Source organism: Blautia luti, from assembly GCF_013304735.1.
Lineage (GTDB): Bacteria > Bacillota > Clostridia > Lachnospirales > Lachnospiraceae > Blautia_A.
The window spans coordinates 1-57,671 of sequence record NZ_JAAITI010000016.1 but is presented as its reverse complement, the minus strand read 5'-3'; the positions used below and the strand labels follow the sequence as shown (position 1 = coordinate 57,671).

The following is a 57,671-nucleotide window of genomic DNA, read 5'->3' as shown; positions in this document are numbered from 1 at the left end:
CCGTATGGCGGTAACTGCAGGCAAGAAGATCAAAACGGAAGTGCCGTTTTCCCATGGAAATCCCTCTGTGATCCATCAGGCTATCCGTTTTCTGGAAGAAGGCGGTTATCATGTTCGCAATAAAGTCTGTATGGTGATCGGAAACGGTGAGATGGGGAAGATGGCTGCCCAGACACTGCGTGAAGCAGGAGCGGATGTGACGGTTACGATCCGTCAGTACAGAAGCGGTGTTGTGAGCATTCCGGTTGGATGCAGCAGGATCAATTATGGTGAGAGAATGGATTATCTGCCGGAGTGTGATCTGGTGGTCAGCGCAACGGCAAGCCCCAATTATACACTGACAGAAGAATTGTTTGAGGATGTACGTGTGGAACGACCTATGATCCTTATTGATCTGGCAGTTCCGAGAGATATCGATCCGGAGATCCGAAAAAAAGAAAACATCACACTTTATGATATGGACAGCTTCCGAACTGGCGAGACACCGAAGGAACTTGCAGATAACCTGGAAGCAGCAGGCTCCATTGTGAAGGACCAGATGAACGAATTTTTCCAGTGGCTGGAAGGTCGTGATATCATCCCTCGTATCCAGGAGATCAAAGCGGATGCTGTGGAAGATCTGAACTTAAGGATCGAAAAAATATTTCGGAAAACCCCTATGGAAGATTCAGACAGAGAAAACCTGAAAAAAGCAGTGGATACTGCAGCCGGAAAGGTTGTGAACAAGCTGATCTTCGGGCTTCGGGACAGTCTGAACCAGGATGCTTTTCTGGAATGTGTGGAAGGACTGGAGAAACTTTATGAAGAATAAACCTTATTTCCCCATGTTTATAGACCTGTCCGATAAAAATATCGTTGTGGCAGGAGGCGGCAATATTGCCACCAGAAGGATAAAGACTCTTCTGAAATTTACAAGAAATATCACGGTAGTGGCTACGAAAGTGACCCAGGAACTTATGGATCTCGGAAAAGCAGGAACTGTAACTTTATGTATCCGTCCCGTGAAACGTTCAGACTTTGCCAACGCATATATGGTGATCGCTGCTACCAATGACTGGAAGCTGAATGATGAGATCCATCGTGTCTGTAAGGAGGAGGGCATTTATGTCAATGTAGCCTCCGACCGTGAAGCATGTGATTTTTATTTTCCGGGCGTATATATGCGGGATGAAATGGTGGTTGGAGTTACAGCCAGCGGACTGGATCATAAAAAGGCAAAGCGCGTAAGGGAAGAGATCCAGAAAGCGCTGGAAAAAGTACTGGGAGAGCAGGATGAAGATGAAGAGAGATAAGATCGTGATCGGCAGCAGAGAGAGTAAGCTTGCAGTGCTGCAGAGCGAAATGGTCCGTGACTACATAAAAGAAAAAAATCCGGATCTGGAAGTGGAAATCCTCACTATGAAAACTACCGGGGATATCATTCTGGATCGTACACTGGATAAGGTTGGCGGAAAAGGGCTTTTTGTAAAGGAACTGGATAAAGCACTGATAGATGGAAGGAGTATTCTTTCTGTACACAGCCTGAAAGATATGCCTATGGAGGTTCCGGAGGAGCTGCCGCTGCTGGCTTTTTCCAAAAGAGAAGATCCGAGAGACGTGCTGGTTCTTCCGGATGGAGTTTCTGAACTTGATAAAAGCAAGCCCCTTGGATGCTCCAGCTTAAGGAGAACCTTACAGCTTAAAAAACTGTATCCGGATATGGAGGTCAGAAGTATCCGCGGAAATTTGCAGACTAGACTCCGGAAGCTGGATGAAGGGCAGTACAGCGCATTGATCCTGGCTGCTGCCGGTCTTAAGAGACTTGGACTGGAATCCAGGATCAACCGGTATTTTACAGCAGATGAGATCATTCCGGCTGCTGGTCAGGGAATCCTTGCTGTACAGGGAAGAAAAGGGGAAGCTTATGATTTCCTGGAGGGCTACTGTGATAAGGATGCCTGGGCTGCGGGAAGTGCGGAGCGTGCTTTTGTAAAGCTCCTGGATGGAGGATGCTCTTCTCCGGTGGCTGCCCATGCGGAAATTTTCGGGAATGAGATATACCTCAGAGGACTTTATTATAATGAAAAAGACGGTTCCTATGTAACCGGAACACTGCGTGGTAACAAGGCAGATGCGGAAAGCTTAGGCAGGGAACTGGCAGAAACTCTTCGAAAAAAAGGAGAAAACAGATGAAAACAGGAAAAGTATGGCTGGTAGGAGCGGGTCCTGGCGATATCGGTCTTTTTACATTAAAAGGTCTCAAAGTGCTGGAACAGGCAGATGTGGTTGTCTATGACAGCTTGGTAGGCCAGGGAGTTCTGTCACGGATTCCGGAAGGCGTGAAACTGATCAATGTGGGAAAACGTGCCAGCCACCACATCATGCGTCAGGAAAATATCAATCAGGTACTTCTGGAAGAGGCGCAAAAAGGCCTTCGTGTGGTACGTCTGAAAGGCGGAGATCCGTTCCTTTTCGGAAGAGGCGGAGAGGAGCTGGAACTTCTTCGGGAAAATGGAATCCCTTATGAAGTTGTTCCGGGAGTTACTTCTTCCATTGCAGTACCGGCATATAACGGGGTTCCGGTAACACACAGGGATTTCTGTTCCTCAGTCCACATCATCACAGGACATAAGAGAGCCGGAGAAGAATATGACATTGATTTCCGTGCACTTGTTGATACAAAGGGAACGCTGGTATTTCTGATGGGCGTTTCCGCACTTCCGGATATCTGTGCCGGTCTTATAAATGCAGGTATGGAAAAAGATATGCCTGCGGCAATCCTGCAGAAAGGAACGACAGCTGGCCAGAAGCGGATCGTGGCTACAGTTTCCACCCTGGAAGAAGAGGTAAAGCGCCAGGGAATTGAGACACCGGCGATCATAGTAGTAGGTAAGGTATGTACACTGGCAGAAAAATTTGGCTGGTATGAAGAACTGCCTCTTGCAGGCTGGAAAGTTCTTGTCACGAGGCCAAAAGAACTGGTTTCCAGAACTGCGGACAAGCTTCGTGAAAAAGGAGCGGAGGTTCTGGAACTTCCAGCGATCCGTACGGTTCCTATGGAAGACCAGAGCCGCCTTTATCAGGCAATGGATCAGCTTGAAACCTATCAGTGGCTTGTATTTACCAGCCCTACAGGAGTAAGAGTATTCTTTGAGGAACTTGTCCGTCATGGAAAAGATATCCGTGCTATGGGAAGCATCCGTCTGGCAGTGATCGGTGAGGGAACAAAAAAGGCTCTGAAAGAAAGAGGCCTTCTGGCAGATTTTGTGCCGTCTGTATATGACGGGGATACCCTTGGAAAGGAACTTTCAGAGATCCTTTCCGGCGGAGAAAAAATTCTCATCCCGCGGGCGGAAAAAGGTAACGAAAAGCTTACGGAATTTCTTGCACAGGCAGGGGCTGAGGTTGAGGATATTCCAACTTATCAGACTCTTTACGAAAAGAGCCAGCTCATTGATGAGAAAAAGGAATTTGAGACAGGACAGATCAGCTGTGCAGTATTTACAAGTGCCTCCACTGTGAAAGGTTTTGTGGAGGGAACAAAAGGACTGGATTATTCAAAGGTTAAGGCGGCCTGCATCGGCAGACAGACGAAGGCGGCAGCTGAGAGCTTTGGAATGAAAGCATATATGTCAGAAAAAGCCACCATTGACAGTCTTGTCAAGCTGGTGGAGGATATGAAAAGGAGCGAATGATCATGGAACTGACAAAAAGACCAAGAAGATTAAGAGGCAGCGAAAACCTTCGTAAGATGGTACGTGAGACAAGAATGGATAAATCTTCTCTTATGTATCCCATGTTTGTGATGGAAGGAGAAAACAAGGAAGAAGAAATTCCGTCCATGACCGGGCAGTACCGTTACAGCCTGGACCGCCTTCCCTATAAACTGGAACAGCTTTCCAAAGCTGGTGTTGGCAGTGTAATGTTTTTTGGTATTCCTGACCATAAGGATGAGGTGGGCAGCGGTGCCTATGATCCGGAGGGAATCGTTCAGAGAGCTCTTCGCATTGCAAAAGAGAAATTTCCGGAACTGTATTATGTAACAGATGTATGCATGTGTGAGTACACTTCCCATGGTCACTGTGGCGTTCTCTGCGGTCATGATGTGGACAATGACAAAACACTGGATCTTCTTGCAAAAACAGCACTTTCCCACGTAGAGGCAGGAGCGGATATGGTAGCACCTTCCGATATGATGGACGGCCGTGTTGCAGCAATCAGAGAGTGCCTGGATAAAGCCGGACATTATACAACTCCGATTATGTCCTATGCAGTAAAATATGCTTCCGCATTTTATGGTCCGTTCCGTGAGGCAGCAGATTCTGCTCCGTCTTTTGGTGACAGAAAGAGTTACCAGATGGACCCACACAACAGCAGAGAAGGCCTGAAAGAAGCCCTTACAGATGTTGAGGAAGGTGCGGACATCATCATGGTAAAACCGGCTCTTGCATATCAGGATATGATCTGGCAGGTAAAGGAAGCTACCAATGTACCAGTTGCGGCATATAGTGTCAGCGGTGAATATGCAATGGTAAAAGCAGCAGCTGCAAACGGCTGGATCGATGAGGAAAGAATCGTAGGTGAGATGGCTACCGGAGCATTCCGTTCCGGCGCACAGATCTATCTTACCTACTATGCAGAACTTCTGGCAAGACTTATGGATGAAGGGAGAATCGGCTGATGACAAAATCAGAACAGTTATTTGAGCGTGCGGTAAAAAGAATACCGGGAGGCGTAAACAGCCCGGTAAGATCTTATGGAGCTATCGGTGAGGCACCTCGTTTTATTGAAAAAGCAGATAAATGTTACATCTATGATGTGGATGGAAACCGCTATGTGGATTATATTGATTCCTGGGGCCCGATGATCCTGGGACATAATTTCCCGGAGATCCGTGAAAGCGTGATCAAAGCCTGTGAAAATGGCCTGAGCTTTGGATGCGCTACGGAAATTGAAGTGGAGATTGCAGAATTTATCTGTGAGCATATTCCGCATGTAGATATGATTCGTATGGTAAACTCCGGAACAGAGGCTGTTATGAGTGCCATCCGTGCGGCAAGAGGTTTCACCGGAAAAGACAAGATCATCAAATTTGCAGGCTGCTACCACGGACACAGTGACTGCCTTCTAGTAAGTGCCGGTTCCGGTGTGATGGCAAGCGGTATTCCGGACAGCGCCGGTGTTCCCAAAGGCTGCACACAGGATACCATGACTGCAACCTACAATGATGCGGCCAGCGTGGAAGCGCTTCTCAAACAGGAAGAGGGAAATGTGGCGGCAGTGATCGTGGAGGCAATAGGAGCAAACATGGGCGTAGTTCCTCCGAAACCAGGTTTCTTAAAGAGACTTCGCCAGCTTTGTGATGAGCATAACTGTTTGCTGATCTTTGATGAGGTAATCACAGGATTCCGTCTTGCCTTTGGCGGAGCCGCAGAGTATTTTGGCATTCGCCCGGATCTTGTCACCTATGGAAAAATTATCGGTGCGGGAATGCCGGTAGGTGCATATGGCGGACGCAAAGAGATCATGGAGCTGATCTCACCGTGTGGCCCTGTATACCAGGCAGGTACTTTAAGTGGAAATCCGGTTGCCATGGCAGCAGGATTCACACAGCTGAAATATCTCTATGAGCATCAGGAGATCTACAAAGATCTGGCAGTAAAAGGCGAGAAACTTTACGGCGGACTGAAGACAATCGTGGAGGAAAAAGGTCTTCCATATCAGGTAAATTATGATTCTTCCCTGGCAAGTATCTTCTTCACAGATCAGGAAGTAAAAGATTATGTTTCCGCAAAAACCTCCAACCTGGATCTTTTTGCAAAATATTTCAAGGGAATGCTGAAACGTGGCATCCATCTTGCTCCGTCCCAGTTTGAGGCAATGTTCCTTTCCACAGCACACACAGATGAAGTGATTGATGAAACTCTGGAAGCAATGAGAGGCGCCCTGGGAGATCTGTAATTTCCGCAAAAAAAATGATTTTGCACAGGAATTTACACAAAGATAGTAGGATGGTAACTTGTTCTTCAAAAAACTTTGTGATAAAATAAACACAAAAATACGTAATGAATGTGAAAGCAGGAGGCCAGAGCTTATGGGAAAAAAGAAGTACGTGGCTTACGTGGGAACATATACCCATGGAACCAGTAAGGGAATTCAGGTATACGATGTAGATGTAGAGAACGGAACACTGACAGAGCGCAGCGAGGTAGAGGTCAGCAATGCATCTCATCTGGCAGTTTCCAAAAACGGTAAATATCTGTACTCCATCGAGGATGAAGGTGTGGCTGTATTCGAGAGAGATGAAAATGGAGATCTTTCCCGTATTAACAGCGTAGATATTAACGGAATGCGAGGCTGTTATCTTGCAACAGATGTAGACGGAAGATATCTTTATGTAGCAGGTTATCATGATGGTAAGGTAACGGTTGTACATACACATAAAGACGGACGTCTGGGAAGTGTTATGGACGGTGTTTTCCATAAAGGACTTGGAAGTGTGGCAGAACGTAACTTCCGTCCACATGTAAATTGTGTCCGCCCCACACCGGATAACAAATATCTCTGTGCGGTAGATAATGGCATTGATCAGGTTAAGATCTACAGGATCAACAAGAAGAAAGATAAACTGGAGCTTGTTGACATCCTCCGCTGCCCGAGAGAGAGTGGCCCTCGTATTATCCGTTTCAGTGATGATGGAAGATTTGCATATCTTCTTTTTGAGCTCAGCAATGAGGTTAAGGTATACAGCTATGACGGAAGCGGCAAGAACCCGGAGTTCCAGCTGCTCCAGAGTATTACCACTCTTGGAAAAGAAGACGCCAATGATGCGATTCACAACGCAGCATCAGGTATGTCTCTTTCTGCAGATGGCAAATATCTTTTCTGCACAACTGCAGGTGAGAACACAGTAACCATGTATGCGGTAGACCAGGAAACCGGCCTTCTGACCAAGAAATTTACCCTTCCGATCAGCGGTGATTATCCGAAAGATCTTATGATCTTCCCGGATAACAAACACATTGCCATTGCAAATCATGGAAGTAACAGTATTACTGTTTTTACAGTAGATTACGAAAAAAATATTATTATGATGAATGAGAAGCCAAGAAAGATCGAAACACCGAACAGCATCCATATCTGGCCGGTGCCGGGAGATGTGGATGGCATCTGCAAATGATTCTTTTCGGTAAATGACTGCAACGGCCAGATATCCGGATACAAAAACAGACTCAGGGATAAGCAATAAGATTCCCTGAGTCTGTTTTTTGTTGGAAAAGCATTTGGCATTACGGATGAATCCACGGATCTTTCAGGAATAAGGGCGGTTTTATCTGCGATAGAATTCGTGGATGCGGTCCATGCGTGCGCTCATATTGGCAAAAAGTGCATCGGTGATTGTGAGAGCTGCCATGGCTTCCACAACAACTACGGCACGTGGAACAATAACAGGATCATGGCGTCCTTTGATCTCAAGCTCCAGATTTTCGCCGGAGCTGGTTACGGTGGACTGGGGCTGGCTGATCGATGGTGTTGGTTTGATATGGGCACGGAGGATAATGTCACTGCCGTCACTCATACCGCCCATGATACCGCCTGCATGGTTGGAGGTTTTGGAAATGATGCCGTCTTTCTGGACAAAACCGTCGTTGTCTTCGGAACCGGTAAGACGTGTCACATTAATACCGTCACCGATCTCAACAGCTTTTACAGCACCGATGGACATGATCGCATGAGCAAGAGTGGCATCCAGCTTGTCAAAAACCGTATCACCAAGACCAGCAGGAACATTTTTGATCCGGCATTCGATCACACCGCCTGCACTGTCCTGGCTGTTGAGACACTGCTCGAGATAGGCGGATGCCTTTTTTGCTGCGTCGGCGTCTGGCATACAGAGGGAATTGTTCCGGATCTCTTCTTCTGAGAAAGACTGGATTTCCACAGGACCGATGGATTTCGCATAGGTGGTAAACGTAATACCAAGTTCATTTAACAGCTTGATGGCAATAGCACCGGCTGCCACACGTCCGGCGGTTTCCCTTCCGGAAGAACGTCCGCCTCCACGGTAATCACGGAATCCGTATTTCTGGTCAAAGGTAAAGTCTGCATGACCGGGACGGTAGGAGTATGCGATATTTCCGTAATCTCTGGAACGCTGATCGGTATTGCGGATCAGAAGAGAGATTGGTGTGCCGGTAGTTTTTCCCTCAAAAACTCCGGAAAGGATCTCAACCAGATCTCCTTCCTTACGGGCAGTTGTGTAGCGGCTCTGGCCGGGTTTCCTCCGGTCAAGAAAAACCTGGATATCTTCCTTGCAGAGAGAGAGGCCCGCCGGGCAGCCGTCGAGAACCGCACCGATGGCCTTGCCATGAGATTCACCCCAGGTGGTAACTACGAATTTTTTTCCGAATGATGACTGGCTCATTTGTATAACTTCCTTTCGTTGGAATTCTGGAATCATTATATAGGAAGCCGGAAAAAATGTAAAGAACGTGGAAAGCAGAATGAATTTTTATGTAAAGATCCTGTGAAATTATTTAAAAGCTTTTTTAAAAAGAAAATGTATGAATTGACAAAGCTATTTTGACTATTTATAATAAAAATGAATTTTGCCCTGGCAAAAGAAAAGCAAAAGAAGGGAAGTGGGAATCGTGGTAAGGATTTACAAGACAATAGACGGAGCCATCCACCAGATACAGGAACCGGAGGAAGGCTGCTGGATTGCGCTGACGAATCCGACGGCAACAGAGATTTTTGAATTTTCCGAGAAGTTTGATATAGAGGTTGACGATTTACGATCCCCTTTGGATGAGGAAGAACGGTCACGTATCGAAGTTGAGGATAATTATACACTGATCCTGGTTGACGTTCCTATGATCGAGGAGCGTAATGACAAGGACTGGTATGGAACCATACCGCTTGGTATCATTGTGACAGGGTCTATGATCTTTACCATCTGTCTGGAGGACACACCGGTTCTGACCAGATTTATGGAAGGAAGAGTCCGGAGCTTTTTTACCTATATGAAGACCCGTTTTATTTTCCAGATCCTTTACAGAAATGCAAGTATGTACCTGCGTTATCTGCGTATCATTGACAAGAAAAGTGAGCAGGTGGAAGAAAAACTGCATCTTTCCACAAGAAACGAGGAGCTGATCGAGCTTCTGGAGCTGCAGAAATCCCTGACTTACTTTATCACATCCCTCCGGTCCAACGAGGTTGTGCTGGAGAAGCTTCTGAAGATAGACAGTATCAAGAAATATCCGGAGGATACGGATCTTCTGGAAGATGTCATCACTGAGAACAAACAGGCTATCGAAATGGCCAATGTGTACAGCGGAATCCTGAACGGAACCATGGATGCCTTTGCATCTATTATTTCCAATAATATGAATATCGTTATGAAGGTACTGGCGATCATTACCATTGTCATGAGCATTCCGACCATTGTGTTCAGTGCTTATGGAATGAATGTGGCTGGTTCCGGTATGCCCTTATCAAGGAGTCCGTTGGGATTTCTGATCATTATCCTGATTTCTGTGGCGATCAGTGTTGTGGCAGCGATCATTCTTTCCAAGAAGCGGTTTTTCTGATTTTCAAAAGTTTTCTGAAAGGAGATTTTAATGAAATTTATTGATAAGCTGGAACGTAAATTCGGAAGATTCGGGGTTCCGAATCTGACTGTTTACATCATCGGATGCTATGTGCTGGGATATTTTCTGGCCATGTTTGCTCCGGGAGTTTTGGATATGCTGAGTCTTGATATGTCCATGGTCATGAAGGGACAGGTCTGGAGACTGGTGACATGGGTGATCTATCCGCCGTCCAGTGTGGGAGGAACCGGCAATCTTGTGATGTTCCTTCTCGCAATCTTTTTCTTCTATTATCCGATTGGTACTTCTCTGGAACGTACCTGGGGGACTTTCCGGTATACATTGTATATTTTTTCAGGACTTTTATTCACTGTGATCGCGGCAGTGCTTCTGTATGTATTTACAGGTGGCTATGTGATGATGAATGGGATTACCTATTCTCTTGGCGGTGGCATTTTTACCACATATTATATCAGTCTTTCCATTTTCCTTGCCTATGCAGTCACATATCCGGATCTTCAGCTGCTGCTTATGTTTGTGATCCCCATCAAGATGAAATGGATGGCATTTGTATATGGACTGTTTATTGCGTGGGATATCGTATCATATCTTAGAGTTGGACTTTGGGTAGGCGTTGTGCCGATTGTAGCATCACTTTTGAATTTTGTGATCTTTTATTTCAGTACGCGGGATATGAACCGTTACAATCCGAAGGAGATTCACAGGAGACAGCAGTTTAAGAAGGCCATGGCTCCGACCAGAACGGGCTATGGACCAGATGGAATTGCCAAGCATAAATGCGCGATCTGCGGACGTACCGAAAAGGATGATCCAAATCTGGAGTTCCGTTTCTGCTCAAAGTGCAAGGGAAATTATGAATATTGTCAGGACCATTTATTTACACATAAACACGTACAGTAAAACGTACGAACGAAGGAGAATATCATTATGAAAAAAACAAAGATTATCTGTACACTTGGACCTGCCAGCAACAACAGGGAAACTCTGAAAGCTCTTATGGAGAATGGAATGGATATTGCCAGATTTAACTTTTCTCATGGAGACCACGAGGAGCAGAAGGGCCGTGTGGATATGATCAAAGAGCTTCGTGAGGAGCTGGATATGCCGATCGCGATGCTTCTTGATACAAAGGGACCGGAGATCCGTACCAGACTTTTGAAGGACGGACAGAAGGTTAAGCTGGAAGCAGGAAAACAGTTTGTACTTGGAATTGGCGATTTTGAAGGCGATAGTACAAAGGTTGCTATCACATATGAGACACTTTACAAGGATGTAAAACCGGGAAACAAGATCCTCATTGATGATGGTCTGATCGAGCTTGAGGTTAAGGCAATCAAGGGGACCGATATTGTCTGTGATATCTTAAACGGCGGTGAGCTGGGTGAGAAGAAGGGCGTAAATGTTCCTTATGTAAAAGTAAATCTTCCGGGAATCACAGAGCAGGATAAAAAGGATATCATCTTTGGTATCGAGCAGAAATTTGATTTCATCGCGGCATCCTTTGTCCGTTCCGCAGAGGTGATCCGTGAGATCCGTAAGCTTCTGAATGATAATGGCGGAAAGGACATCGGTATTATTGCGAAGATTGAGAATGCAGAAGGTGTTGAGAACATTGATTCCATCATTGAAGCATCGGATGGTATCATGGTTGCCAGAGGAGATCTTGGCGTGGAGATTCCTGCAAGCCAGGTGCCGCACATCCAGAAAGAGATCATCCGTAAATGCAATGAACATTATACACCGGTTATCACAGCAACACAGATGCTGGATTCCATGATCCGTAATCCGCGTCCGACACGTGCGGAGGTAGCGGACGTTGCCAATGCGATCTACGACGGAACCGATGCGATCATGCTTTCCGGAGAGACAGCAGCCGGTAAATATCCGGTTGATGCCCTTAAGATGATGGCAGAGATCGCAGAGATGACAGAGCCGCATCTGGATTATAAAGTGTTTATCGAACATCGTTCCATGGATGGAAGAGAGAAGATCTCCAGTGCAGTGGCACTTGCAACGGTGCGTACTGCAAAGAACCTGAAAGCGAACGCTATCGTAACACCGACAATGAGTGGAAATACAGCCAGACTGATCTCCAATTTCCGCCCGAAGGTTCCGATCTATGCGATCACACCAAACTCAACCATCCAGCATAAGCTTCAGCTGATCTGGGGTGTAACACCTCTGAAAGGATATCAGAGAGATACCACGGACCATATCATGTCTCAGGCTATGAATGTTGTCCGCAGCCGTCATCTGATCCATAAAGGAGACCTTGTTGTATTTACAGCAGGAGACCCTGCGACTAACATGACAAACGGTCGTGGTGCAGTGACCAATATGATGCACGTGATCGAGGCAGAATAAGACTGAGGTTTCTTCGGGAACAGCAGTCGGAAAAACAGGAGATGCAGTTATTATGAAAAAAGAACCATTTGTGACACTTGAGAAACTCAACGAAATTACTGAAAAATTTCCGACACCCTTTCATCTCTATGATGAGAAGGGAATCCGTGAGAATGCAAAAGCGCTGAAAGAGGCTTTTGCATGGAACAAAGGATTCAAGGAGTTTTTTGCGGTAAAGGCAACACCGAATCCATATCTGATCAACATTCTGCAGGAGTATGGCTGTGGCTGCGACTGCTCCTCAGAAACAGAGCTTATGATGGCCAAGGCAGTAGGCTGCAAAAAGGGTGACATCATGTTTTCCTCCAACGATACACCGGAGAAAGAGTTCAGATATGCAGATGAGATCGGTGGGATCATCAATCTTGATGATATCACACATATTGAGAGCGTAGAGAAAGCTCTCGGAAAAATCCCGGAAGTGATCAGCTGCCGTTACAATCCAGGCGGAGTATTTAAGATCAGCAACGGTATCATGGATAATCCTGGAGATGCAAAATATGGAATGACTACCGAGCAGATCTTTGATGCATTCCGTATCCTGAAATCCAAAGGTGCCAAAGAATTCGGAATCCATGCATTCCTTGCCAGCAACACCGTAACCAACGACTACTATCCGATGCTTGCAAAAGTTATGTTTGAGCTTGCCGTGAAGCTTCAGAAAGAAACAGGTGCACACATTAAATTTATCAACCTTTCCGGTGGTATCGGAATTCCTTATAAACCGGATCAGGAGCCAAACGATATCCGTGTGATCGGTGAGGGTGTCCGCAAGGTTTATGAAGAAGTCCTTGTTCCGGAGGGAATGGGTGATGTTGCGATCTATACAGAGCTTGGCCGTTTCATGATGGGACCGTATGGCTGCCTTGTCACAAAAGCGATCCATGAGAAACATACACACAAGGAGTATATCGGTGTAGATGCCTGCGCAGTAAACCTGATGCGTCCGGCTATGTATGGTGCTTATCATCACATTACCGTTATGGGGAAAGAGAATGAGCCGTGCGACCATAAATATGATGTGACAGGTTCCCTCTGTGAGAACAATGATAAATTTGCCATTGACCGTATGCTTCCGAAGATCGATATGGGAGATCTTCTTGTGATCCACGATGCAGGCGCTCATGGTTTTGCAATGGGCTATAACTACAATGGCAAACTGAAATCTGCAGAGATCCTTCTTCATGAAGATGGCAGCTTTGAGATGATCCGCCGTGCCGAGACACCGAGAGATTATTTTGCAACATTTGACTGCTTCCCTGTTTTTGAAAAACTTCTTCAGGATGAAGACGAACTGAAATAAGAGATAGATTAAAGCTATGAAAAGAGGCCTTCCATGCATGTGGATAATCATGTATGGAAGGCCTTTTCTGTGAACTGGATTTTGTTATTTCAGGTTGTCGGAAATTTCTGCCAGAGCTTTTTTAAACTCAAAGGAAAACAGAATAGCCGTAAATGTAACAGCCAGGATATCTGCAACTGGTTCTGCCATATAAACCGCATTTGTCTGGTTAGTACGGAAAATACAGGGTAGAATATAGATCAGCGGAATAACCAGTACAAATTTCCGGACGATGGCCACAATGATGGAATCTTTGGCTCTGCCAAGGGAGATAAACGTCATCTGGCAGGCAATCTGGACTCCAAACATAAATACGACAGCCATATAGATCCGGAGAGCTGTTTTTGTAAAGGCAAGCAGTGTGCTGTCAGAAGTAAACATTCCGGCAAAGATCTGCGGGAAGAACATAATGATCAGCCACAGGATCACAGAATACAAAACGCTTGTTTTTACAAGAAGCTTAAATGTGGAACGGACCCGTTTTTCATTGCGCGCGCCGTAGTTGTAACTGATAATAGGCTGTGCACCCTGGCCAAGTCCCTGTAGTGGAAGCATGGCAAACTGCATAACGCTGGTGAGGATGGTCATGGCTCCTACTGCAATGTCTCCGCCGTATTTTAAAAGAGAAGAGTTGTAGCAGACGGAGATAATACTTTCACTGAGCTGCATGACAAAGAGAGAAGAGCCAAGGGCCATACAGGGCAGAAGAATTTCGGCTTTCAGTTTCATGGTGCTTTTTCGAAGCCGCAGGAAGGTTTTTTTTCCAAAGAGGAAAGCGAGCACCCAGATACAGGAAAATGCCTGGGAGATTACTGTTGCCAGAGCAGCGCCCCGGACACCCATGTGGAACCCAAAAATAAAAACCGGATCCAGGATAATATTGGAAACTGCACCGATCAGTACGGAGAGCATTCCTGTTTTTGCGAAGCCCTGAGCTGTGATGAAATTATTCATTCCAAGGGTCAGCTGTACAAAGATGGTTCCTACTGCATAGATATTCATGTAGCCTACCGCATAGTCGATGGTGTTTGCGCTGGCGCCGAAGGCAAGAAGAAAACTGCGGTTTCCGAGAAGCAGGATAGTAGTCAGGATCAGGGAGATGATGATCTGCATGGAAAAACAGTTTCCAAGGGTCTGTTCGGCTTTTTCTGTTTCATTTTTTCCCATAAAGATGCTGGCTCTGGGAGCGCCGCCATTTCCAACAAGGGCGGCAAACGCGGATACTACCATAATAAGTGGCATACAGACGCCTACACCGGTAAGAGCAAGAGCACCATTTCCGGGAATGTGGCCAATGTAGATACGGTCTACAATGTTGTAGAGCATGTTAATGAGCTGTGCGGCTACTGTGGGAAGTGCGAGACGCAGAAGCAGCTTTCCCACAGGTTCTGTACCTAAAAAGCTTTTGTCTTTTTCCATTGTTTTTGTTCCTTTCGTGATTTTTTGTATTATATGACAAAGACCTGACAGATCTCTCCGTCAGGTCTTATACGATAGTGCCGCTGGCCGGACTCGAACCGGCACGGATTGCTCCGCTTGATTTTGAGTCAAGTGCGTCTGCCAATTCCGCCACAGCGGCATAACCGTTTATTATAATAGCACAGCACTAGTTGGTTTGCAAGGATTTTTTCAGAATAAAGGGATTATTTGGAAATATTTTCAATTCTAAAAAGTTTATGAAATCGGAGGCTGGCTCCTTGAAATTGACTGAAAAAAGTGGTAGAGTGTGCTACAAGGCTGTACCACCTGATATAGCACTGTGGATATAGCAATATACTATAAGATAACGGAGGAGACTGCATGAATCTGAATTCCAAGAAACCAGAGAAGCGGCCGTTGTATGTATATTACATCATCGCGGTCGTAATTATTATTCTGCTGAATGTTTTTGCTCTTCCTGCCCTTTCTGAGAGAAGTGTAAAGGAAACCGATTACACCACCTTCCTGAAAGCCGTAGACAGAGGAAAAGTATATGAGGCAACCATTGATTCTGATTACATTTATTACACAATGAAAGTAGACGGGAATGATGTCTACTGTAAGACCGTATCGGTAGATGATCAGGATCTTGTATCCCATCTTTATGATGCAGGTGTAAGCATTGAGGGTACTGCACCTCAGAGACAGTCCCTGCTTTTGTCCCTGATCCTGGGATATGTATTTCCGATTGCCATTTTTGTTCTGCTGGGACGCTGGCTCAGCAAGAAGATGATGAGTTCCATGGGCAATGGTGGCCCTGGAGGCATGATGTCCTTTGGTAAAAGTAATGCCAAGGTTTATGTAAAGTCCTCCACAGGAATTAAATTTACAGACGTGGCAGGCGAGGATGAAGCCAAGGAGCTTCTGACGGAGATTGTGGATTTCCTCCATAACCCGGCGAAATACAAAGAGATCGGTGCTTCCATGCCAAAAGGTGCCCTGCTTGTGGGCCCTCCTGGAACCGGTAAAACTCTTCTTGCCAAGGCTGTTGCCGGCGAGGCAGAGGTTCCGTTTTTCTCCATTTCCGGTTCGGAATTTGTGGAGATGTTTGTTGGTATGGGTGCTGCCAAGGTTCGAGATCTTTTTAAACAGGCCAATGAGAAAGCACCATGTATTGTGTTTATTGATGAGATTGATACCATCGGTAAGAAACGTGACGGATCTGGAATGGGCGGTGGAAACGATGAGCGTGAACAGACACTGAACCAGCTTTTGACGGAGATGGACGGTTTTGACGGCTCCAAGGGTGTTGTGATCCTGGCGGCTACCAACAGACCGGATTCCCTTGATCCGGCACTTCTTCGTCCGGGACGTTTTGACAGAAGGATCCCGGTTGAGCTTCCGGATCTGCAGGGACGTGAGGAGATCCTGAAAGTCCATGCCAAGAAGATCAAGATCGCAGACAGTGTCCGTTTTGACGAGATCGCCAAGGCTGCAGTTGGGGCTTCCGGTGCAGAACTTGCCAACATTGTCAATGAGGCGGCTCTCCGTGCAGTCCGTGACGGACGGAAATTTGCCACACAGGCGGATTTTGAAGAAAGTATTGAAGTTGTTATTGCCGGATATCAGAAGAAGAACCGTGTGCTTTCCAACAAGGAGAAACTGATCGTTTCCTATCATGAGGTTGGACATGCACTGGTTGCTGCCAAGCAGACAGATTCTGCACCGGTCCATAAGATTACGATCATTCCGCGTACTTCCGGTGCGCTGGGTTATACCATGCAGGTAGATGAGCAGGAACATTTCCTGATGTCCAAGGAAGAACTTGAGAATAAGATCGCTACTTTTACAGGTGGCCGTGCAGCAGAGGAGTTGATTTTCCATTCCATTACCACTGGTGCATCCAATGATATTGAGCAGGCGACCAAGATTGCCAGGGCGATGATCAGTCGGTATGGTATGAGTGATGATTTTGATATGGTTGCCATGGAAAATGTAAGCAACCAGTATCTTGGAGGAGATGCCAGCCTGACCTGTTCTTTTGAGACGCAGACGCTTCTGGATAAGAAGGTTGTGGAGCTTGTGAGACGGGAGCATGAGAAGGCTACGAAGATCCTGACGGATAATATCGGAAAGCTTCATGAGATTGCCAAGTATCTGTATGAGCATGAAACAATTACTGGTGAGGAGTTTATGAAGATTCTGAATGAAAAACCGGATGAGATTGAAGAAATTCAGGAAAATGAAACAAGGCAGTAGGAAGAAAGCGGGGCCCTGGGGCTCCGCTTTTGTTGTAAAAATATAAATTGTTCAGATTGTTTACCAGATTTCCGGATGTACCTTAGAACAGGTGAGAGCCAGGCTTCCCGGGCCGATGTGGCAGGAGACGCTTAATGACAGTGGAAAGATATTGACTTCACCGATGCCCGGGAAGCTGGTGAGGACTTCTTTTCGGAATTTCTCAGCTGCTTCCAGATTGTGGGAGTGGATGACATCCAGGTTGATCTTTTCTCCGAAGCGGTTTGCAATATCATCTTTGATGGCTTTGGTCATGGTGTTTTTGGCCTGGGTCATGGTGCGGGCTTTGGAGAAGGCGTCCAGTTTTTCGCCCTGAATCTGCAGAACCGGTTTCAGGCGAAGCATGGTTCCGATGGCTGCAGCTGCAGGGGTGATGCGTCCACCCTGTTTCAGGTATTTCAGGGTTGCCACGGTGATGTAGATGCTGGAGTCGAAACGGGTTTCTTCCAGCCAGGTTCCGATCTCATCGGCGGAGAGGCCGTTTTTGGCCTGCTGGATGGCTTCGATGGCAGAGTAGCGTAAAGTTCCGGAGATTCTCTGGTTGTTTACCACACGTACATGGCCGTCGTAATCTTCTGCAAGCATGTGGGCAGTCTGCATGGAACTGGAAAGGCCGCTGGACATGGGAATATGTACGATCTCGTCATAGTCTTTGAGAAGTTTGTCCCAGAGGGTAGTGACCGATTCCGGTGTGGGCTGTGAGGTGGAAACCCTGCAACTGGGATTCTGTTCGAGGTGCTGGAAGAACTGTGCCTGGTTCATGTCAATGTCTTCCAGATATTCTTTATCATCTATAAAAAATGGCATTGGGAGCATGTAGATGCCAAGTTCGTTTGCCTGGGCAGGTGACATGCCGCAGTTACTGTCTGTAACAATTGCGATAGATTTCATAATATGGATCCTCCCTGTTCGGATTTTTGACCGGGGCAGATGCTTTGTAAGGGAACTGCCCGGGATACTTCAAGTATACCACAGGAAACCGCCCTTGTCATTCACCGTTTAATTCGCTATAATGATAGCATTAACGTTACGAAGCAGCAAAGAGAGGGAAAAATATGAATTGTCGTATTGCAGAGGGAATGGTTAACAAGTATATCAATCATACGCTGCCGTTAAATGATCTGGAGGATTTTCTGGAACATATAGAGAACTGTTCCTCCTGCTACGATGAGCTTGCCACATATTTCATTGTGCATAAAGCCATGCAGCAGCTGGATGAGAAACAGGAGGATTCCGTTCTGGACTTTAAGGAACTTCTGGAGGAGGATATCCGGAAATCCAGGAGATATATCCGCAGAAGAAAAATCCGCAGAGCAATTGCGGCAGCAGCTTTCTGCGTTCTGATCGCAGCACTGGTGATCTTTCTCATTTTCGTGATTCTGGAACTGAAGGAGGGAATTTGATTTTGAGTGAAAAAATATTACTGATTGACGGACACAGCATTCTGAACCGGGCGTTTTATGGACTTCCGGATCTTACCAATGCAGAAGGACGCCATACAGGAGCGGTATATGGATTTCTGAACATTATGTTCAGGATCATGGAGGAAGAGAAACCGGAGTACCTTACCGTTGCTTTTGACCTGAGTGCACCGACATTCCGACATAAGCGCTATGAAGCTTATAAAGGCACCCGGAAACCTATGCCGGAGGAGCTTCGGGAACAGGTTCCTCTGATCAAGGAGATGCTTTCCGCCATGGGAATCAATATGATGTTTATGGAAGGCTATGAAGCAGATGATCTTCTTGGAACGGTTGCCAGAAGAAGTGAAGCGAAAGGCATGGATGTCACCATTCTTTCCGGAGACCGGGACCTCCTTCAGCTTGCCACAGATAAGGTACTGATCCGGCTTCCGAAGACGGTTCGGGGGAAGACCACCATTGAGAATTACCATACCGCGGAAGTGATTGAGAAATATCAGGTAACGCCGCCACAGATCATAGAACTGAAAGCTCTGATGGGGGACAGTTCCGATAATATCCCGGGAATTCCGGGCGTTGGAGAAAAAACCGCAACCAAGATGATCGTGCAGTTCGGTTCCATTGAGAATGCCCATGAACATCTGGAAGAAGTAAAGCCCAATAAGGCAAAAGAATCTCTCCGTGAACATTATGATATGGCACAGCTTTCCAAAGAACTCGCAACTATCAACACAGACAGTCCCCTGGAATTCTCCTACGAAAAAGCGAAAGTGGAGAATCCCTATACTCCGGAAGCTTATGAACTGTGCAAACGACTGGAATTTAAGAATATGTTGAACCGTTTTGACCCGGTTACTGCAGCGGATTCCTCCATGGAACTGGAATTTTTTACCTGCAATGATCTTTCCGGCGTGGAGGCCCTGTTTGAGAAAGCAGCCAGGAAGGAGCAGGTGGGTATTTCTGTTCTTGCAGACCCGGATCAGGTGTATACCGTGGGACTGGTCCTGGATGAAAAAGAAATCTATCAGATTCCGGTGGGAGGACTTCTTACCGGAGACTACCTTTGCGGAAAGCTGAAAACCCTGGCGGACAGAACGCTGCTCTGTGCCATGGATATCAAAGCAGTACTTAAACATGTTCCTCTGGAAAATCCGGAGAAAGTTTTTGACGCAGGGGTTGCGGCGTATCTTCTGAATCCTCTGAAGTCTGCCTATACCCATGACGATATCGCCAGAGAATATCTGGACGGCATGATGCTCCCGGCAAAAGAAGACCTTCTTGGGAAAACTTCCCTGAAAAAAGCCTGGGAAGAAGAGATGGAGGGTCTTGGAAACTATGCCTGCTATCAGGCGTTTGTGCCATGCATGGCCCGGGGTGTTCTCCTTGAAAAACTGGACGAAACAGGCATGCGTAAGGTTTATGATGAGATCGAACTTCCTCTTGTCTTTACTCTGGATTCCATGGAAAAATGGGGAATTTCCGTTAAAGGGGAAGAACTTAAAAGTTACGGCGAAAAACTCAAAGTCCGTATCCAGGAGCTGGAAAAAACCATCTGGCAGGAAGCAGGGGAGGAATTTAATATCAATTCCCCGAAACAGCTGGGCGTGATTCTTTTTGAAAAAATGGGACTTCCCGGCGGAAAGAAGACCAAGACCGGTTACTCCACAGCAGCGGATATCCTGGATAAACTGGCGCCGGATCATGCCATTGTAAAAGATATTCTGGAGTATCGTCAGTTGACCAAACTGAAATCCACTTATGCAGACGGACTTGGAAATGTGATCGGAGAAGATGGACGAATTCACTCCACTTTCAACCAGACTATCACGGCGACCGGACGTATCAGCAGCACAGATCCGAATCTTCAGAATATTCCGGTACGTATGGAACTGGGAAGACTGATCCGTAAGGTTTTTGTGCCGGAGGAAGGATTTGTATTTCTGGATGCAGATTATTCCCAGATCGAGCTTCGTGTGCTGGCCCATATGTCCGGAGATGAAAAACTGATCCAGGCTTACCGGGAGGCAGAGGATATTCACCGCCTTACCGCATCCCAGGTATTCCATGTGCCCCTTGATGAGGTGACACCGCTTCAGAGACGAAATGCCAAGGCTGTAAACTTCGGAATCGTGTATGGAATCAGTTCTTTCGGACTGAGCCAGGATTTAAGTATTACCAGAAAAGAGGCAGCAGCCTACATCGAAAAATATTTCGAAACTTACCCGAAGATCAAGGGATTTCTGGATGGTCTGGTAAAAGACGGAAAAGAACACGGTTACGTAACGACTATGTTTGGCAGAAGAAGACCGGTGCCGGAACTGAAATCCAGCAATTTCATGCAGCGTTCTTTCGGCGAGCGTGTGGCTATGAATTCCCCGATCCAGGGAACAGCGGCGGACATCATCAAGATCGCCATGAACCATGTTTATGAACGAATGAAAAAAGAAGGCCTGTGCTCAAGACTGGTGCTTCAGGTACACGATGAGCTTCTGATCGAGACAAAGAAGGAAGAAATCGAGATCGTTTCCCGCATTCTGGAAGAAGAGATGAAGGGAGCCGCAGATCTTGCAGTGGAACTTGACGTGGATATGCATCAGGGCGACAGCTGGTATGAGGCGAAATAAATGAGAGTGATCGGAGTAACCGGCGGAGTAGGCGCCGGAAAAAGTACAGTACTTGGAATCCTGGAAGAAGAGTTTCAGGCATATGTGATTCAGGCAGACCAGCTTGGCCATATTTTGATGGAACCGGGAGAAGAATGTTACGATGCGGTGATCGCATTGTTTGGAAAAGAAATCATAAAAAAAGATAAAACTATTGACCGGAGAAGGATTTCTGATGTAGTATTCACAGATAAGGATATGCTTTTGAAATTAAACGGGATCATTCATCCGGCCGTAAAACAGAGAATCCTCCGTCTTCTTGGAGAACAGAAGGAAGCGGGAAGAGGAATCTGCGTTGTGGAGGCTGCCCTTTTTCTGGAAGAAAATTATCAGGAATTCTGTGATGAAGTCTGGTATGTGTATACAGAAGAAGAGATCCGGATCCAGCGCCTGATGGAAAGCCGCGGCTATTCCAGGGAGAAATCTCTTGGCATTATCCGAAACCAGGTATCCGACCAGGTTTTCAGAGAACATACGGATTATGTAATCGAAAACAATGGAGATCTTTCGGATACCCGGAGACAGATCAGAGAAGGGATAGAGAGAAATGAGACTTTGTAGTATTGCCAGCGGAAGCAGTGGCAACTGTATCTATGTGGGCTCTGAGGAGGCACATGTCCTGGTAGATGTGGGGATCAGCGGGAAGAGCATCGAAAAAGGCCTGAATTCCCTGGATCTTACCGGGAAAGACGTGGACGGAATCCTGATCACCCATGAACATTCCGACCATATCAAGGGCCTGGGAGTGATTTCCAGAAAATACGGAATTCCCATCTACACCACAGGCGGGACTGCAGACGCCATGCTTCGGATGAAATCCCTTGGAAAAATGCCGGAGGGGCTGATCCACGAGATCCGGGAAGATGAGCCGTTTGAGATTAAAGATCTGACAGTAAATCCTTTTACCATTCCTCACGATGCGGCACAGCCGGTAGGTTACCGCCTGGAATGCGGAGAACATTCTGTGGGTATTGCCACAGACCTTGGAAAATATAACGATTACATTGTAAAAAATCTGGAGAATCTGGATGCGGTGCTTCTGGAAGCCAACCACGACATCCGCATGCTCCAGGTTGGAAAATACCCTTATTATCTGAAACAGAGAATCTTAGGAGACAGAGGCCATCTCTCCAATGAGAATGCAGGCCGCCTGCTTTGTAGGATCCTTCATGATAATTTGAAGGCGGTTTTTCTCGGCCATTTAAGCAGAGAAAACAACTATGAAGAACTTGCCTACGAGACTGTGTGCTCGGAGGTGACACTTGGTGACAACCCGTACCGTTCCAGGGATTTTAAGATCCAGGTAGCGAAGAGGGATCACATATCAGAAATAATCACAGTGTAGAAAGGAAAAAACGATGAAGAAGACAATTATCACAGTAGTAGGAAATGACACAGTAGGAATTATCGCAAAGGTTTGTACATACCTTGCAGAGAATCAGGTTAACATTCTGGATATTTCTCAGACCATCGTTCAGGGGTACTTCAACATGATGATGATCGCAGACACAGCAAAATGTGAAAAAGACGGCGGCACACTTGCAAAAGAGCTTGAGAATCTTGGCAAAGAGATCGGCGTAGTGATCCACTGCCAGCATGAAGATATTTTTAACATGATGCATCGAGTATAATTAAATAACGGATATACTGTTGTTTGATTATGAGCAAGTAGCGAAGCGGATGCTTTTATCCGCATTATACCAATCATCAGGGAGAAAATAAAATGATCAATATTTTTGAAGTAAACGAGACAAATAAAATGATCGAGCAGGAGAATCTGGATGTGCGTACCATCACCATGGGAATCAGCCTTCTGGACTGTATCGATCCTGACCTGGATGCACTGAATCAGAAAATATACGAAAAGATCACCACAAAAGCCAGAAACCTGGTAGCTACCGGTGATGAGATTGCAACCGAGTACGGAATCCCGGTTGTAAATAAACGAATTTCCGTAACACCGATCGCTCTGGTTGGTGGAGCCGCATGTAAGAAACCGGAAGATTTTGTGACCATCGCAAGAACACTGGATAAATGTGCCAAGGAAGTTGGAGTGAACTTTATCGGCGGATATTCCGCACTGGTAAGCAAGGGAATGACTCCGGCAGAGGAACTTCTCATCCGCTCCATCCCGCAGGCAATGGCAGAGACAGAGCGTGTCTGCAGTTCTGTAAACGTTGGTTCCACCAAGACCGGTATTAACATGGATGCCGTAAAACTGATGGGCGAGATCGTCCTTGCAACCGCAGAGGCAACCAAAGAGCAGGATTCCCTTGGCTGTGCCAAACTTGTGGTATTCTGCAACGCACCGGATGACAACCCGTTTATGGCAGGTGCTTTCCACGGTGTTACAGAGGCTGACTGCATCATCAATGTAGGTGTCAGCGGCCCTGGCGTTGTCAAGAAAGCCCTGGAGCAGGTTCGCGGAGAAGATTTCGGAACTCTCTGCGAGATGATCAAGCGTACCGCATTTAAGGTAACACGAGTGGGACAGCTGGTTGCACGTGAGGCATCCAAACGTCTGGATGTGCCGTTTGGTATTGTGGATCTTTCCCTTGCACCAACACCGGCCATCGGTGATTCCGTAGCAGAGATTCTGGAGGAAATCGGTCTTGAGAGAGCCGGTGCACCTGGAACAACTGCAGCACTTGCGCTTCTCAATGACCAGGTGAAAAAAGGCGGCGTTATGGCAGCAGCAGCTGTGGGCGGATTAAGCGGTGCCTTTATTCCGGTCAGCGAGGATCAGGGAATGATCGATGCGGTAAATGAGGGAGCGCTTACGCTGGAGAAACTGGAAGCCATGACCTGCGTATGCTCTGTTGGACTGGATATGATCGCAGTTCCGGGAGATACCAAAGCTACCACACTGGCAGGTATCATTGCCGATGAGTCTGCCATCGGTATGGTAAACCAGAAGACAACCGCAGTACGTCTGATTCCGGTAATCGGCAAAGGTGTAGGCGAGACTGTTGAATTCGGAGGCCTTCTTGGTTATGCTCCGATCATGCCTGTAAATTCCTTCTCCTGCGATGCATTTGTACAGAGAGGCGGAAGAATTCCGGCACCGATTCACAGTTTTAAAAATTAATTCTGAAATTAATTTCATTTCGGGGTTGACAGATTCACGTTGATGTGCTAAAGTAAACACAACTTAAAAAACAAACCAGTGAGAAAGAGAAGTAAACATTTCAGGAAGCTTCACAGAGAGCGGTGATGGTGGGAATCCGCAGGGGACCAGATGTTGAATGGACTTTCGAGGGCGGCCCGAACTATTTATCTGTACAGTAGGCGCCGACGGGAACCGAACCCGTTATCAATGAGGAGTGTATGTTAGTACACCGGAAAGTGGACGATTCGTCAATTTGAGTGGTACCGCGATAATAAAGAACTTTTATTACCGTCTCAAGCATAATATAAGCTTGAGACGGTTTTTGTGTTACAGGAAAAAAGAGATTCTGTTGCATAAAAAGTTGTTCCGGAAAAGCAGGCCGCAGGGTGTACAAAAAGTAATCATAAGCGGAAATAAGAAGGGAGAACAAAATTATGAAAAAAAGAATGTTAGTAATCGCAGCAGCAGTAGCAGCAACAAGTATGATGGTGGCCAGCCCGGTTATGGCAGAGGATTTTAAAGTAGGCATCTGCAATTATGTAGATGATGCTTCCCTGAACCAGATCGTAGATAATATCCAGTCCCGTCTGGAAGAGATCGGCAAAGAAAAAGGCATCACATTTGATGTACCTTATGATAACTGCAATGCAGATGCCAGCGTTATGGAACAGATCATCTCCGATTTCCAGGCTGACAATGTTGACCTGATGGTAGGTGTAGCTACACCGGTGGCAATGCGTATGCAGTCTGCGACAGAGGGAAGCGATACACCGGTTGTTTTCTCAGCAGTATCGGATCCGGTTGGCTCCGGCCTTGTAGATTCTCTGGATGCTCCTGGTGCAAATATCACAGGAACCAGTGATTATCTGGATACTTCTTCTATCATGAAACTGATCCAGGCGCAGAACCCGGATGTAAAGAAAATTGGCCTTCTTTATGATGTAGGACAGGATTCCTCCACAACAGCAATTCAGGAAGCAAAGGATTATCTGGATGAGCAGGGAATCGAATATGTAGAACGTACCGGAACCACTACCGATGAAGTTCAGCTTGCGGCAGATGCACTGATCGCAGATGGTGTGGATGCAGTATTTACACCTACCGATAACACCATCATGACAGCAGAGCTTTCTATTTATGAGAAATTTATTGAGGCAGGAATTCCGCACTACACAGGTGCTGACTCCTTTGCATTAAATGGTGCCTTTGTAGGATACGGTGTTGATTATGCAAACCTTGGACAGAAAACAGCCGATATGATCGCAGATATCCTGGTGGATAACGCAGATCCGGCCAAAACCGCTGTGGAAACATTTGACAATGGTACTGCAACAGTTAATACAGAAACCTGTAAAGAACTTGGCCTTGATTTTGATACTGTAAAGAAAGCATTTGAGCCTCTCTGTACACAGGTAAATGAGATTACAACTGCAGAAAGCTTCGATGAAGTAGAAGCAAAATAAATCCAAATGGAGGAAATCACTGTGACGATTGCAACTATGCTCTCCCTCGGGGAGACTGCCCTGAAGCTTGGACTGATCTGTTCCCTGACAGTTCTTGCTCTGTTCCTTAGTTATTCCATGCTGAATGTCTGCGACCTTTCTACAGACGGCTGCTTTACTTTTGGAGCCGCTGTAGGAGCCGTAGTAGCTGTAAGCGGACATCCGTTTCTGTCCATTGTGGCAGCTATGGCAGCAGGTGTTACATCGGGATTTGTAACAGCTATCCTGCAGACAAAGCTGGGAGTAGACAGCCTGCTTGCAGGTATCATTGTAAATACGGCCTTATATTCCGTAAATATTGCGGTTATGGGAGGTTCTTCTCTCATTAATATGAACCGGACAACCACAGTATTTACCATGATGAAAGATGCACTTGCAGGTACACCGTTAAAAGGCAGGGAAGATATCATTATTGCAGCCATCGCAGTGATCCTTGTGATTGTATTTCTGGTATTTTTCCTGAAAACAAGACTTGGTCTTGCAATCCGGGCAACCGGAAATAATTCTGATATGGTAAAATCTTCCTCTATCAATCCGGTCTTTACAACAGTGATCGGCCTTTGTGTGGCAAATGCATTTACCGCACTTTCCGGATGCCTTCTGTCTCAGTCACAGAAATCCGTAGATATCAACATCGGACAGGGTATGGTTACCATTGCACTGGCATCTCTGCTGATCGGAGGTACGCTTCTTGGCCATGGCGGAATTTTTGTAAGAGCGGTGGGAATGGTGCTTGGTTCCTTCATTTTCCGCCTTGTATACACCATCGCACTTCGTTTCAATATGCCGGCGTTTATGCTGAAACTGGTATCTTCTGTGATCGTTGTTCTTGCAATTTCCGGTCCGTATCTTAAGAAACAGTGGCCGCAGATCCGAAGAAGAATGACTCATACAAAAGGAGGCAGATGATCCATGTTAAAAATCAGCCATATTTCAAAAACATTTAATCCGGGAACCGTAAACGAAAAAAAGGCAATCGAAGATCTTTCCCTGGAACTGAAAAAAGGCGACTTTGCTACGATCATCGGTTCTAATGGTGCGGGAAAATCAACACTTTTCAACGCAATCTGTGGTGATTTCCTCACAGATGCAGGAGCAATTGAGCTGGATGGCAGAGACATTACATTTATGCCGCAGCATGCACGTGCAAAAGAAATCGGCCGTCTTTATCAGGATCCGATGCGTGGAACTGCGCCGGGTATGACAATCGAAGAGAATCTTGCACTTGCAGCCGGCAAAGGCGGATGGCTTTCTCATACAACCCGACAGGAAAAAGAACGTTTCCGTGAAGAACTGAAGAAACTGGACATTGGCCTGGAAGAGCGGATGAGTCATCCGGTGGGACTTCTTTCCGGTGGACAGAGACAGGCCTTGACACTTCTGATGGCAACTATGAATCCGCCGAAATTACTTCTTCTGGACGAGCATACTGCAGCGCTTGACCCGGGAACTGCTGAGAAAGTTCTGAATCTCACAAAACGGATCGTGGAAGAACATCAGCTGACCTGTCTGATGATCACGCACAATATGCAGTCTGCAATTGATCTTGGAAACCGTATTTTGATGATGGATTCCGGTAATATCGTGCTGGATATCGGAGGCGAAGAGAAGAAGAACATGACCGTGGACGGCCTTCTCGAGAAATTTAAGACAGGAGCCGGAAAGGCCCTGGATAATGACCGTATTCTTTTGTCGGAATGATAAATGATAAGTAGAAGGACCATCACTGTTTGAATCAGGTGGTGGTTCTTTTTTTGTGGAAAATTCTTGAGTATATCACGTTACCGTGGTAAAATGAATGAAATCGCTTTGTGATTTTGCTTTTGAGCATGTCGCAGAGCAGAATGCGAATGTCCATAGACACGGACACTTGTAATTTATTATGGAAGAGGGACGAATGATATGCAGTTTTCAAAAAGACTGGACCGATTTGGAGATGAAATTTTTGCAGCTCTGAACAACCGGCGCATGGAGCTGGAAGCTCAGGGCATGAAGATCTATAACATGAGTGTGGGAACCCCGGATTTTAAAACTCCGGAATACATCAAAAAAGCCGTAGCGGAAGCGGCCATGGATGACAACAACTGGAAGTACAGCCTCCGGGATCTGCCGGAGCTTCTGGAAGCAGTCTGTACTTATTATAAAAAACGTTTTGACGTGGAACTGACACCGGATATGGTAATGACCGTTTATGGAAGCCAGGAAGGAATGGGACATCTTGGCATGGCTCTCTGTGACGAGGGAGATACCGTCCTTCTTCCGGACCCGTGCTATCCGGTATTTGCAGCAGGAAGCCTGATGGCCGGAGCAGTTCCTTACTACTATCCACTGGTTGCGGAACATGACTTTCTCCCCTATGTAAAGGGAATCCCGGAAGAAGTGGCGAAGAAGGCTAAATACATGGTAGTATCCCTTCCGTCCAATCCGGTAGGAAGTATAGCCACACCAGGACTTTACGAAGAAATCGTGGAATTCGCGAAAAAATATGATATTCTCATTATTCATGATAATGCATACAGCGATATTATCTTTGACGGAGCATTTGGCGGAAGCTTCCTTGCAACACCAGGAGCAAAAGAGATCGGCGTAGAGTTCTTCAGTCTTTCCAAATCCTTCAATGTTACCGGCGCAAGGCTCAGCTTTCTGGTAGGCCGGCCTGACGTGATAACAGCACTTCGCAAGCTGAGAAGCCAGATCGATTTTGGCATGTTCCTGCCACTTCAGAAAGCAGCTATTGCCGCACTTGAGGGACCACTGGACAGCGTAAAAGAACAGTGCCAGATGTACCAGGAGAGAAGAGATGCACTCTGCCAGGGACTTCGTGACATTGGCTGGGAACTTCCAAATGGAAAAGGTACCATGTTCGTCTGGGCAAAGCTCCCCGGCGGCCGCACGGACAGTATGGCTTTCTGCATGGAGCTGATGGAAAAAGCAGGCGTCATCGTAACTCCGGGAGCAAGTTTCGGACCACACGGGGAAGGATACGTACGTTTCGCACTGGTGCTTCCGCCGGAGAAAATCCGGGAAGCAGTGGAAGCCATTGGAAAAAGCGAGATTACCGTTACGGTTACAAAATAATCCGCGGTGGTTTCTGGAATTCATGAACAAAAGGCTGACCTGTTTTCCGGCAGAGAAGCATTTCATAAAGATTCGAAGCTTCGCAGGTTTGATTAAAAATCCCCAATCCGTCTTTATCAAGGATGGAAGCGGCATCTGCAGCTTTGGTAAGCATAGGGATAGAAGCGTTTTTCTTGATTTGACCAAGAAGCGGTGCACTGTCTTTTCGGAAACCAAGCACCCGGGCATAGGGAATATGTCCGGGTGCTTTTTCTTTCAGATCCAGAAAGATCCGGACAAGACCACGGCAGATGGCAGACCGTGTAATATCTCTGGTTTTCAGAAGATCCGCAAACTGGGAAAAACTTTCATACTGGTTCAGGTATTTTAAAATCCGGCGGATCAGAGCATCGGAAAGATCCGGATACTGACGTAAACTTTCTTCCGTTTCCAGAAGAAGTTTATAATGAAGAGGAAGATCCAGAGCTGTTTCCAGAAGCCAGCATCTCTTTTCCAGTGCAGAGGAAAAGACCGGAAATGCTGCAGCCGGAATAAAACGGGAAAAATCCATGGCACCCTTTTCAGCGGAAAGAAGTTCCCGGATACCGGAAGCAGATGGGAAAAAATCTCCGGAAACATCCGAGAGATCCGCATCGTGATATCCGCTTCCCTTTCGGAGAAGTGCATGGGGGCGGATGGAGCTGTTCTGGCGCAGCAGGGCTTTGCAGTACTCAATGCCAAGGATATTGTTTGGAGAAGAAAGGATGGAATCCATCTGCTCCGGAAAAATAAAATGTCCGTCACCGAAAGACACATCAGAGATGGCAGATTTTGTAACATAACTTGTCAGCGCACGGCTTCTTGCCAGGGGAAAACTCATTCCTTCACGGAGATTTTTCTGGAGAAAATCTCTGTATACAGGAGGCTCCGCCACAAGAATGCGGGCTGTTTCCATAAGGATCTCCGTATCACCGCATTCACTGCCAAAACAAAGTTCATCCACAATCCCAAGTCCGTCCAGAAGGCTTACGCCGCCTGCGGCAAAGCCCTCCGCACTGGCAGTGGAAACCTGGACGGGAAGTTCCAGGACGAGATCGGCACCGCCAAGAAGAGCCATCTCTGCCCGGAGATGTTTTGGCATGAGAGCAGGAGCTCCTCTCTGTACAAAATCTCCGCTCATGGCGACGATTACATAATCAGCACCAAGAGATTCCCTGGCATAACGGATCTGATATTCATGCCCCCTGTGAAAAGGATTGTATTCTGCAATAATTCCAACAACTTTCATATAAAAAACCTGCCATTTCCAAAAAGTTAAATTCTACGCAAAGCATTACCAGGATATGGACCGTATATACCTGCCCGGCACTGCGTTTTTCCATAATGAAACTATTCTAACATAAGCATCACAAAAAGTTAAGCCATACATAATCTGCTTTGCATTCAGGCCCGTAAATTGCATCTCAAAAAATACGCCATACATCCATTTTCTGACAATGAAAAGCTTGAAATACAAAGTGTAAGGGGGTATAATAAACACAGTGTAGTGCCCGAACAGACACTAGCGTTTTTGTTACATCAAGAAAGGAGCCATTTAATCATGGGATTTGTTGAACTGCTTAAGAAAAGAGCAAAAGAAAGCGTAAAAACAATTGTACTGCCAGAGACAGAGGATATGAGAACTCTTGAGGCAACTGACAAGATTCTGAAAGAGGGAGTTGCCAAGATCATCCTCATCGGTAATGAGGAAGAGATCAACAAGAAAGCAGCAGAGGGCGGCTTTGATATTTCCGGCGCACAGATCGTAGATCCGGAGACATCCGACAGAACTCAGGCATACATTGATAAATTCGTAGAACTGAGAGCAAAAAAAGGAATGACACCTGAGAAAGCGAAAGAGATCCTTCATACTCAGTACCCATACTATGGCGTAATGATGGTTAAGATGGGTGATGCAGACGGTATGGTATCCGGTGCATGCCACTCTACAGCAGATACACTTCGTCCATGCCTTCAGATCCTGAAGACAAAACCGGGAACCAAGCTTGTATCCGCATTCTTCCTGATCGTAGTTCCGGATTGCGAGTATGGCGCAAACGGTGCATTCGTATTTGCTGATTCTGGTCTGAACCAGAACCCGACACCGGATGAACTTTCCGCAATCGCAGCATCTTCCGCTGAGTCCTTCAAACTTCTTGTTCAGGAGGAGCCAATCGTAGCTATGCTTTCCCACTCCACCAAGGGAAGTGCAAAACATCCTGACGTAGATAAAGTCGTAGAGGCTACCAGAATCGCAAAAGAGGAGCATCCGGAGCTTAAACTTGACGGAGAGTTCCAGCTTGATGCAGCTATCGTTCCAAGCGTAGGCGCATCCAAAGCACCAGGAAGCGAAGTAGCTGGTAAAGCGAACGTACTGGTATTCCCAGACCTTGATGCAGGTAACATCGGATACAAACTTGCTCAGCGTCTTGGTAAAGCTGAAGCATACGGACCTGTTACACAGGGTATCGCGAAACCTGTAAACGACCTGTCCCGTGGATGCTCTGCAGACGATATCGTAGGTGTTGTAGCAATCACAGCAGTACAGTGCCAGGCAGAGGATAAATAATTATAAATAATCAGGAGAGTAAAATCATGAACGTATTGGTTATCAACTGTGGAAGTTCTTCATTAAAATATCAGTTAATCGATTCCGAGACAGAGAATGTCCTTGCAAAAGGTCTCTGCGAGAGAATTGGTATCGACGGAAGACTGGTATATCAGAAAGCCGGATGTGACAAAGAGATCACAGAGGCAGCTATGCCAACACATAAAGAGGCAATCCAGATGGTACTGGATGCACTTACCAATGACAAGACAGGCGCAATCGGAAGCCTGAAAGAGGTTAACGCAATCGGACACCGTGTCGTACACGGCGGCGAGAAATTCGCTTCTTCCGCAGTGATCACAGATGAGATGATCAAAGCAGTAGAAGAGTGCAACGACCTTGCACCGCTTCACAACCCGGCAAACCTGATCGGTATCCGTGTATGTGCAGAGCTTATGCCAGGTGTACCGCAGGTAGGTGTATTTGATACTGCTTTCCATCAGACAATGCCTGCAAAAGCATATCTCTATGGACTTCCGCTTGAATTCTACAAGAAATATAAAGTAAGAAGATACGGTTTCCATGGAACATCCCACAGCTTCGTATCCAAGAGAGCTGTTGAGTTCCTCGGCCTTGACAAAGACAACTCCAAAGTTATCGTCTGCCACCTTGGAAACGGATCTTCCATCAGCGCTGTTGTAAACGGAAAATGTGTAGATACCACAATGGGTCTTACACCACTGGAAGGTGTTGTTATGGGAACACGTTCCGGTAACATCGACCCGGCTATCATGGAGTTCATCGCTAAGAAAGAGAACCTTGACATCGAGGGCGTTATGAACGTACTCAACAAGAAATCCGGTCTTCTTGGACTTTCCGGCGGACTTTCCAGCGACTTCCGTGACCTTAACGAGGCAGCTGAGGGTGGAAACGAAGATGCAGCAAACGCAATCGACGTTCTCTGCTACGGCATCGCTAAATTCGTAGGCGGATATGTTGCAGCAATGAACGGTGTTGACGCAATCGTCTTCACAGCAGGTATCGGTGAGAACGCAATCCCGGTACGTGAGAAAGTTGTAAGCTATCTTGGATACCTTGGCGTAACACTTGACAAAGACGCAAACGGACATCGTGGCGAGGAGATCGTAATCTCCACACCAGATTCCAAAGTTAAAGTTGCAGTTATCCCGACAAACGAGGAGCTTGCAATCTGCCGTGAGACTGTAGCACTGGTATAATCAGCCGCTTCAGTACTGACACAGATGGTATAAAACCGTTCGGGCATAGCCGGAAATCAGGCAGAATATTATTGCGAACCAGCAGTATACATTCGGGGGCGGACAGGTAACAGTCCACCCCCGAAATTTGCCCCTGAATTTCCGATTAAGCCAACAGTAACAAAAAATTAAAAAAATGTAATATTTTCCCGAAAATAACGTTGACAAATCACAAGACCATATGTATAATGGATTGAGTGTGGATAGGAGAGACTTATGCAGATTCATTTATTAGACATTTCTTCCTGTGATGGCAAGACGATCCAGGAGTCAGTTGTTCCTGAACTGGAGAAGATTGATTTTCAGATGGGAAGTTTTCCGGTACTTGCGAAAGAGCCGGTAGAGCTTACAATCACCAATACCGGTGATAAGGTTCTTGAACTTACAGGAACCGGTAAGATTACAGTGGGAATCCCTTGTGACCGCTGTCTTGAGACAGTAGCCGTAGAGATACCGCTGGAATTTAAGAAGAAGCTCGACATGAAGCTTTCTGACGAAGAACGTGTCAATGATCTGGATGAAAGCAGCTATCTCACAGGTATGAACCTGGATGTGGACCGGTTGGTCTATCTTGAGGTATTGATATGCTGGCCTTTGAAGGTCTTATGTAAAGAAGACTGTAAAGGTATCTGCAGCCGCTGCGGGAAGAACCTGAACGAAGGTCCCTGCGGATGCAAGGAGGAGCCTAAGGATCCCCGCATGGCAGCTATCAGTGATATATTCAGTAAATTTAAGGAGGTGTAACCTATGTCCATTTGTCCTAAGAACAAATCTTCCAAAGCTAGACGTGACAAGAGAAGAGCGAACTGGAAAATGAGCGCTATGAACCTTGTTAAATGTAGCAAATGTGGAGCACTTATGATGCCACACAGAGTTTGCAAAGCTTGCGGAAGCTACAATAAGAAGGAAATCATCAAAGTTGAGGACTAATTTTAATTAGACAGTCAATATATGATGCAGAAAAGAGTCTGGTATGCTGAGATAAGTATACCGGCTTTTTTTATACTCTGAGGGGAAATAAAAATATGAAAGAGAACAAAAATCAGAAAAATACCGCCGTAAACCAGATCACAGAGGGCGTGATCTGGAAACAGCTTCTGTTTTTCTTTTTTCCGATCTTGTTTGGAACTCTGTTCCAGCAGATTTATAATACCGCCGATACGGTTGTGGTAGGCCGTTTTGTGGGAAAAGAAGCGCTGGCTGCAGTCGGTGGTTCGTCCAGCATGATTGTGAATCTGATTGTAGGATTTTTTGTGGGCCTATGTTCTGGTGCGGCTGTGGTGATTTCACAGTTCTACGGCGCAAAAGACCACAAAAATCTCAAAAAAGCGCTTCACACATCCATGATTTTCTGTCTGGCAGCCAGCATAATTGTGGGAACAGCAGGATTTATCCTGGCAGAGCCGATCCTTCACCTGATGAAAACACCGGCAGAAGTAATTCCGGATTCTGTACTGTACCTGCATATCTATTTTGCGGGAACTTTTTTCAATCTGGTTTACAACATGGTATCCAGTATCTTAAGAGCAGTAGGAGACTCCAAAAGACCCCTTTATGTGCTGATCATCACCTGCCTTTTGAATATTCTTCTGGATGTTGTGTTTGTTGTAATCTTCCATATGGGAGTTCTTGGCGTTGCACTTGCAACAGTCAGCTGTCAGGCAGTCAGTGCCATTCTTGTAACCTGGTTTTTGATGCGGGCAGAAGATATTTACCGTCTGGAATTCCATGAGATCCGTTTTGATCTCCGGTCTCTTGGAGCAGTTTTAAGGATTGGACTTCCAGCAGGACTGGAATCTGTGATGTACAACATTGCCAATCTTACTATTCAGATTTTTGTCAATGAGCTGGGAACGGACACCGTGGCAGCCTGGGGAACCCTGGGAAAAATTGACGCGGTATTCTGGATGGTCTGCAATGCATTTGCTATCTCAATTACCACCTTTGTGGGACAGAACTACGGTGCCGGAAAATACCACCGCATGCGAAAAAGCGTCCGTGTCTGTATGGCAATGGCATATATTACCGCATTTATTGTAAGTGGTGCAATTGTTCTGTTTGCGGGACCAATTTACCGCCTATTTACCACAGATCAGACAGTGGTGAAAATTGGAGTCCATATGATCCGGTTCCTGATCCCATCGTATGCGCTTTATGTTGTGATCGGAATTCTGTCCGGCGCCCTGCGTGGTGCCGGAAGAGTTCTGATCCCCATGATTCTGACATGCGGAGGCGTCTGCATGATCCGGATTATCTGGCTGTTTGCCTTTGTAAAATCCCATCCCGGAATTAACAGCATTATGCTCAGCTATCCGGTGTCCTGGGTAATTACTGCGGTGCTGTTTGTCATTTACTATTTCCGGCGTTTTCCCGGTATACAAAAAAAGAAATAACCATATAAAAAGGGTGCTGATTCTGCGTGATAGCAGTGATTGGCACCTTTGTTTTTCTCGGAAAATGTCGATTTATTACGAATTGATTTCATTGCCTGAAAAGAGAAAAAGCGGTATTCTGGACGCATATAGATGGATATTTAAAACAGCACAAAAGGGGATGAATCACATGCACAATCTGCGAAAAACAATAAGATATGGGATTTTATCAGTACTTGGAGTGATTGTTATGGGGATCTGCATGAGGTACGCCATAAAAACGGCAATGGCAGCAATCACAGCCCTGACGGTGGGAATCCGAAACCGATCCGGAAAGCGGGGTGGCAGCCATAGAGAAGAAAAATAAGCTGTGGACTCTTATTTTCGGAATTACAGTGATTTTATCCATGACGGCATTTTTTCTGATGTACCGCATGAACAATGAATATACGGCCAGAGGAGAGCAGCCCATTCAGGGAATTCTCTGTCTGGATGAGGAAAAAGCAGCGGGGAAACTGCATTATCTGGCCAGAGAATGGCAGTATTTTCCGGGGAAACTTCTTACTCCAGATATGCTGAAAGAAAACACCGGATATTATAGCCGGTATATTTCCATTGGAGAATACGGAGGAATGGAACTGGGTGACAAAAATGCCTCTCCCTATGGATGCGGAACCTATCAGATGATTCTGATTCTGCCGAAAAAAGAACAGACATGGGCCCTTTCTCTTAAGAAGGTCTTTTCCGCATACCGGATTTATATCAACGGAGAACTGGCAGGAGAAGTGGGAGATCCGGATGAAAAAACTTATAAAGAGCAGATTATGAACCGTGTTTTTACATTTCAGGGATCTGAAATGGCGGAAATTGTCATAGCAGTGGCAGACAAAAACCATGTCAAATCCGGAATTCAGTATATTCCGGTGTTCGGGTCCCCGGTTCAGATCAATATGCAGAGAGGATTGCGGGTACTTGGGAGCGGATTTGCCATGGCATTTTGTATTTGCGTCATGTTTGGAGTGCTTACAGTACATATCCGCACCAGGACATATCTGTCTCTTATGATTGATGTCTGGATTGTGGCAGCTTTTCTTCTGGAAATTTTTGTGGATATTCTTCCCTCAGCAGGAATTTTCTATGAAGCATCCTGGATCAGCGAAGCTGTCAAATGGGTTGCGGCGTTTTATATGCTGGTAAATACTTTCGGGGAAACTGACTGCGGATATGGGAAAATTGTTCTGGTGGGAACAACGGTTTACGCCTGTTCCCTTGCAGCAGATCGGATCTGGCCTCTTTACGAACCTATCATCGGAGGCCGGTTTCCGGAGACCGGAGGGATGGTACTGGCCATTGCGTTTGCCTGCGTGCTGTGGAGAGATCTTTCAGAAGCGTACAAAATCCGTCTCACCTATGAGATATACAGCAAACAGACAGAACTGCGTCTGCTTGCTCAGAAAAAACATTACGAAAAACTGAAAGCGCAGATGGATGAAACCAGCCGTGTCCGTCATGATATGCGGCAACATCTCCGGGTGCTGGCTGCCCTTCTGGAACAGAAACAGTATGAGGAAATGCAGACGTATCTTTGCCGGTATACAAGGGAGTTTCAGGAGAGGCTTACATATCAGACCTACTGTAAAAATCAGGTAACCGATGCAATTCTTCATTATTATGAGGAGATCTGCCGGGAAAAAAGAATCTCTTTTCAGTGCCAGGTGGAGGCACCGGAGAATACAGGAATCGAAGATACAGACTTCTGCCGGCTTTTTGGAAATCTGCTGGAAAACGCAGTTGAGGCAGCCGAAAGGTGCCCGGATGGCAGCCCGAGATTTATCCGGGTACAGATCCGGGCCAGAAATAATAAACTGCTGATCGAAGAAGAAAATAGTTGTACAGGTTCTCTTCGAAGAGGCAGGGACGGAATTTTCTCCGGAAAACATTCCGGACAGGGAATCGGAACCGCATCCATCTCGGAGATTGCGGCACGTTATGGTGGTCTTGCAGACTTTCAGGACCATAATGGGATTTTTAAGGCAGAGATTTTCCTTCGCCTGACGAAAAAAGATACTGAAGATAAGCTTTTCGGATAGCGGCAGAACCACGTTTCCGGATCTGGACAGTTTCTCCGTTATCCAGAAGGAATCCGTCGTCGGTGGCTTCCTGGATGCGGTCCATATTTACCATACATCCACGGTAACAGGAGAGAAAATTGTGGCAGTCACGGATCTGCTCCTCAAATTTATGGAATGTAAGGTAAGAACGCAGCGGGCCGGCATCTGTATGCAGGCAGACGGCATTGCGGAATGTATCTGCATACAGAATGCTGTGCAGCGGCACACGCACAGGAACACGATCAGAAATAATTTCGATATATCGTGCATGAAGAGCCTCTTTCAGACGAAAAGAATCCAGAATCTGACACAGCTTTTCCGGCTGAAAAGGTTTCAGAAGATAGTAGGCGGCATTTACGTCGTAGCTTTCCACCGCAAATTCACTGCTGGTAGTCACAAAAACAAGAATGCAGTCATCAGACTGATTTCGGATTCTTCTGGCTGCTTCCATGCCGGTAATGCCATCCATATAGATATCCAGAAACAGGATCTGGAAATTTCCGGGCCGGTAATCGTCAAAGAAAGCCTCCGCACTGGAAAAGTACCGGATTTCCGTGGGAATCTGTCTGTTTTCAAAATAAGAAGTAATAATGCGTTTCAGCTGTTCTGCGTCCGATGCAATGTCATCAATAATAGCAATATTCAAAATCTGTAACCTCCGGAGAAATAAGTGTAAAGGTAGTATAGCATAACTTTTCGGAATGTCCAGAGGCAGTTTACGATTTTACATAAGTTTTACGGGGGAGATTTTGTAGAGAAATGTCGTAAGATCTCATATTCTCTCAAAATCATTAGTAAATTCTGGAAAAAGAGTGCAAGATATCATGGAAAACGTCATTTCGTCACAGGTTGGTTGTCATTTGCCGGGAAATTTTTTACAATGATGTCATCCAAAAAGAAAGGCGGTAGATATACGGAAAGTAAAAAAGAAAACTGGCGACATGAGAAACTGTCAACAAAAATCCAGACAAAACCCTTAAAAAAACCCTTACAACAACGGCTGTATTTCAGAGCATGAAACGCAGCCGTTTTCCCCGTTCCAAAAATACATGCTTCTTGACGGAAAGCAGGAAATTCGTTATTATTCGTTGTAGAGTGAAAAAGCCAATGCGGATATCTTTATCTGCAGGAACTTACGAAAAAAGAAAATGGAGAAACACACATGAACATTCTTAATATAGAACATATCCACAAGATTTTTGGAGACAAGGTAATTTTTGACGATATTTCCTGCGGCATTGATCAGGGAGAAAAGATCGGAATCATCGGTGTCAACGGAACAGGAAAAACCACCCTGCTCCGGGTCATTGCAGGAGAAGAAGAACCGGATGAAGGCCAGGTGATCACTCAGAACGGAATTCGTATCAGCTGGCTTCCCCAGACTCCGGAATTTCCACAGCATATGACCATTCTGGACTATGTGGCAGAGGGCAAATGGCAGAAAGACTGGAGTACGGAGAGCGAGGCACGCCGTATGCTGAACACGCTTGGAATTACAGACCAGAACAGCAATATGGATAATCTTTCCGGCGGTGAAAAAAAGAGAGTGGCACTGGCCAGAATGCTTTTAAATCCGGCAGACATCCTGATCCTGGATGAGCCTACCAACCACCTGGACGGGGAGATGGTTACCTGGCTGGAAGACTTTCTTCGGAATTTTCGTGGAACTGTGATCATGGTTACCCATGACCGATACTTCCTGGACCGTGTGGCCAACCGTATCCTGGAGATCAGCCACGGAAAATTATATTCCTACGCAGGAGATTACTCCAGGTTTCTGGAATTGAAAGCCCAGAGAGAAGAGATGGAGCTTGCCAGCGACCGTAAACGCCGCAGTGTCCTTCGGATGGAACTGGAATGGGCGGCGAGAGGCTGCCGGGCCAGAAGTACCAAGCAGAGGGCAAGGCTTGACCGTCTGGAAGCACTGAAAGCAGGAAAAACTCCGGTAAAAGATCAGAATGTAGAGATGGACTCCGTGGAAACCCGTATGGGCAAAAAGACCGTAGAGTTCCATCACGTGAGTAAATCCATAGAAGGCCGCCTTCTGATCAATGATTTTGATTATATTGTTCTAAGAGATCAGCGCCTTGGAATCATCGGCCCCAACGGCTGTGGAAAATCCACCCTCCTTAAGATGGTAGAAGGACTGGTTGCTCCGGATTCCGGAGAAATTCAGATCGGCGAAACCATCCGCATCGGATATCTCGCCCAGAACGTTCCGGATATGGATGGAAGACAGCGAGTGATCGATTATATTCGCGAAGTGGCAGAATATGTTCCGACGAAAGAAGGAAGAATCACCGCTTCCCAGATGCTGGAGAGATTTCTTTTTGACCCGGCCATGCAGTACACACCTGTAGAAAAACTTTCCGGAGGAGAGAAGAGAAGACTGTACCTTCTGAAAGTCCTGATGGAGGCACCGAACGTCCTGCTCCTGGATGAGCCAGGAAATGATCTGGATATCCCTACTATGACTATCCTGGAAGATTATCTGGATTCTTTTTCCGGTATTGTGATTACCGTATCTCATGACCGTTATTTCCTTGACAATGTGGTAAACCGCATTATGGCATTTGAGGGGGATGGACAGCTGGTACAGTATGAAGGGGGATACACCGATTATCTGGAAGCGAAAGCCAGAAAAGGCCAGACACTGGAAACACGTTCGGATATGGCAGGCAGCAGCCAGGACGAGATGCCGGAACCGGAAAAAAAGAAATCCTCAGCAGATACCTGGAAACAGAACCGGAAACAGAAGCTGAAATTTACCTATAAAGAACAGAAAGAATTTGAAACCATCGATGATGACATTGCGGCACTGGAGGAACGTCTGGAACAGATCGACAAAGAAATGGCAGTCAATGCCACCAACGCCGGAAAACTCCGGGAACTTTCCGAAGAACAGCAGGAAACCCAGCAGAAGCTGGATGAAAAAATGGATCGTTGGGTGTATTTAAACGACCTTGCGGAACAGATCGAGGCGCAGAAAGAATAAGATATATCAGCAGAGAGCTTATAGCATTTCGGGGAATACCGCTATAAGCTCTCTGTTTTCAACTGTTTTATTTTCAGGGTTTGCGCGAAACGTATTGACTTCCCGGGCAGAATTTTAGTATCATAAGTAACGGTACATTTGTTTTGGTACTCTGCAGTGAAAATCCTTGTACCGCTGGGTCTGAGGATTTTCACTACAGTGTACCATATGCATTCCGAAAAGGTTTTCGGACAGAGAAAGGACAACATATGTCAGAAATGGTAAAAGTCGTTGTAGACGCAATGGGCGGTGACAATGCCCCGGTAGAGCCGGTGAAGGCAGCCGTAGAAGCCGTAAAAGAGAAACATAACATTCAGGTTATCCTCACAGGACAGGAAGATGTGATAAAGGCAGAACTTCAGAAATACCAGGATTACCCGAAAGACAGAATCCGTGTGGTACACGCTTCTCAGGTGATCGAGACCGCAGAGCCTCCGGTAATGGCGATCCAGAAAAAGAAAGATTCCTCCATTGTAGTAGGCTTAAATCTTGTAAAAAAACAGGAGGCAGATGCCTTCGTATCATCCGGAAGCACCGGAGCAGTTCTGGTAGGCGGACAGGTGATTGTAGGCAGGATCAAAGGCATCCAGAGACCGCCTCTTGCCCCGCTGATCCCGACAGCCAAAGGAGTTTCCCTTCTAATCGACTGCGGCGCCAACGTAGATGCCAGACCGAACCATCTGGTACAGTTTGCACAGATGGGTTCCATTTATATGGAGAACGTAGTGGGAGTTAGGAAACCAAGAGTAGCCATCGTAAATAACGGTGCAGAGGAAGAAAAAGGCAATGCCTTGGTTAAGGCCACTTTCCCTCTCTTAAAAGCATGCAAAGATATTAATTTCATCGGAAGCATTGAGGCAAGAGATATCCCGGCAGGATACGCAGATGTGGTTGTCTGTGAAGCATTTGTGGGAAATGTGATCCTCAAGCTTTATGAAGGCGTGGGAGCTACTATGGTATCCATGATCAAAAAAGGCATGATGACAAGTCTTAGAAGCAAAGTAGGAGCCCTGATGGTGAAACCGGCCCTCAAGGAAACCTTGAAAGCCTTTGACGCCAGCGAATACGGCGGAGCCCCGCTTCTTGGACTGAAAGGCCTGGTAGTAAAGAGCCATGGAAGCGCAAAGAGTGTGGAAATCCGTCATGCCATCTTCCAGTGCGAGCAGTTTAAGGAAGAAAAGATCAACGAAAAGATCGAAGAATTCATTGCGGCCGAACAGAAAGCACAGGCAGAAGCAAAAGCCGAAGAAAAATAAAACAGAACAGAAATTATTACAGACAGAACAGGAGGCGAACAGTCGTGGAACTGGAAATACTGAAAACAATCATAGAAAAAACTCTGGGAAGAACCGTAGATCCCCTTACGGAAAAAACGACCTTTGTGGATGACTTGGGCATGGATTCCCTCGATTTTTTCCAGATGCTTATTGATCTGGAAGAAACCTACGATATCCACATAGATGCAGAGGATGCAGAAGAGATTGTAACCATTTCCGATGCAGTGGAGACTCTTCGCCGCGCAACGAAGGGAAAAAGAAATGGAAAATAATTTAAAAAAACTGGAACAGACCATCGGATATCAGTTTACTGCAAAATCTTTGCTGGAACAGGCAATGACACACAGCTCCTATGCCAATGAGAAACATCTTGGAAAACTTGGCTGTAATGAGCGTCTGGAATTCCTGGGTGACGCAGTGCTGGAACTGATCAGCAGTGACTTTCTGTACAAAAAATTCCGCAACAACCAGGAGGGAGAACTTACCAAAAAGCGTGCCAGCATGGTATGCGAAAAGAGCCTTGCCTACTGTGCAAGAGAATTCGGCCTTCCGGAGTTCATTCTTCTTGGAAGAGGTGAGGAGATGATGGGTGGCCGGAAACGTGACTCCATCGTATCCGACGCACTGGAATCCCTTATTGGAGCCATGTATCTGGACGGCGGTTTTGAACCGGCCCAGACATTTGTTCTGAAATTTATCCTCAATGATCTGGAAGACAAGAGAATTTTTTATGACAGCAAGACCGTACTGCAGGAGATGGTACAGGAAGGCGGAAACCATCCGGTGGAATACCGTCTTCTGAAAGAAGAAGGACCGGATCACAGCAAGAGCTTTACCGTAGAAGCCCTGATCAACGGAGAAAGTATGGGAACCGGAACCGGACATACCAAGAAAGCGGCAGAGCAGGCCGCAGCCCTTGAGGCGATCCGCAGGATCAAATAAACAGCAGGTGTCCAATGTATCTGAAAAATATAGAGGTGCAGGGATTCAAATCCTTTGCACAGAAAATCAATTTTGAATTTCATAACGGAATCACCGGCATTGTAGGCCCAAACGGCAGTGGAAAAAGCAACGTCGGCGATGCAGTCCGCTGGGTTCTGGGAGAGCAGAGTGCCAAGCAGCTGCGAGGCGGAAATATGCAGGACGTTATTTTTTCCGGAACAGAACTCAGAAAGCCCTTAAGCTTTGCATCGGTGGCCATCACTCTGGATAACAGTGACCACAAACTTCCGGTGGATTTTGAGGAAGTAACCGTAACCAGAAGGCTGTACCGCTCCGGAGAAAGCGAATACCGCATCAACGGAAGTTCCTGCCGTCTGAAAGACATCAATGAGATGTTTTATGATACCGGTATCGGAAAAGAAGGCTACTCCATCATCGGCCAGGGCCAGATCGACAAGATCTTAAGCGGCAAGCCGGAAGACCGCCGTGAGCTTTTTGACGAGGCAGCAGGAATCGTCAAGTTCAAAAGACGAAAAAACACCACTCTGAAAAAACTGGAAGAAGAGCAGCAGAACCTGGTCCGTGTCACCGATATTTTAAGCGAGCTGACCAAACAGCTGGAACCTCTGGAACGTCAGTCTGAAACTGCAAAGATCTATCTGGCAAAAAGAGAAAGCTTGAAAGAGCTGGATGTGAACATGTTCCTTCTGGAATATGAACACACCGGCAATCTGATCAAAGAGCTGGAAGAAAAGACCAGAATCGCGGAAAACCAGTTACAGGAGGCAAAAGACGCCCACAGCCGCACAAAAGAGGAGTATGAGCGCCTGGAAAAATCTCTGGAAGAGCTAAATCAGCGTATGGACACTCTCCGGGAAGAAAGCCGGGACCGTGCCATCCGTAAGCAGCAGCTTTCTGGTGAGATCAATGTCCTTCATGAACAGATCCTTGCAGGCGAGCAGAACGACAGCCATTACCGCAGCCGTCTTCTGGCTATCCAGGAAGATACAGAGAAAAAATCCGCAGACAAAGAGGAACTGGAAGAGCAGAGAGCAGACCTGCAGGCAAAGCTTCGCGAGATCAGCAAAGAGCTCTCCGACGAGCAGGAAAAGCTGGATAACATCCAGAGCAACATTGAAGAATGTACCCAGGCAGTAGAAGATGGAAAAAACGAAATTATCGAAATCCTCAACTCCCGTGCAAACACCAAAGGTAAGGCCCAGCGTTTTGATGCCATGATGGAACAGCTGGATATCCGGAAAGCCGGAATCAGCCAGAGAATGCTTTCCCTGAAAACACAGGAAGAAGAACAGCAGTCAGCCATCAGCCGGGCAAAAAAAGAGTACGATACCATCACCGAAGCCATTCAGACCATCCAGGAAGAAGGAAGCCAGCTCACAAAAGAGATCAAAGCCATCCAGGAAACCCTGAAACAGCAAAATACAGAGCTGGAAGAAAGCCAGAGAGCTTACCACAGAGAGGCTTCCCGTCTGGAATCTTTAAAGAACATCACGGAACGTTATGACGGTTACGGAAACAGCATCCGCCGTGTCATGGAGCAGAAAGACCATGTACCGGGCATCCGCGGTGTTGTGGCAGATATCATCCATGTGGAAAAAAACTACGAGATCGCCATTGAGACGGCACTTGGCGGAAGCATCCAGAACATTGTCACAGACAATGAGCAGACAGCCAAGGAAATGATCGAATTCCTGAAGAAAAACCGGTACGGACGTGCTACCTTCCTTCCCTTAAACAGTATTTCCCAGAGAGGCGAATTCGCCCAGAGGGGAGCCTTAAATGAGCCAGGAGCCATCGGCCTTGCCTGCGGACTGGTAACTGCCGACAAAGAATACGCAGGACTGATCGGATATCTTCTTGGAAGGGTGCTGGTTGTGGATAACATTGACCACGCCATTGCCATTGCCAGAAAATATCGCCACAGTATCCGAATGGTAACTCTGGAGGGCGAGTCTTTAAGCCCGGGCGGTTCCATGACTGGTGGAGCTTTTAAGAACAACAGCAATCTTCTCGGCCGCCGCCGTGAGATTGAAGAACTGGAAAAGAAAGTGAAAGAACTTGCGGTCAGGTACAACGAAATCCGTCAGTCCATGGAGGATAACCGCAGGAAACGAAATGAAATGCGGGATACCGTAAATTCTCTGCAGCAGAAATTTCAGGAGCAGTCCATCGGGCAGAATACAGCCAGAATGAACATCGAGCAGCTGGAGAAAAAAGCAGAAGAAATCCGGGGCGGTTATGTGAGAATCCAGCGGGAAGAGGAAGAAATCCGCCGCCAGACAAGAGAAATGCAGGCAGATAACGCCCAGATCACCCAGGAACTGGAAACTTCCAAAAAGGATGAGAAAGAGCTGGAAACCTTCATCGAAACCCGACAGAAGGAACTGGAAGACTGGAAAAAGGATGAGGCACAAACCCTGGAAACTCTGGAAAAGATCCGTCTGGACGCATCCGCATCCCAGCAGAAGGAAAGCTTCATAAAGGAGAACCTGAAACGTCTGAAAGAAGAGATCGATGTTCTTTTAAAAGAAAAAGAAGAAATTCTGGATTCCCTGGAAAAAGGCAGCCAGGAAACTGCAGAAAAAAGAAAAACGATCAAAAATGTCCAGGCTGAGATCGAAAGTTTTGCCGCAAAAGAAGAAGCTTCCCAGAAACAGCTTGAAAAACTGCAGCAGGAAAAAGAAGAAAGCACAAAGAGCCATAAAGAGTTCTTTGAAAAACGGGATGAATTATCCAATCAGATCAGCCTTCTGGACAAAGAATGTTTCCGTCTGAAAACTCAGGCAGAAAAGATCGAAGAAAACCGGGAAGCCCGTATTTCCTACATGTGGGAGGAATACGAGATCACCCCGAATAATGCGCTGCAGTACCGAAAAGAAGAATTCAGTGACCGCCATGTGATGAAACAGCAGATCCACAAGCTAAAAGAAGAGATCCGCTCCCTTGGTTCTGTCAATGTCAATGCCATTGAAGATTACAAAGAACTTCTGGAACGTCATACCTTCCTAAGTGGCCAGTACAACGATCTTCTGGAAGCGGAAAAAACGCTGGAACAGATCATTCAGGAGCTGGATGAGGGAATGCGGAAACAGTTCACCGAAAAATTCGGAGAGATCCAAAAAGAATTCGACAAAGCCTTTAAAGAGTTGTTCGGCGGAGGCCGGGGAACTCTGGAACTTGCGGAAGACGAGGACATTCTGGAGGCAGGAATCAAAATTATTTCCCAGCCGCCCGGAAAAAAACTCCAGAACATGATGCAGCTTTCCGGTGGAGAGAAGGCACTGACAGCCATTGCCCTTCTTTTTGCCATCCAGAACCTGAAACCATCACCGTTCTGTCTTCTGGATGAGATCGAGGCAGCTCTGGATGACTCCAACGTAGGCCGTTTTGCAGGATATTTACAGAAGTTGACGAAGAACACACAATTTATTATAATAACACATAGACGTGGTACCATGAATGCGGCAGACCGCCTTTATGGAATTACCATGCAGGAAAAAGGGGTATCAACGCTGGTATCAGTAGATCTGGTAGAGAACCAGCTTACCCGGTAGCAGAGGGGATGAAGCAGTATGGCAGAAGAAAAAAAAGGATTTTTTAAACGTCTGGTAAGCGGACTTACCAAAACGCGAGACAATATCGTTGCCGGATTTGATTCCATTTTCAGCGGTTTTTCCAGTATTGATGATGATTTTTATGAAGAGCTGGAAGAAATTCTGATCATGGGAGACATCGGCATCAACGCAACCACCTCCATTCTGGAACATCTGAAGGAACAGGTGGCCGAGCAGCATATCAAGGAGCCGGCTCAGTGCAAGCAGCTTCTGATCGACAGCATCAAGAAGCAGATGCAGGTGGAAAGCACAGAATATGAATTCGAGAACCGGAAATCCGTAATCCTGGTGATCGGTGTCAACGGAGTTGGTAAAACTACCTCCGTAGGTAAACTTGCCGGTAAACTGAAGGATCAGGGAAAGAAAGTAATCCTTGGTGCGGCAGATACGTTCCGTGCGGCAGCAGGAGAACAGCTGACACAGTGGGCCAACCGTGCAGGTGTTGAGATCATCGGCGGACAGGACGGTGCAGACCCGGCATCGGTTGTCTATGATGCGGTGGCAGCAGCCAAGGCCAGAAACGCAGATGTGCTGATCTGCGATACAGCAGGAAGACTTCACAACAAGAAGAATCTTATGGAAGAGCTTCGCAAAATTTACCGTATTCTGGAACGTGAGTACCCGGAAGCTTATCTGGAAACTCTGGTTGTCCTTGACGGAACCACCGGCCAGAACGCACTTTCTCAGGCAAGACAGTTTGCCGAGGTAGCCAACGTTACCGGAATCATTCTTACCAAACTTGATGGTACAGCCAAAGGTGGAATCGCCGTAGCGATCCAGTCCGAGCTTGACATACCAGTAAAATACATCGGAGTAGGCGAGAGCATCGATGACCTGCAGAAATTCGACGCAGACGCATTTGTAAACGCCCTCTTTGACGTAGAAGAAAGGAGCTAATACAGATGCTTACATTAGAGAGCTTTGAAGAAGCGGCAGCCAAAGTAAAAGAAGTGACACAGGAAACAAAGCTGATATACAGCAGTTATTTCTCTGACATGACAGGAAACAAGGTTTATCTGAAACCGGAGAACATGCAGCGTACCGGTGCCTACAAAGTACGTGGCGCATACTATAAGATCAGCACACTTTCCGATGAAGAGAGAAACAAGGGTCTGATCACCGCATCCGCAGGAAACCACGCACAGGGTGTTGCCTATGCCGCACATAAATACGGAGTAAAAGCAGTCATCGTCATGCCGACCACCACACCACTGATCAAGGTAGAGCGCACCAAGAGCTATGGCGCAGAAGTTATCCTTCACGGTGACGTATACGATGAGGCCTGTGCACACGCACTTGCGCTCGCAGAAGAAAAAGGTTACACCTTCATTCATCCGTTTGATGACCCGGCAGTAGCAACCGGACAGGGAACCATCGCTATGGAAATTGTACAGGAACTTCCGCTGGTAGACTACATCCTCGTTCCGATCGGCGGCGGCGGACTTGCAACTGGTGTCTCCACCCTTGCAAAACTCCTCAACCCACATATCAAGGTCATCGGCGTGGAGCCTGCAGGAGCAGCCTGCATGAAGGCATCCCTGGAAAAAGGTGAGGTTGTAACCCTTCCTCACGTGAACACCATCGCCGACGGTACCGCAGTACAGACCCCTGGAAAAAATATCTTCCCGTACATCCAGGAGAACCTGGACGATATCATCACCATCGATGATGACGAACTGATCGTAGCCTTCCTGGATATGGTAGAGAACCACAAGATGATCGTAGAGAACTCCGGCCTCCTTACCGTAGCAGCTCTCCGTCACCTGGATGTGAAGAAAAAGAAAATCGTTTCCATCTTAAGCGGCGGAAACATGGACGTGATCACCATGTCCTCCGTTGTACAGCACGGCCTCATCCAGAGAGACCGAATCTTCACCGTCTCCGTCCTCATCCCGGACAAGCCAGGCGAACTCGTAAGAGTAGCCAGCGTCATCGCCGAGAACCAGGGCAACGTCATCAAGCTGGATCACAACCAGTTCGTAAGCACCAACCGAAACGCAGCCGTAGAACTTCGAATCACCATGGAAGCATTCGGAACAGATCATAAGAATCAGATTGTTGCGGCACTGGAGAAGGCTGGATGCAAGCCTAGGGTTGTGCGGGCGATATTGTAAAGAAAGATAGAGCTAAATAAAAGCAAATGTGGAAAACGTCTCAGAGTTATGATGAATCTGGGGCGTTTTTTATGTTGAAAAATTTCTGGAAAATTCCGAAAGTGGAAACCTTTGGTATGGGTAGAGTCGAAATTTGTCGATGAAAATAGAATGAAATTTGTAATGAAATGTAGTAAACTGAGTAGTAATTGGAGGAATGAGAAATGAGCTAAGACAACTATATAATATGAGGATTTCTATAAGTTTTATGGAGAATGAGGTGGCAAGATGAAAGAAATGGAATATTATATTGCAGAATTAAAAGAATGCGTTAACCAAAATAACAGAAATAAAGTAGTTGTGGATGGAGCTATAGAAGATTTATTTCGAGATTTATTGATTTCCATTTCAGATTCGTATTTAATGGCATATGAAGAAAATAATTTGGAAAAAATGAAACAATTGTTAGAAGAACAACGTAAATTAAGAATAGAAATGACAAAGGAATTGAATAAATCTGCTGATCAGATTCTGCTTCTTTCAGCGAAAATAGTAGATCAATATAATATTTTTAATAAAATTTACCAAAATCTTGCTATTAATAAAAAGGTAAAGGTAAATACAAAATTTATAGAAGCTCAACATAAAGATGCTAGAGATATCATGGAATTTTTATATAAACATTTGCATGCAAGATATAAAGATCTAACAGAACTGGGTATTTCAAAAAGTTCAGTTGCAGATACGTTAAAGGCTCTTGAGAATGCTGGATTGGTTAATGGAATTCAATGTGAAAATTGCGTTTTTTATGAATTGTCCAGTGAAGGACAAGAATACATTAGAACTAAGATAGAAAATATTGACTAGGAAATAATGTAGATTCAGAAATAGTTGTTAATAAAAAGATAACTTTTAAATTACGAAAAGTTTAATGGAGATAAAAAAAGAGTAATGGAGAAAATTAAAATAAACAAAGCCGAAATCGAACTTCTAGAATACATCCCGGATTTCTACTCCATAGCAGAAATCACCAACCCACTGCTATCCGAAATGAGACCAGGAATCAAGACATGGGTATCCGAAGACGTATTTGAAAAAATGCAGGTCTCCGTCTGGATCGTAAATGACATCAGAGTAAATGCATTTGCAAAGAAATACGAAGGAAAAAACTACATAGTACTGACAATAGGACTCTGTGTCGCTTTCTGGAAAGAAGTCGAAGAATTCATCGGTAATAAAAATTTCAGAAAAGTATTTCACCTGTCAGAAGAAAAAGAAGACAGTTATAAAAAAGAGCTGTATCAGTCCATGCTGAATTTTATCATTGCCCATGAATTCGGACATATTGTCCATGGACATGTTCTGGCAAATTCAGAAGACAATTTCATAGAAGAATTATATGCAGACGAGACAACAAATAAAGATAACTGGCTCACACAGCTGAGAGAATTTGACGCAGATTATTATGCCGCAATGCTGAATACGGCCATTACACTTGGATATTGGAAAGAAGACAGAAAGGTATTAAGTGCAACCTTTGATCTTTTGTTTTTATCTTTTTATTTATGCTTCGATGTCTTTGCAAAAAACTCCAACAGAGATTTCTCGAATTATCAGGAAAAAGATATAGAATCATATGATCATCCATACCCCGGCATCCGGATGTATTACTGCAGTCTTGCGATCTGTGATTTACTTATAAGAATTAAAGGAGATAATGAGCTTATCCGGGAACTTATCAGCAGCGGATTCGATGCGATGATTTCCTACGAAAAACGGGCTCTTGGAAAAGGAAAATACCGGGACAGCTACTTTTCCATTGCAGGAACCCAAAAAGGCGCTATGCATATTCGGGCACTGGTAAATGGCTGGAATGAACTGGTAGATGAATATAACCGATATTCGTATGTTACAATTTATAAAAATGACAATGTCGAATCCCTGTCATATTTTCTTGGAGAAGACGGAGAGTTTCTTCGTCAGGGAGTATAACTTTACGTGAAAAAGGTTTCATGATATCATATTTATAGTAAATAATGATATCGTGAAACCATTTTTTGTTTTGGGAGGTGCTTCAATGCCAGAAAAAAAGAAACTTCCAGTAGGAATAGATAATTTCGAAAAAATAATCAAAAACAACTTCTATTATGTCGATAAAACAGAAATGATTCACAGTCTAATCCAAAACTGGAGCGAAGTAAACCTTATCACCCGCCCACGGCGTTTTGGAAAAACTCTGAACATGAATATGCTTCAGACCTTTTTTGAAATCGGGACAGATCCCAAAATATTTGAAGGCCTGAAGATCTCCGAAGACAGAGAATTCTGCGAAAAATATATGGGACATTTTCCCGTAATTTCCATCAGTTTAAAGAACGTTGAAGGAATGAACTTTGAGAGCGCCTGTGCGGCAATGAAATATGCGATCGGTGCAGAAGCCTTAAGATTTTCTTTTCTGGAAAAAAGCCCTGAGTTATCAGAAACAGATAAAAAAATGTATAAAGCCCTGACAATGGTTTCTGACACCGGTGATTTTCAAATGTCATACTCAGCAATGGAAAAATCACTGTTAACCTTATCTTCCTTACTTTGCAGACATTATGGAAAAAAAGTCATTCTTCTGATTGATGAATACGATGTACCCCTGGATAAAGCTTTTCAGAATGGCTACTATGAGGAAATGGTATCTCTGATCCGAAACATGTTTGGTAATGTATTAAAAACAAATTCGAATCTTTACTTTGCCGTATTAACTGGCTGTCTGAGAATTGCCAAGGAAAGTATATTTACAGGCCTGAACAATTTTGAAGTATTATCGGTACTGGATGTGCAGTACGACGAATACTTTGGCTTTACCGATACAGAAGTACAGGATATGTTAAACTATTACGATTTATCCGGACACTATACAGAAGTCAAAGAATGGTACGACGGTTATCAGTTTGGAAACACAGAAGTATACTGCCCGTGGGACGTAATCTGTTACTGCAAAAAATTATATGCAGATCCCAACGCCAAACCGGAAGATTACTGGTCCAATACCAGTGGAAACGCAATTGTACGAAGATTTATCAACAGAGCAGACAGTCAGACAAAAAACGACATCGAAAGACTGATCGCAGGAGAGACTGTAACAAAGGAAATCCACCAGGAACTGACATATAATGAGCTGGACAGCAGCATCGAGAATCTGTGGAGTGTGCTTTTTACCACCGGCTATCTGACTCAGAAAGGAAAAACAGCAGAAAATCAGTTCCGTCTGAAGATCCCAAATCTGGAAGTGAAAAATCTTTTCATAAAGCAGATCAGAGAGTGGTTCCGGCAGACCTCAAGGCAGGATGGCGACACCCTGAATCAGTTTTGTAATGCTTTTTCAGAACAGAATCCGGAAAAAATAGAAGAGCTTTTTGGAAACTATCTGTGGAATACAATAAGCATCCGTGATACAGCCACTGCGAAGAAAGAAAACTTTTATCACGGAATGCTTTTAGGACTTCTCGGATACAAAGATAACTGGATCATCCGGTCAAACGCAGAATCCGGCACCGGCTACAGTGACATTCTGATAGAAATACCAGAAAGCCGGACCGGCATTGTCATTGAGGTAAAGTATGCCGAAAATGGAAAAATGAAGGATGCCTGCACAGAAGCGTTGCGGCAGATCGAGGAGCGGAAATATGCTGCAAAATTGGAGGACGATGGCATGCGGTCGATTATTAAGTATGGGATTGCTTGTTATAAGAAGGATTGTAGGGTGGTGATAGGTACTTCATAATGCAGAAGATAAAAATTAAAATATGAACTATATTAGGGCCGAAAAAACTGTTGGATGAAAAAGGTAGCCTCAGAGACCAAACCATTCTGAGACTACCTTTTATATTGCTAAAAACTTGACGTAAAACAAGTAAAATCATATAATAAAACAAAAAGGAGGTCATGCATGAGTACCCGTATCATTCACGAAAAACAAGACCTGAAATATCTTCAATGGTCACAGATCCGATCCTCATCCGGAACAGCAGGTTCTTTTCTGAAAGCAACAGACGACTTACAAAAACCAAAGAAATACTATAAATTATCTAATTATGATGGTATAAATGGAATAATAGGACACGAATGTGTAAATGAACTAATTACAGACAGACTTCTGAATATTCTGGGAATAGAGCACCTTCATTACGATTTGATTCATGCAGAAATAACCGTAAATGATAAAAATATAGATACGTACTTATGCATGTCCGAAGATTTCAAGAAAATAGGAGAAAACAAAGCAGCACTGGATACATTCTATGAAGCAGAACATCTGGCTCATGAAACACCAATGGAATTCTGTATACGCAATGGATGGGAAAAATATGTATATGAAATGCTGGTAGTTGATTTCCTTATTCTAAATCGTGACAGACACGGGGCAAATATCGAGGTATTACGCAATTCCGAAGAAAAAACGCTGCGTCTGGCACCAATTTTTGACCATGGCTTATCGTTGCTGTTCAGTTGTCATACAGAAGAAGCAGTCGAAAAATTTGATATTATGCAGGACAGGCCGGTACAATGTTTTGTTGGCTCCTATTATGCACAGCAAAACCTGCAGTTGATTCCCCGGGAGAAAATGCCTCAGCTGCATCCCTTACAGGAAAAACATAAAGCAATATTATTGGAAGGACTGGATGGCATTATTCCCCGGTATTTACAGGAAAAAATCTGGAACATGATCTGGAAAAGGTGGTTATACTATGAAGATTTTTGTAATCAGAAATGAAGAAGACAAAACAAGAAAAAATCTCGCCTATCTCATCTATTATGAAAAAGACAAGCGATTTTATATAGAACTCCCGGACGATGCAGACATCTGGGAAACACCCCTGATTCTTTCCTCCCGCCTGAAACGCGGCGAAAAGACCATAAATGCATACTGGAGTAAAATCTGGGTACAGCAGAGGATTATCCCTCAGGACCGGCAAAATCTCGGAAGAATCCTGAAAGACAATGGCCTAGACAGCTATGACGAGTTCAAACTCCTTGCCATGACCGACGGCCGCTGTGCACAGGACTATTACTACCTGACACCCATCTCAGAAAAAAATCTTCCAGCTTATATCATAAAAAGAAATACCATAAAAGTAAAAGATGTATTCCCACTGAAAAATTACACACTGTTGATATCCTTTTACGATGACTCCGTCCGGAAATGTAAGTTAGAAGATCTGGTTGGCTCAGACAGACACTTTACACCAGTATTAAATAATGAAAAAATTTTCCGTTCAGTCAAAGTGGAAACAGGAGGCTACGGAATCTGTTGGGGAGAAAGCGAAAGTCTGTGCATTCCAAGAGAAACACTTCATAGAGCAGGGAAAAAGATTCCACTTACCAGCAGTGAACTTCAGAGCATGATAAGCGACCATATCATAGATTCCGCCCAGGCGGCAGAAGAACTGGGATGCTCCAAGCAGAACATCGATGACCTTGTAAGAAGAGGGAAGCTTACTGCTGTGAAGGAAGGTCAGCGGTATCGGTTGTTTATGAAAAGTGATATTGAACAAAGGAGATGGAAGTAAAATATATGAACAGACCCGTCGACTGGAAAGCATTCGAATACAAATTTTCCACAGATCCCCGCCCCGCATTCGAAGGCCTCGCCTACATCCTATTCTGCTATGAATTCAAACAGACCTACGGAATCTTCCGATACTACAACCAACCCTACATCGAAACACAGCCTGCCAACACAGCCGATGGCCATAAAGTCGGATTCCAGGCCAAATACTATGACGCAGGAACGCAGATGTCATCCAAAGAACAGGACCTGAAAGACGCAATCAAAGGGGCCAAGAACAAATATGCCGGAATTGACCGGATAATTTTCTATATCAATAAAGAATTCTCCGCCAGCAGTGCAAAAGACAAAGACAAACCAGAACATCAGCTCAGAATTGAAAAATACGGAAAAAATCTGGGAATCGAAATCCAGTGGAGAGGACAGAGCCACATAGAAAGTTTCCTGTTGAAATAACGGCAATTGGTGATGTTGATGGAAAAGAAATTACCTGGACCAGAAACCTGAATTCCGCAAAAGGCAGAGGAGGACTTGCATCGGCAAAGCCGTTAACTCTGGTAGCGGAGTCCTATCAGGAGAGAATGAGAAGCGGAGACAGAGAACTAAAGCTTCCGATTATTTCCTATTACGGAACAGGGCGGCTCTGGGCTCAGCATAAGGAGAAAAAGGGTGATACTTTCGAAAAGAATAACAGAAGTAACGGATATATTGACAGTCTGGATGGCGCTGCCAATGACAAACTGATGATGAAATGGTTTCAGAAAATGACACTACAGGAATTTCAGAGAAAACAGGAAATTCCGGAATTTACAGCGGTAAGAACTGCATTGGAAAAGGTGTTTGCATCGATTACGGGATTTTCTGATGTGAAAGTATAGTATAATCCGGATACCGGGGATCTTGATGTTATTTATTATGACAAAGATAAGAAACATATCCGGATTCCTGTTTCTCTGCTCAGTGACGGATACAGATGTACCATAAGTCTGATTGCCGATATTGCGTACAGAATGGCTCTTCTGAATCCGCAGTTGTTAGATAATGTATTAACAGAGACAGAAGGAATTGTTTTGATTGATGAAGTGGACCTTCATTTACATCCCACCTGGCAGAAACGTATTTTAAAGGATTTAATGGAAATTTTTCCGAAAGTACAGTTTATTGTAAGCACACATGCGCCGGAGGTGATTAATTCGGTGAAGAGAGAGTCGGTTGTGGTGTTGAAGGATTGTGGAGTTTGGGAGGCTGCGGATGAGACGTATGGTAAAGATGCCAATACGATTCTCAGAGAAGCATGAAGAAGTCCCCGGTATTCGCACTACTAGGGACTTCACTTTTTGTCCATATGGACTTGCCGTCTGACCTGGAACAGCAGGAGGGACGTATTCTAAGACAGGGAAATCAGAATGATAAGGTAAAAATCTTCCGGTATGTAACGGAAAATACATTCGATTCGTACATGTGGCAGATTCTGGAAAACAAGCAGAAGTTTATTTCGCAGATCATGACCAGTAAATCCCCGGTTCGTGCCTGTGAGGATGTAGATGATACAGCCCTGTCATATGCAGAGATTAAAGCACTGGCAACAGGAAACGAGTACATCAAGGAAAAAATGGATCTGGATGTGCAGGTAAGTAAGCTGAAACTACTGAAAGCAAACCACACCAGTCAGATCTATCGTCTGGAATCGGATATTGCAAAGAGGTATCCGGTGCAGATTACCGCATTAAAAGAAAAGATTGCCGGTATGCGTGTGGATGCAGATGTAGTAAAAAGAATAGATTTACAGGATAATGACCACTTTGCAATGACAGTCGGTGGAAAGCTGTATACGGATAAAAAAGAAGCGGGAGTTGCACTTATTTCAGCAGCATCCGGTTTGAAGTCCGTAAAATCAGCCGGGCAGATTGGAGAATATCATGGTTTTGCACTTTCTTCAGAATATAATTTCCTGTCGAATACTTATACCATGACGATCAAGGGAAAATGTTCTTATAAGATTGAGTTCGGAAAGGATACTCTGGGCAATATCCAGAGGATTCATAATGCACTTTCTGCAATCGAGAAAAAGCTGGCAGATACCGAGCAGAATCTGGAAACGGTACAACAGCAGTTAAAGACCGCACAGGAAGAGGTGCAGAAGCCATTCCCGAAAGAAGCGGAACTGAGTGAAAAAATGGAACGTCTGGCAGAACTAAATGCCATGCTGAACATGGATGAGAAAGGGGGAGAAAATCTTCTGGCAGATGAGGGCATTGGGGAAAATCCGGAAGTAAACGTGACAGAGGAACGACAGGACAGAATTGCTGACAGTGTTCATAAAACATCTATTCTGGAAAGGCTGAAAGAACAGAAACAGCAGGAGCAGACAGGCGAAATACAGCAGAAACCAAAAAAGAAACACGAACAGGAGTTATAAAGGGTATCCCGTCAGAGTGACCATAGCTTTGGCGGGATTTTTCTATGGAGGATTTGATTATGGCAAACAGAGAAGAACAGTTAAAGCAGATTACAGAGCAGTTGGAACAGGGTGTTGCAGAAATATTCACATCAGAAAAATATACGGAATATCTGAATACAATGGCAAAGTTCCATAATTACAGTTTTAATAATACATTGTTGATCGCTATGCAGAAACCGGAAGCAACACTGGTAGCGGGGTATCAGGCATGGCAGAAGAAATTCAACCGACAGGTAAAAAGAGGGGAAAAAGGCATCCAGATTATTGCCCCGGCTCCATATAAAGAGAAACAGGAGATTGAAAAGACTGATCCGGAAACAGGAGAGATTGTGATTGGGAAAGATGGACAGCCGGAAACAGAAGTAATAGAGCGTGTTATTACAAAATTCCGGGTCACGACAGTATTTGATGTCAGCCAGACCACAGGAGAACCAATTCCAGAATTTGAGGTATCAGAACTGGAGGGGGATATTCTGATCTACCATGATTTTATGGAAGCATTAAAAAGGGTTGCCCCGGTTCCTATCCGCTTTCTTGAGATTGATGGGGAGGCGAAAGGCTTTTATCAGCTTGTCGATAAATATATTGCTATCCAGCCTGGCATGAGTGAAGCACAGACCATGAAAACAGCGGTGCATGAAACGGCACATGCAGTATTGCATGATCGTGACCAGATGGAAGCGGAGGGCATTGTAAAAGACCAGCTTACAAGGGAAGTGGAAGCTGAAAGTGTTGCCTATGTGGTATGCAACCATTTTGGACTGGATACATCAGAGTATTCCTTTTCCTATATTGCGAGCTGGTCTTCCGGTAAAAATATGAAAGAGCTTCGTGCTTCTATGGACACCATTCGTAAGACTTCTGCTGATATGATCGGACAGATTGAGGAAAAACTCAAGGAACTTCAGGTCGAAAGACCAGAGCAGGAAGTAACTGCTGTGGAGCAGATAGAAGAACTGAGTGCCATGCAGTATGCGGAGCAGACCATCAACCGGCTTGAACAGGAACGGACGATTTTCAGTAATGACCAGAGGAACCTTATCGTGAATTTTGCTTATAGACTGGATAATAGGGAAGCAACGGAAAAACTGGCAGAGAGCCTTGCTGAATCTATTCTGGATGGAAACAGAGAAGCGGTACTAAAACTGATTGGAGAAGCGGAGAAACAGATTGACAGTCTGCCGGATTCGATGATCGGTTTATCAGAATTGCATGAAGCCGGATTTTATTCAGAAAGTATGCTTCCGCTTACCAGGGAACGGGCAGTGGAATTGCACCATGAGGGAGTAACGGTTTATGGACTGACCGGAGCAGTTGGCGGTCAGGAACAGTTGCAAAGAATTATGAATCTGGAACTGGATATTTTACAGCATGACGGATTATTCGGAGTGACGAAATTTGAATGGGAAAATTACCGGAGAAGTCAGGAAACGGTTATGACACCGGAAGAAAAAGCAAAAATCAAAGAAACACTTCTTTTAGAAAGTGATGGAAACCGCTATGGAATTTACCAGA

Annotated in this window: 51 protein-coding genes, 1 tRNA gene and 1 other annotated feature (1 of these 53 running past the window's edge); of the genes, 46 read left to right on the top strand and 6 right to left on the bottom strand. The window is 45.4% G+C overall.

Going from position 1 to position 57,671, the window contains the following annotated elements; all coding sequences use genetic code 11:
* The 7 genes from hemA to G5B06_RS10200 all read left to right on the top strand — a co-directional run.
* Window positions 1-811, top strand: partial view of a glutamyl-tRNA reductase gene (gene hemA, locus G5B06_RS10230; protein ID WP_173771997.1) — the 3' portion only. The gene continues 419 nt to the left of window position 1, outside the view; the window shows 811 of its 1,230 coding nt (coding positions 420-1,230); its start codon lies beyond the left edge, outside the window; the stop codon is at window positions 809-811.
* Complete coding sequence (locus G5B06_RS10225; RefSeq protein WP_173771995.1) at window positions 801-1,292, top strand: precorrin-2 dehydrogenase/sirohydrochlorin ferrochelatase family protein; 492 nt, start codon at window positions 801-803, stop codon at window positions 1,290-1,292. The genes hemA and G5B06_RS10225 overlap by 11 nt, the downstream gene beginning before the upstream one ends.
* Window positions 1,279-2,172 (top strand): hydroxymethylbilane synthase, encoded by an 894-nt coding sequence (gene hemC / locus G5B06_RS10220; RefSeq protein ID WP_334297585.1) that lies wholly within the window; start codon window positions 1,279-1,281, stop codon window positions 2,170-2,172. Before G5B06_RS10225 ends, hemC begins: the two co-directional genes overlap by 14 nt.
* Window positions 2,169-3,674 (top strand): uroporphyrinogen-III C-methyltransferase, encoded by a 1,506-nt coding sequence (gene cobA / locus G5B06_RS10215; protein WP_173771991.1) that lies wholly within the window; start codon window positions 2,169-2,171, stop codon window positions 3,672-3,674. The genes hemC and cobA overlap by 4 nt, the downstream gene beginning before the upstream one ends.
* A 2-nt stretch (window positions 3,675-3,676) precedes the next feature.
* On the top strand, window positions 3,677-4,660 hold the full coding sequence (hemB, locus tag G5B06_RS10210) for a porphobilinogen synthase (protein ID WP_021977698.1): 984 nt from the start codon (window positions 3,677-3,679) through the stop codon (window positions 4,658-4,660).
* Window positions 4,660-5,940, top strand: coding sequence for a glutamate-1-semialdehyde 2,1-aminomutase (gene hemL, locus G5B06_RS10205; protein ID WP_173771989.1), 1,281 nt, complete (start codon window positions 4,660-4,662; stop codon window positions 5,938-5,940). The genes hemB and hemL overlap by 1 nt, the downstream gene beginning before the upstream one ends.
* 133 nt (window positions 5,941-6,073) lie before the next feature.
* Window positions 6,074-7,159: a lactonase family protein gene (locus G5B06_RS10200; RefSeq protein ID WP_021977696.1), complete on the top strand. Its 1,086-nt coding sequence runs from the start codon at window positions 6,074-6,076 to the stop codon at window positions 7,157-7,159.
* A 150-nt stretch (window positions 7,160-7,309) separates the two neighbouring features.
* Here the strand turns inward: G5B06_RS10200 and aroC are convergent, their stop codons facing one another.
* Window positions 7,310-8,404, bottom strand: a complete 1,095-nt coding sequence (gene aroC / locus G5B06_RS10195; RefSeq protein WP_173771987.1) for a chorismate synthase — start codon at window positions 8,402-8,404, stop codon at window positions 7,310-7,312.
* 226 nt (window positions 8,405-8,630) lie between these two features.
* Here aroC and G5B06_RS10190 point away from each other — a divergent pair, with 226 nt between their 5' ends.
* The 4 genes from G5B06_RS10190 to G5B06_RS10175 are packed head-to-tail and all read left to right on the top strand — an operon-like array spanning window position 8,631 to window position 13,299.
* Window positions 8,631-9,572 (top strand): magnesium transporter CorA family protein, encoded by a 942-nt coding sequence (locus G5B06_RS10190; RefSeq protein WP_022426904.1) that lies wholly within the window; start codon window positions 8,631-8,633, stop codon window positions 9,570-9,572.
* Between the two features lie 30 nt (window positions 9,573-9,602).
* Complete coding sequence (locus G5B06_RS10185) at window positions 9,603-10,493, top strand: hypothetical protein (RefSeq protein ID WP_173771977.1); 891 nt, start codon at window positions 9,603-9,605, stop codon at window positions 10,491-10,493.
* Between the two features lie 27 nt (window positions 10,494-10,520).
* Window positions 10,521-11,957, top strand: coding sequence for a pyruvate kinase (gene pyk / locus G5B06_RS10180; protein ID WP_173771975.1), 1,437 nt, complete (start codon window positions 10,521-10,523; stop codon window positions 11,955-11,957).
* A 52-nt stretch (window positions 11,958-12,009) separates the two neighbouring features.
* Window positions 12,010-13,299, top strand: a complete 1,290-nt coding sequence (locus G5B06_RS10175) for a diaminopimelate decarboxylase (protein WP_173771973.1) — start codon at window positions 12,010-12,012, stop codon at window positions 13,297-13,299.
* Window positions 13,300-13,383: 84 nt separating this feature from the next.
* Here G5B06_RS10175 and G5B06_RS10170 read toward each other — a convergent pair whose 3' ends face one another.
* Both G5B06_RS10170 and G5B06_RS10165 read right to left on the bottom strand, forming a co-directional pair.
* Window positions 13,384-14,757 (bottom strand): MATE family efflux transporter, encoded by a 1,374-nt coding sequence (locus G5B06_RS10170; RefSeq protein ID WP_173771971.1) that lies wholly within the window; start codon window positions 14,755-14,757, stop codon window positions 13,384-13,386.
* Between the two features lie 78 nt (window positions 14,758-14,835).
* A tRNA-Leu gene (locus G5B06_RS10165) sits at window positions 14,836-14,917 on the bottom strand.
* Between the two features lie 221 nt (window positions 14,918-15,138).
* Between G5B06_RS10165 and ftsH the strand changes: the two genes are divergently transcribed.
* The gene (gene ftsH, locus G5B06_RS10160) at window positions 15,139-17,016 is read left to right on the top strand and encodes an ATP-dependent zinc metalloprotease FtsH (protein ID WP_119248039.1); all 1,878 of its coding nucleotides are present in this window, start codon (window positions 15,139-15,141) and stop codon (window positions 17,014-17,016) included.
* A 60-nt stretch (window positions 17,017-17,076) separates the two neighbouring features.
* Here ftsH and G5B06_RS10155 read toward each other — a convergent pair whose 3' ends face one another.
* Entirely contained in the window at window positions 17,077-17,946 is an 870-nt protein-coding gene (locus G5B06_RS10155) for a DegV family protein (protein ID WP_173771969.1), read from the bottom strand.
* A 164-nt stretch (window positions 17,947-18,110) separates the two neighbouring features.
* Between G5B06_RS10155 and G5B06_RS10150 the strand changes: the two genes are divergently transcribed.
* The 10 genes from G5B06_RS10150 (at window position 18,111) to G5B06_RS10105 (ending at window position 28,828) form a co-directional block, all read left to right on the top strand.
* Window positions 18,111-18,458, top strand: coding sequence for a zf-HC2 domain-containing protein (locus G5B06_RS10150; protein WP_148447177.1), 348 nt, complete (start codon window positions 18,111-18,113; stop codon window positions 18,456-18,458).
* Window positions 18,459-18,460: 2 nt separating this feature from the next.
* The gene (gene polA, locus G5B06_RS10145) at window positions 18,461-21,100 is read left to right on the top strand and encodes a DNA polymerase I (RefSeq protein WP_173771967.1); all 2,640 of its coding nucleotides are present in this window, start codon (window positions 18,461-18,463) and stop codon (window positions 21,098-21,100) included.
* Entirely contained in the window at window positions 21,101-21,700 is a 600-nt protein-coding gene (gene coaE / locus G5B06_RS10140; RefSeq protein WP_021977685.1) for a dephospho-CoA kinase, read from the top strand.
* A complete protein-coding gene (locus G5B06_RS10135; protein WP_022427103.1) occupies window positions 21,687-22,484 on the top strand; it encodes an MBL fold metallo-hydrolase in 798 nt (265 codons plus the stop codon). The genes coaE and G5B06_RS10135 overlap by 14 nt, the downstream gene beginning before the upstream one ends.
* A gap of 13 nt (window positions 22,485-22,497) precedes the next feature.
* The gene (locus G5B06_RS10130; protein ID WP_021977683.1) at window positions 22,498-22,770 is read left to right on the top strand and encodes an ACT domain-containing protein; all 273 of its coding nucleotides are present in this window, start codon (window positions 22,498-22,500) and stop codon (window positions 22,768-22,770) included.
* A 92-nt stretch (window positions 22,771-22,862) separates the two neighbouring features.
* Window positions 22,863-24,227 carry a PFL family protein gene (locus G5B06_RS10125; RefSeq protein ID WP_148447171.1) on the top strand — a complete coding sequence of 455 codons (1,365 nt, stop codon included), beginning with the start codon at window positions 22,863-22,865 and terminating at the stop codon, window positions 24,225-24,227.
* Between the two features lie 69 nt (window positions 24,228-24,296).
* Window positions 24,297-24,547 (top strand) — a binding site (T-box leader).
* A 135-nt stretch (window positions 24,548-24,682) separates the two neighbouring features.
* A complete protein-coding gene (locus G5B06_RS10120; protein WP_173771965.1) occupies window positions 24,683-25,711 on the top strand; it encodes an ABC transporter substrate-binding protein in 1,029 nt (342 codons plus the stop codon).
* Window positions 25,712-25,747: 36 nt separating this feature from the next.
* Window positions 25,748-26,659, top strand: coding sequence for an ABC transporter permease (locus tag G5B06_RS10115; RefSeq protein ID WP_173772006.1), 912 nt, complete (start codon window positions 25,748-25,750; stop codon window positions 26,657-26,659).
* Window positions 26,660-26,662: 3 nt separating this feature from the next.
* Entirely contained in the window at window positions 26,663-27,451 is a 789-nt protein-coding gene (locus G5B06_RS10110; protein WP_148447167.1) for an ABC transporter ATP-binding protein, read from the top strand.
* Between the two features lie 201 nt (window positions 27,452-27,652).
* A complete protein-coding gene (locus G5B06_RS10105) occupies window positions 27,653-28,828 on the top strand; it encodes a pyridoxal phosphate-dependent aminotransferase (protein WP_173771963.1) in 1,176 nt (391 codons plus the stop codon).
* Here G5B06_RS10105 and G5B06_RS10100 read toward each other — a convergent pair.
* Window positions 28,818-30,095, bottom strand: a complete 1,278-nt coding sequence (locus G5B06_RS10100) for a nucleotidyltransferase family protein (RefSeq protein ID WP_173771961.1) — start codon at window positions 30,093-30,095, stop codon at window positions 28,818-28,820. The two genes, G5B06_RS10105 and G5B06_RS10100, sit on opposite strands and share 11 nt — an antisense overlap.
* 312 nt (window positions 30,096-30,407) lie before the next feature.
* Here G5B06_RS10100 and pta point away from each other — a divergent pair, with 312 nt between their 5' ends.
* The 7 genes from pta to G5B06_RS10065 all read left to right on the top strand — a co-directional run bounded on the left by pta (window position 30,408) and on the right by G5B06_RS10065 (window position 37,133).
* Window positions 30,408-31,415, top strand: a complete 1,008-nt coding sequence (pta, locus tag G5B06_RS10095) for a phosphate acetyltransferase (RefSeq protein ID WP_148447162.1) — start codon at window positions 30,408-30,410, stop codon at window positions 31,413-31,415.
* Window positions 31,416-31,441: 26 nt separating this feature from the next.
* On the top strand, window positions 31,442-32,632 hold the full coding sequence (locus G5B06_RS10090; protein ID WP_148447159.1) for an acetate/propionate family kinase: 1,191 nt from the start codon (window positions 31,442-31,444) through the stop codon (window positions 32,630-32,632).
* A 255-nt stretch (window positions 32,633-32,887) separates the two neighbouring features.
* Window positions 32,888-33,415: a YceD family protein gene (locus G5B06_RS10085; RefSeq protein ID WP_092069907.1), complete on the top strand. Its 528-nt coding sequence runs from the start codon at window positions 32,888-32,890 to the stop codon at window positions 33,413-33,415.
* 3 nt (window positions 33,416-33,418) lie between these two features.
* The gene (rpmF, locus tag G5B06_RS10080) at window positions 33,419-33,601 is read left to right on the top strand and encodes a 50S ribosomal protein L32 (protein WP_015525241.1); all 183 of its coding nucleotides are present in this window, start codon (window positions 33,419-33,421) and stop codon (window positions 33,599-33,601) included.
* Between the two features lie 95 nt (window positions 33,602-33,696).
* On the top strand, window positions 33,697-35,064 hold the full coding sequence (locus tag G5B06_RS10075) for an MATE family efflux transporter (protein ID WP_173771959.1): 1,368 nt from the start codon (window positions 33,697-33,699) through the stop codon (window positions 35,062-35,064).
* Between the two features lie 169 nt (window positions 35,065-35,233).
* Window positions 35,234-35,410, top strand: coding sequence for a hypothetical protein (locus G5B06_RS10070; protein WP_173771957.1), 177 nt, complete (start codon window positions 35,234-35,236; stop codon window positions 35,408-35,410).
* A 40-nt stretch (window positions 35,411-35,450) separates the two neighbouring features.
* Window positions 35,451-37,133: a sensor histidine kinase gene (locus G5B06_RS10065; RefSeq protein ID WP_173771955.1), complete on the top strand. Its 1,683-nt coding sequence runs from the start codon at window positions 35,451-35,453 to the stop codon at window positions 37,131-37,133.
* Here G5B06_RS10065 and G5B06_RS10060 read toward each other — a convergent pair.
* Window positions 37,072-37,800 (bottom strand): LytR/AlgR family response regulator transcription factor, encoded by a 729-nt coding sequence (locus G5B06_RS10060; RefSeq protein WP_021977671.1) that lies wholly within the window; start codon window positions 37,798-37,800, stop codon window positions 37,072-37,074. The genes G5B06_RS10065 and G5B06_RS10060 overlap by 62 nt on opposite strands.
* Window positions 37,801-38,316: 516 nt before the next feature.
* On the opposite strand from G5B06_RS10060, the gene G5B06_RS10055 reads away from it, so the two are divergent.
* The 17 genes from G5B06_RS10055 to G5B06_RS09975 all read left to right on the top strand — a co-directional run.
* Window positions 38,317-40,149 (top strand): ABC-F family ATP-binding cassette domain-containing protein, encoded by a 1,833-nt coding sequence (locus G5B06_RS10055; RefSeq protein ID WP_148447153.1) that lies wholly within the window; start codon window positions 38,317-38,319, stop codon window positions 40,147-40,149.
* Window positions 40,150-40,397: 248 nt separating this feature from the next.
* Window positions 40,398-41,444, top strand: a complete 1,047-nt coding sequence (gene plsX, locus G5B06_RS10050; protein ID WP_173762615.1) for a phosphate acyltransferase PlsX — start codon at window positions 40,398-40,400, stop codon at window positions 41,442-41,444.
* 44 nt (window positions 41,445-41,488) lie between these two features.
* Window positions 41,489-41,737, top strand: coding sequence for an acyl carrier protein (locus G5B06_RS10045; protein WP_148447149.1), 249 nt, complete (start codon window positions 41,489-41,491; stop codon window positions 41,735-41,737).
* Window positions 41,727-42,407 (top strand): ribonuclease III, encoded by a 681-nt coding sequence (gene rnc, locus G5B06_RS10040; RefSeq protein WP_021977667.1) that lies wholly within the window; start codon window positions 41,727-41,729, stop codon window positions 42,405-42,407. The genes G5B06_RS10045 and rnc overlap by 11 nt, the downstream gene beginning before the upstream one ends.
* A gap of 14 nt (window positions 42,408-42,421) precedes the next feature.
* Window positions 42,422-45,982 (top strand): chromosome segregation protein SMC, encoded by a 3,561-nt coding sequence (smc, locus tag G5B06_RS10035; protein WP_173771953.1) that lies wholly within the window; start codon window positions 42,422-42,424, stop codon window positions 45,980-45,982.
* 18 nt (window positions 45,983-46,000) lie between these two features.
* The gene (ftsY, locus tag G5B06_RS10030; RefSeq protein WP_148447145.1) at window positions 46,001-46,939 is read left to right on the top strand and encodes a signal recognition particle-docking protein FtsY; all 939 of its coding nucleotides are present in this window, start codon (window positions 46,001-46,003) and stop codon (window positions 46,937-46,939) included.
* A gap of 5 nt (window positions 46,940-46,944) precedes the next feature.
* On the top strand, window positions 46,945-48,156 hold the full coding sequence (ilvA, locus tag G5B06_RS10025) for a threonine ammonia-lyase (RefSeq protein WP_148447143.1): 1,212 nt from the start codon (window positions 46,945-46,947) through the stop codon (window positions 48,154-48,156).
* A gap of 267 nt (window positions 48,157-48,423) precedes the next feature.
* Window positions 48,424-49,002 carry a MarR family transcriptional regulator gene (locus G5B06_RS10020; RefSeq protein ID WP_173771951.1) on the top strand — a complete coding sequence of 193 codons (579 nt, stop codon included), beginning with the start codon at window positions 48,424-48,426 and terminating at the stop codon, window positions 49,000-49,002.
* Between the two features lie 84 nt (window positions 49,003-49,086).
* Window positions 49,087-50,127, top strand: a complete 1,041-nt coding sequence (locus G5B06_RS10015; protein ID WP_173771949.1) for a M48 family metalloprotease — start codon at window positions 49,087-49,089, stop codon at window positions 50,125-50,127.
* A gap of 85 nt (window positions 50,128-50,212) precedes the next feature.
* Window positions 50,213-51,910 carry an AAA family ATPase gene (locus G5B06_RS10010; protein WP_173771947.1) on the top strand — a complete coding sequence of 566 codons (1,698 nt, stop codon included), beginning with the start codon at window positions 50,213-50,215 and terminating at the stop codon, window positions 51,908-51,910.
* 165 nt (window positions 51,911-52,075) lie between these two features.
* Window positions 52,076-52,900: a hypothetical protein gene (locus G5B06_RS10005; RefSeq protein WP_118071652.1), complete on the top strand. Its 825-nt coding sequence runs from the start codon at window positions 52,076-52,078 to the stop codon at window positions 52,898-52,900.
* A complete protein-coding gene (locus G5B06_RS10000; protein WP_173771945.1) occupies window positions 52,875-53,696 on the top strand; it encodes a helix-turn-helix domain-containing protein in 822 nt (273 codons plus the stop codon). Before G5B06_RS10005 ends, G5B06_RS10000 begins: the two co-directional genes overlap by 26 nt.
* Before the next feature lie 5 nt (window positions 53,697-53,701).
* Window positions 53,702-54,151: a hypothetical protein gene (locus G5B06_RS09995; RefSeq protein WP_173771944.1), complete on the top strand. Its 450-nt coding sequence runs from the start codon at window positions 53,702-53,704 to the stop codon at window positions 54,149-54,151.
* Entirely contained in the window at window positions 54,109-54,573 is a 465-nt protein-coding gene (locus G5B06_RS09990; protein ID WP_173771942.1) for a hypothetical protein, read from the top strand. Before G5B06_RS09995 ends, G5B06_RS09990 begins: the two co-directional genes overlap by 43 nt.
* 30 nt (window positions 54,574-54,603) lie before the next feature.
* Window positions 54,604-54,993: an AAA family ATPase gene (locus tag G5B06_RS09985; RefSeq protein ID WP_173772004.1), complete on the top strand. Its 390-nt coding sequence runs from the start codon at window positions 54,604-54,606 to the stop codon at window positions 54,991-54,993.
* Window positions 54,990-56,114, top strand: coding sequence for a helicase (locus G5B06_RS09980; protein ID WP_244094549.1), 1,125 nt, complete (start codon window positions 54,990-54,992; stop codon window positions 56,112-56,114). Before G5B06_RS09985 ends, G5B06_RS09980 begins: the two co-directional genes overlap by 4 nt.
* 59 nt (window positions 56,115-56,173) lie before the next feature.
* Window positions 56,174-57,671: ArdC-like ssDNA-binding domain-containing protein (locus G5B06_RS09975; protein WP_173771940.1), on the top strand; the 1,498-nt coding region annotated here is incomplete at its 3' end.

What these genes read in the sequence shown, in the direction of transcription:
- G5B06_RS10225 (WP_173771995.1), top strand. Translation starts at nt 801, where the DNA reads ATGAAGAATAAACCTTATTTCCCCATGTTTATAGACCTGTCCGATAAA.
- hemC (WP_334297585.1), top strand. Translation starts at nt 1,279, where the DNA reads ATGAAGAGAGATAAGATCGTGATCGGCAGCAGAGAGAGTAAGCTTGCA.
- cobA (WP_173771991.1), top strand. Translation starts at nt 2,169, where the DNA reads ATGAAAACAGGAAAAGTATGGCTGGTAGGAGCGGGTCCTGGCGATATC.
- hemB (WP_021977698.1), top strand. Translation starts at nt 3,677, where the DNA reads ATGGAACTGACAAAAAGACCAAGAAGATTAAGAGGCAGCGAAAACCTT.
- hemL (WP_173771989.1), top strand. Translation starts at nt 4,660, where the DNA reads ATGACAAAATCAGAACAGTTATTTGAGCGTGCGGTAAAAAGAATACCG.
- G5B06_RS10200 (WP_021977696.1), top strand. Translation starts at nt 6,074, where the DNA reads ATGGGAAAAAAGAAGTACGTGGCTTACGTGGGAACATATACCCATGGA.
- aroC (WP_173771987.1), bottom strand. Translation starts at nt 8,404, where the DNA reads ATGAGCCAGTCATCATTCGGAAAAAAATTCGTAGTTACCACCTGGGGT.
- G5B06_RS10185 (WP_173771977.1), top strand. Translation starts at nt 9,603, where the DNA reads ATGAAATTTATTGATAAGCTGGAACGTAAATTCGGAAGATTCGGGGTT.
- pyk (WP_173771975.1), top strand. Translation starts at nt 10,521, where the DNA reads ATGAAAAAAACAAAGATTATCTGTACACTTGGACCTGCCAGCAACAAC.
- G5B06_RS10175 (WP_173771973.1), top strand. Translation starts at nt 12,010, where the DNA reads ATGAAAAAAGAACCATTTGTGACACTTGAGAAACTCAACGAAATTACT.
- G5B06_RS10170 (WP_173771971.1), bottom strand. Translation starts at nt 14,757, where the DNA reads ATGGAAAAAGACAAAAGCTTTTTAGGTACAGAACCTGTGGGAAAGCTG.
- ftsH (WP_119248039.1), top strand. Translation starts at nt 15,139, where the DNA reads ATGAATCTGAATTCCAAGAAACCAGAGAAGCGGCCGTTGTATGTATAT.
- G5B06_RS10155 (WP_173771969.1), bottom strand. Translation starts at nt 17,946, where the DNA reads ATGAAATCTATCGCAATTGTTACAGACAGTAACTGCGGCATGTCACCT.
- G5B06_RS10150 (WP_148447177.1), top strand. Translation starts at nt 18,111, where the DNA reads ATGAATTGTCGTATTGCAGAGGGAATGGTTAACAAGTATATCAATCAT.
- coaE (WP_021977685.1), top strand. Translation starts at nt 21,101, where the DNA reads ATGAGAGTGATCGGAGTAACCGGCGGAGTAGGCGCCGGAAAAAGTACA.
- G5B06_RS10135 (WP_022427103.1), top strand. Translation starts at nt 21,687, where the DNA reads ATGAGACTTTGTAGTATTGCCAGCGGAAGCAGTGGCAACTGTATCTAT.
- G5B06_RS10130 (WP_021977683.1), top strand. Translation starts at nt 22,498, where the DNA reads ATGAAGAAGACAATTATCACAGTAGTAGGAAATGACACAGTAGGAATT.
- G5B06_RS10125 (WP_148447171.1), top strand. Translation starts at nt 22,863, where the DNA reads ATGATCAATATTTTTGAAGTAAACGAGACAAATAAAATGATCGAGCAG.
- G5B06_RS10120 (WP_173771965.1), top strand. Translation starts at nt 24,683, where the DNA reads ATGAAAAAAAGAATGTTAGTAATCGCAGCAGCAGTAGCAGCAACAAGT.
- G5B06_RS10115 (WP_173772006.1), top strand. Translation starts at nt 25,748, where the DNA reads ATGCTCTCCCTCGGGGAGACTGCCCTGAAGCTTGGACTGATCTGTTCC.
- G5B06_RS10110 (WP_148447167.1), top strand. Translation starts at nt 26,663, where the DNA reads ATGTTAAAAATCAGCCATATTTCAAAAACATTTAATCCGGGAACCGTA.
- G5B06_RS10105 (WP_173771963.1), top strand. Translation starts at nt 27,653, where the DNA reads ATGCAGTTTTCAAAAAGACTGGACCGATTTGGAGATGAAATTTTTGCA.
- G5B06_RS10100 (WP_173771961.1), bottom strand. Translation starts at nt 30,095, where the DNA reads ATGAAAGTTGTTGGAATTATTGCAGAATACAATCCTTTTCACAGGGGG.
- pta (WP_148447162.1), top strand. Translation starts at nt 30,408, where the DNA reads ATGGGATTTGTTGAACTGCTTAAGAAAAGAGCAAAAGAAAGCGTAAAA.
- G5B06_RS10090 (WP_148447159.1), top strand. Translation starts at nt 31,442, where the DNA reads ATGAACGTATTGGTTATCAACTGTGGAAGTTCTTCATTAAAATATCAG.
- G5B06_RS10085 (WP_092069907.1), top strand. Translation starts at nt 32,888, where the DNA reads ATGCAGATTCATTTATTAGACATTTCTTCCTGTGATGGCAAGACGATC.
- rpmF (WP_015525241.1), top strand. Translation starts at nt 33,419, where the DNA reads ATGTCCATTTGTCCTAAGAACAAATCTTCCAAAGCTAGACGTGACAAG.
- G5B06_RS10075 (WP_173771959.1), top strand. Translation starts at nt 33,697, where the DNA reads ATGAAAGAGAACAAAAATCAGAAAAATACCGCCGTAAACCAGATCACA.
- G5B06_RS10070 (WP_173771957.1), top strand. Translation starts at nt 35,234, where the DNA reads ATGCACAATCTGCGAAAAACAATAAGATATGGGATTTTATCAGTACTT.
- G5B06_RS10065 (WP_173771955.1), top strand. Translation starts at nt 35,451, where the DNA reads ATGACGGCATTTTTTCTGATGTACCGCATGAACAATGAATATACGGCC.
- G5B06_RS10055 (WP_148447153.1), top strand. Translation starts at nt 38,317, where the DNA reads ATGAACATTCTTAATATAGAACATATCCACAAGATTTTTGGAGACAAG.
- plsX (WP_173762615.1), top strand. Translation starts at nt 40,398, where the DNA reads ATGTCAGAAATGGTAAAAGTCGTTGTAGACGCAATGGGCGGTGACAAT.
- rnc (WP_021977667.1), top strand. Translation starts at nt 41,727, where the DNA reads ATGGAAAATAATTTAAAAAAACTGGAACAGACCATCGGATATCAGTTT.
- smc (WP_173771953.1), top strand. Translation starts at nt 42,422, where the DNA reads ATGTATCTGAAAAATATAGAGGTGCAGGGATTCAAATCCTTTGCACAG.
- ftsY (WP_148447145.1), top strand. Translation starts at nt 46,001, where the DNA reads ATGGCAGAAGAAAAAAAAGGATTTTTTAAACGTCTGGTAAGCGGACTT.
- ilvA (WP_148447143.1), top strand. Translation starts at nt 46,945, where the DNA reads ATGCTTACATTAGAGAGCTTTGAAGAAGCGGCAGCCAAAGTAAAAGAA.
- G5B06_RS10020 (WP_173771951.1), top strand. Translation starts at nt 48,424, where the DNA reads ATGAAAGAAATGGAATATTATATTGCAGAATTAAAAGAATGCGTTAAC.
- G5B06_RS10015 (WP_173771949.1), top strand. Translation starts at nt 49,087, where the DNA reads ATGGAGAAAATTAAAATAAACAAAGCCGAAATCGAACTTCTAGAATAC.
- G5B06_RS10010 (WP_173771947.1), top strand. Translation starts at nt 50,213, where the DNA reads ATGCCAGAAAAAAAGAAACTTCCAGTAGGAATAGATAATTTCGAAAAA.
- G5B06_RS10005 (WP_118071652.1), top strand. Translation starts at nt 52,076, where the DNA reads ATGAGTACCCGTATCATTCACGAAAAACAAGACCTGAAATATCTTCAA.
- G5B06_RS10000 (WP_173771945.1), top strand. Translation starts at nt 52,875, where the DNA reads ATGAAGATTTTTGTAATCAGAAATGAAGAAGACAAAACAAGAAAAAAT.
- G5B06_RS09995 (WP_173771944.1), top strand. Translation starts at nt 53,702, where the DNA reads ATGAACAGACCCGTCGACTGGAAAGCATTCGAATACAAATTTTCCACA.
- G5B06_RS09980 (WP_244094549.1), top strand. Translation starts at nt 54,990, where the DNA reads ATGAAGAAGTCCCCGGTATTCGCACTACTAGGGACTTCACTTTTTGTC.